42 protein-coding genes and 1 tRNA gene are annotated in these 50,030 nt (G+C 63.2%); 18 read left to right on the top strand and 25 right to left on the bottom strand.

What is annotated here, in order from left to right; genetic code table 11:
• Positions 1–515: 515 nt before the first annotated feature.
• Positions 516–1,130, top strand: coding sequence for a TadE/TadG family type IV pilus assembly protein (locus HNQ95_RS28690; protein ID WP_312871042.1), 615 nt, complete (start codon positions 516–518; stop codon positions 1,128–1,130).
• Between the two features lie 57 nt (positions 1,131–1,187).
• A complete protein-coding gene (locus HNQ95_RS28685) occupies positions 1,188–2,891 on the top strand; it encodes a pilus assembly protein TadG-related protein (protein WP_246341029.1) in 1,704 nt (567 codons plus the stop codon).
• Between the two features lie 91 nt (positions 2,892–2,982).
• Here HNQ95_RS28685 and HNQ95_RS28680 read toward each other — a convergent pair whose 3' ends face one another.
• From HNQ95_RS28680 to HNQ95_RS28615, 14 genes are all read right to left on the bottom strand, one after another.
• Positions 2,983–4,599 (bottom strand): ABC transporter ATP-binding protein, encoded by a 1,617-nt coding sequence (locus HNQ95_RS28680; protein ID WP_067964413.1) that lies wholly within the window; start codon positions 4,597–4,599, stop codon positions 2,983–2,985.
• 1 nt (position 4,600) lies between these two features.
• Entirely contained in the window at positions 4,601–5,719 is a 1,119-nt protein-coding gene (locus HNQ95_RS28675; RefSeq protein WP_067964415.1) for an ABC transporter permease, read from the bottom strand.
• Positions 5,712–6,635 carry an ABC transporter permease subunit gene (locus HNQ95_RS28670; protein WP_067964417.1) on the bottom strand — a complete coding sequence of 308 codons (924 nt, stop codon included), beginning with the start codon at positions 6,633–6,635 and terminating at the stop codon, positions 5,712–5,714. The genes HNQ95_RS28675 and HNQ95_RS28670 overlap by 8 nt, the downstream gene beginning before the upstream one ends.
• Before the next feature lie 69 nt (positions 6,636–6,704).
• Positions 6,705–8,297 carry a peptide ABC transporter substrate-binding protein gene (locus tag HNQ95_RS28665; RefSeq protein ID WP_067964419.1) on the bottom strand — a complete coding sequence of 531 codons (1,593 nt, stop codon included), beginning with the start codon at positions 8,295–8,297 and terminating at the stop codon, positions 6,705–6,707.
• A gap of 189 nt (positions 8,298–8,486) precedes the next feature.
• Positions 8,487–10,118 (bottom strand): beta-galactosidase BglA, encoded by a 1,632-nt coding sequence (gene bglA / locus HNQ95_RS28660; RefSeq protein ID WP_182575805.1) that lies wholly within the window; start codon positions 10,116–10,118, stop codon positions 8,487–8,489.
• Complete coding sequence (glgX, locus tag HNQ95_RS28655; protein WP_182575804.1) at positions 10,115–12,136, bottom strand: glycogen debranching protein GlgX; 2,022 nt, start codon at positions 12,134–12,136, stop codon at positions 10,115–10,117. Before glgX ends, bglA begins: the two co-directional genes overlap by 4 nt.
• Positions 12,137–12,344: 208 nt before the next feature.
• Positions 12,345–13,973, bottom strand: coding sequence for an alpha-D-glucose phosphate-specific phosphoglucomutase (locus HNQ95_RS28650; protein WP_182575803.1), 1,629 nt, complete (start codon positions 13,971–13,973; stop codon positions 12,345–12,347).
• Positions 13,974–15,419 (bottom strand): glycogen synthase GlgA, encoded by a 1,446-nt coding sequence (gene glgA, locus HNQ95_RS28645; RefSeq protein ID WP_182575802.1) that lies wholly within the window; start codon positions 15,417–15,419, stop codon positions 13,974–13,976.
• A gap of 3 nt (positions 15,420–15,422) precedes the next feature.
• Positions 15,423–16,685, bottom strand: coding sequence for a glucose-1-phosphate adenylyltransferase (glgC, locus tag HNQ95_RS28640; RefSeq protein ID WP_067964427.1), 1,263 nt, complete (start codon positions 16,683–16,685; stop codon positions 15,423–15,425).
• A 14-nt stretch (positions 16,686–16,699) separates the two neighbouring features.
• A complete protein-coding gene (gene glgB, locus HNQ95_RS28635; protein ID WP_154385968.1) occupies positions 16,700–18,916 on the bottom strand; it encodes a 1,4-alpha-glucan branching protein GlgB in 2,217 nt (738 codons plus the stop codon).
• A 54-nt stretch (positions 18,917–18,970) separates the two neighbouring features.
• Complete coding sequence (locus HNQ95_RS28630; RefSeq protein WP_067964431.1) at positions 18,971–21,439, bottom strand: glycogen/starch/alpha-glucan phosphorylase; 2,469 nt, start codon at positions 21,437–21,439, stop codon at positions 18,971–18,973.
• 182 nt (positions 21,440–21,621) lie between these two features.
• Positions 21,622–22,404 (bottom strand): ATP-binding cassette domain-containing protein, encoded by a 783-nt coding sequence (locus HNQ95_RS28625; protein ID WP_067964432.1) that lies wholly within the window; start codon positions 22,402–22,404, stop codon positions 21,622–21,624.
• Entirely contained in the window at positions 22,404–23,486 is a 1,083-nt protein-coding gene (locus HNQ95_RS28620) for an ABC transporter permease (RefSeq protein WP_067964434.1), read from the bottom strand. The genes HNQ95_RS28625 and HNQ95_RS28620 overlap by 1 nt, the downstream gene beginning before the upstream one ends.
• Before the next feature lie 103 nt (positions 23,487–23,589).
• Positions 23,590–24,621: a sugar ABC transporter substrate-binding protein gene (locus HNQ95_RS28615; protein WP_182575801.1), complete on the bottom strand. Its 1,032-nt coding sequence runs from the start codon at positions 24,619–24,621 to the stop codon at positions 23,590–23,592.
• 282 nt (positions 24,622–24,903) lie between these two features.
• Between HNQ95_RS28615 and HNQ95_RS28610 the strand changes: the two genes are divergently transcribed.
• The 4 genes from HNQ95_RS28610 to HNQ95_RS28595 all read left to right on the top strand — a co-directional run bounded on the left by HNQ95_RS28610 (position 24,904) and on the right by HNQ95_RS28595 (position 28,887).
• Complete coding sequence (locus HNQ95_RS28610; protein ID WP_067964436.1) at positions 24,904–26,142, top strand: ROK family transcriptional regulator; 1,239 nt, start codon at positions 24,904–24,906, stop codon at positions 26,140–26,142.
• Between the two features lie 2 nt (positions 26,143–26,144).
• The gene (locus HNQ95_RS28605) at positions 26,145–26,591 is read left to right on the top strand and encodes an RbsD/FucU family protein (RefSeq protein ID WP_182575800.1); all 447 of its coding nucleotides are present in this window, start codon (positions 26,145–26,147) and stop codon (positions 26,589–26,591) included.
• A complete protein-coding gene (locus HNQ95_RS28600; RefSeq protein ID WP_067964440.1) occupies positions 26,588–27,511 on the top strand; it encodes a carbohydrate kinase family protein in 924 nt (307 codons plus the stop codon). The genes HNQ95_RS28605 and HNQ95_RS28600 overlap by 4 nt, the downstream gene beginning before the upstream one ends.
• Positions 27,512–27,744: 233 nt before the next feature.
• A complete protein-coding gene (locus HNQ95_RS28595; protein ID WP_067964442.1) occupies positions 27,745–28,887 on the top strand; it encodes a DegT/DnrJ/EryC1/StrS family aminotransferase in 1,143 nt (380 codons plus the stop codon).
• Between the two features lie 14 nt (positions 28,888–28,901).
• Here HNQ95_RS28595 and cysQ read toward each other — a convergent pair whose 3' ends face one another.
• Genes cysQ through cysD form a run of 3 tightly spaced genes read right to left on the bottom strand, consistent with a single transcriptional unit; the run spans position 28,902 to position 32,549 of the window.
• The gene (cysQ, locus tag HNQ95_RS28590) at positions 28,902–29,753 is read right to left on the bottom strand and encodes a 3'(2'),5'-bisphosphate nucleotidase CysQ (protein ID WP_154385969.1); all 852 of its coding nucleotides are present in this window, start codon (positions 29,751–29,753) and stop codon (positions 28,902–28,904) included.
• Entirely contained in the window at positions 29,704–31,641 is a 1,938-nt protein-coding gene (gene cysN, locus HNQ95_RS28585) for a sulfate adenylyltransferase subunit CysN (protein WP_154385970.1), read from the bottom strand. Before cysN ends, cysQ begins: the two co-directional genes overlap by 50 nt.
• 2 nt (positions 31,642–31,643) lie before the next feature.
• Positions 31,644–32,549, bottom strand: coding sequence for a sulfate adenylyltransferase subunit CysD (gene cysD, locus HNQ95_RS28580; protein ID WP_067964446.1), 906 nt, complete (start codon positions 32,547–32,549; stop codon positions 31,644–31,646).
• Positions 32,550–33,106: 557 nt separating this feature from the next.
• Here cysD and HNQ95_RS28570 point away from each other — a divergent pair.
• From HNQ95_RS28570 to HNQ95_RS28540, 7 genes are all read left to right on the top strand, one after another.
• Positions 33,107–34,513 (top strand): hypothetical protein, encoded by a 1,407-nt coding sequence (locus tag HNQ95_RS28570; RefSeq protein ID WP_154385972.1) that lies wholly within the window; start codon positions 33,107–33,109, stop codon positions 34,511–34,513.
• Between the two features lie 48 nt (positions 34,514–34,561).
• Entirely contained in the window at positions 34,562–34,930 is a 369-nt protein-coding gene (locus tag HNQ95_RS28565) for a hypothetical protein (RefSeq protein WP_182575799.1), read from the top strand.
• A gap of 169 nt (positions 34,931–35,099) precedes the next feature.
• A complete protein-coding gene (locus HNQ95_RS28560; protein ID WP_182575798.1) occupies positions 35,100–35,402 on the top strand; it encodes a DUF982 domain-containing protein in 303 nt (100 codons plus the stop codon).
• Positions 35,403–35,417: 15 nt separating this feature from the next.
• Complete coding sequence (locus tag HNQ95_RS28555) at positions 35,418–35,702, top strand: DUF982 domain-containing protein (protein WP_182575797.1); 285 nt, start codon at positions 35,418–35,420, stop codon at positions 35,700–35,702.
• Positions 35,703–35,752: 50 nt separating this feature from the next.
• A complete protein-coding gene (locus HNQ95_RS28550) occupies positions 35,753–35,965 on the top strand; it encodes a hypothetical protein (RefSeq protein ID WP_246341028.1) in 213 nt (70 codons plus the stop codon).
• The gene (locus tag HNQ95_RS28545; protein ID WP_182575796.1) at positions 35,966–36,214 is read left to right on the top strand and encodes a hypothetical protein; all 249 of its coding nucleotides are present in this window, start codon (positions 35,966–35,968) and stop codon (positions 36,212–36,214) included.
• 65 nt (positions 36,215–36,279) lie between these two features.
• A complete protein-coding gene (locus HNQ95_RS28540; protein WP_182575795.1) occupies positions 36,280–36,501 on the top strand; it encodes a hypothetical protein in 222 nt (73 codons plus the stop codon).
• Between the two features lie 22 nt (positions 36,502–36,523).
• Here the strand turns inward: HNQ95_RS28540 and HNQ95_RS28535 are convergent, their stop codons facing one another.
• Positions 36,524–36,688, bottom strand: coding sequence for a hypothetical protein (locus HNQ95_RS28535; protein ID WP_169808353.1), 165 nt, complete (start codon positions 36,686–36,688; stop codon positions 36,524–36,526).
• Positions 36,689–37,497: 809 nt separating this feature from the next.
• On the opposite strand from HNQ95_RS28535, the gene HNQ95_RS28530 reads away from it, so the two are divergent.
• A complete protein-coding gene (locus HNQ95_RS28530; protein WP_067966932.1) occupies positions 37,498–37,998 on the top strand; it encodes a YciE/YciF ferroxidase family protein in 501 nt (166 codons plus the stop codon).
• 390 nt (positions 37,999–38,388) lie between these two features.
• On the opposite strand, the gene HNQ95_RS28525 is transcribed toward HNQ95_RS28530, so the two are convergent.
• The 3 genes from HNQ95_RS28525 to HNQ95_RS28515 all read right to left on the bottom strand — a co-directional run bounded on the left by HNQ95_RS28525 (position 38,389) and on the right by HNQ95_RS28515 (position 40,709).
• Positions 38,389–38,652: a hypothetical protein gene (locus tag HNQ95_RS28525; RefSeq protein ID WP_067964462.1), complete on the bottom strand. Its 264-nt coding sequence runs from the start codon at positions 38,650–38,652 to the stop codon at positions 38,389–38,391.
• Positions 38,653–38,979: 327 nt separating this feature from the next.
• A complete protein-coding gene (locus tag HNQ95_RS28520) occupies positions 38,980–39,987 on the bottom strand; it encodes an NAD-dependent epimerase (RefSeq protein ID WP_067964464.1) in 1,008 nt (335 codons plus the stop codon).
• A 128-nt stretch (positions 39,988–40,115) separates the two neighbouring features.
• Positions 40,116–40,709: a biotin transporter BioY gene (locus HNQ95_RS28515; protein WP_067964466.1), complete on the bottom strand. Its 594-nt coding sequence runs from the start codon at positions 40,707–40,709 to the stop codon at positions 40,116–40,118.
• Between the two features lie 220 nt (positions 40,710–40,929).
• Here HNQ95_RS28515 and HNQ95_RS28510 point away from each other — a divergent pair, with 220 nt between their 5' ends.
• Complete coding sequence (locus tag HNQ95_RS28510; protein WP_067964468.1) at positions 40,930–41,835, top strand: MBL fold metallo-hydrolase; 906 nt, start codon at positions 40,930–40,932, stop codon at positions 41,833–41,835.
• A gap of 40 nt (positions 41,836–41,875) precedes the next feature.
• On the opposite strand, the gene HNQ95_RS28505 is transcribed toward HNQ95_RS28510, so the two are convergent.
• Positions 41,876–42,694 (bottom strand): DUF1499 domain-containing protein, encoded by an 819-nt coding sequence (locus HNQ95_RS28505; RefSeq protein ID WP_067964470.1) that lies wholly within the window; start codon positions 42,692–42,694, stop codon positions 41,876–41,878.
• Between the two features lie 140 nt (positions 42,695–42,834).
• The gene (locus HNQ95_RS28500; RefSeq protein WP_067964472.1) at positions 42,835–44,472 is read right to left on the bottom strand and encodes a fatty-acid--CoA ligase; all 1,638 of its coding nucleotides are present in this window, start codon (positions 44,470–44,472) and stop codon (positions 42,835–42,837) included.
• 168 nt (positions 44,473–44,640) lie between these two features.
• On the opposite strand from HNQ95_RS28500, the gene HNQ95_RS33845 reads away from it, so the two are divergent.
• On the top strand, positions 44,641–45,396 hold the full coding sequence (locus HNQ95_RS33845; RefSeq protein ID WP_246341027.1) for a hypothetical protein: 756 nt from the start codon (positions 44,641–44,643) through the stop codon (positions 45,394–45,396).
• Positions 45,397–45,414: 18 nt separating this feature from the next.
• Here HNQ95_RS33845 and HNQ95_RS28490 read toward each other — a convergent pair whose 3' ends face one another.
• Together HNQ95_RS28490 and ppdK are read right to left on the bottom strand one after the other, a co-directional pair.
• Positions 45,415–46,152 (bottom strand): polysaccharide deacetylase family protein, encoded by a 738-nt coding sequence (locus HNQ95_RS28490; RefSeq protein WP_067964474.1) that lies wholly within the window; start codon positions 46,150–46,152, stop codon positions 45,415–45,417.
• Positions 46,153–46,420: 268 nt separating this feature from the next.
• Positions 46,421–49,087, bottom strand: coding sequence for a pyruvate, phosphate dikinase (gene ppdK / locus HNQ95_RS28485; RefSeq protein WP_067964476.1), 2,667 nt, complete (start codon positions 49,085–49,087; stop codon positions 46,421–46,423).
• Between the two features lie 206 nt (positions 49,088–49,293).
• On the opposite strand from ppdK, the gene HNQ95_RS28480 reads away from it, so the two are divergent.
• The gene (locus HNQ95_RS28480) at positions 49,294–49,629 is read left to right on the top strand and encodes a VOC family protein (RefSeq protein ID WP_067964478.1); all 336 of its coding nucleotides are present in this window, start codon (positions 49,294–49,296) and stop codon (positions 49,627–49,629) included.
• A 223-nt stretch (positions 49,630–49,852) separates the two neighbouring features.
• A tRNA-Gln gene (locus HNQ95_RS28475) sits at positions 49,853–49,927 on the top strand.
• Positions 49,928–50,030 lie beyond the last annotated feature (103 nt).

Raw genomic sequence — 50,030 nt, 5'->3', positions numbered from 1 at the left:
AACTCTCCTTCCACGGCATCAACACCTCCGGCCAAAAGCCAAAAGTGTTACCCATGTGTCCGGTACGAAACGTCACCTATGTCTCGGGTCGCTCACCCGAAATCCCAATTCTTTAGACTGAAGCCGCAAAGCGCCACACCTTTCGCGCTGCGACCGGCCAGGATCAGCCTGCGTCCCGAACCGAAAGACGGCGTTAACAACCTGCTTTCCGGGCCACCAGCTTCGCCACAACGATTGCCACACCCGATCTCATCAATCGAGGGTTGTATTTTTCTTGCTGTCGCTTGGCGAAAACTTCCTGCGACCAGCGTATTCTAACAAAAACCATCTGACCTCATACAAAACAAGACCATTTTAGTCGGATTTTACTGTCGAGATTCAGATTCTCTTGGCCGTTCGCCACAACCTGCAAGCACATTAGCAAATCGATAATCTTCTGGGACCACTCTGGAACTAATCTAGTTCATCTCTGGTAGCGAGGCGGATGATCTTGGCAGTGGCCAAACAGGTGGCATATGAGTGAGAATAAATACTTTGCATACAAACAATATTTCCGCAGGATGGCGTCGCTTGCGACGACCAGAAATCCAGGGGGCTGGCGTGTGCTCAGACACCGCCGCAAGCTGGGCGCAGACGCATCCAAGTCCTTTACCGAGCGGATCAAGCACTTGGAAAGATGGGCAAGGACACTGATCCGCATAAGGCCCCCCGATAGTAGCGGGTTCCTGCAGTCCCGATCCGGCACATCAGCAATCGAATTTGCAATTGTCGCACCGGTCTTCATCCTGCTTGTGTTTGGAATGATCGCTTACGGAATTTACTTCGGCGCCCTGCATTCCGTCCAGCAGATGGCAGCCGACGCAGCCCGCACCGCCATCGGCGGGCTCAACGAAGCCGAGCGCAAGACGCTCGCACAGCGATACATCGATCTCAACGGCGACGGCTACGTCCTCATCGACAAGACAAAACTGACAGTAGACGCCAAGGACAGCGCCAATGACAGCGAACAGTTCGTCGTCTCCTTGAGCTACGACGCCCGCCAGCTTCCGATCTGGAATCTGCTGACAATGCTGCCAATGCCGGAGCAGACCATCAAACGCAGTTCGACAATTCGGGTGGGGGGCATCTGAATGTTTACGGCAATCCTGAACAGACTGTCCGAGTTCCGGCGCGCGCGAAAAGGCAACATGGCGACCATGTTCGCGCTGTCGCTGCCGATCGGCCTTGCCACGGCTGCACTGGCAGTCGACGAAGGCTCGCTTTATGTCGAGCGCCGCGAAGCCCAGTCGATTACCGATCTTGCGGCAATCTATGCCGCCGGCAACATCGCCAAGGCCGATGCCGCGGTGCTGAAGGTATTCAACAACAATCAGCAGAACAACGTCGTCCTGGTTGACGGCTCCACCCCTCAAACACTCACAGTAGGCTACAAGCGCGTGCTCGTCGAAAAGGGGCGCTATGCCGCCGACCCCACTGTCGCAGTCGACGCGCGCTTCGTCGTCGGTGCAACGCCGCCAAACGCCGTGCGCGTCACCTATTCCAAGGACGGCACGACCTTTTTCGCCAATGCGCTGATCGGTGAGCGCAAGATTGTCACCACAGCGGTCGCGACCGCGCCGGCGGAAGCCGCCTTCTCCGTGGGCTCCAGGCTTGCCAGCCTCAATGGCGGCCTGCTCAACAGCCTTCTTGGCGGCCTGCTGGGTACGACGCTTTCGCTCAATGTGATGGACTACAACGCGCTTCTGGGGGCCGACGTCAACGCGCTGCAGTTCATCGATGCGCTGAAGACCGGATTGAACCTGACGGCGGGTACCTACAATGAGGTGCTACAGGCTGAAGCGAGCGTCGGGCAGATACTGTCGGCTCTGGCAACGGTCAACAAGGACAGGGACGCCGACATCGCCTTGAACAAGCTTCTGGGCTCTCACATCCCCGGTTCGCTCAAGGTACCGCTCAAGAACTACATCGACCTCGGCGCGATCGGCAAACTGTCGACGGGTCGTGGCGCCGCCGGGCTGGACGCCGATGTCGGCATCATGGAACTGGTCAGCGCTGCAGCCGCCATCGCCAACGGCAAGAACCAGGTCGCCGTCGACCTTGGCGCCGGCGTGCCGGGTCTGCTCGGCGTCAAGCTGAACGTCGCCATCGGCGAACCACCGCAAGGATACAGCTGGTTTGCGGTCGGCGAGCCGGGCAAGATCGTGCGTACGGCGCAGACAAGGCTGCAACTCGTCGTCACCGTTGGCGGCACCGGGGGATTGGTCGACAGCGTGCTGGGCGGGTCGGTGCGCGTGCCGCTCTATGTCGAGCTGGCCTATGCCGAGGCCCAGTTGAAAAGCGTTTCCTGTCCCACCGGCAAGCCGGCAAGCGCGATCGTCACGGTCGACGCCCAGCCCGGCGTCGCCGAGATCTGGCTCGGCGACATCAACCCGGAGGAACTCAGGGTCTTTACCAAGAGGCCCGTGGTGCAGCCCGCGCAGCTGGTCAAGCTCAACCCGGTCGGCCTCAACGTGCTGACCGTCGACGTCAAGGGTGCCGCGAATGTGCGGATCGGCAACATGACGCCGCAGGCCCTTACGTTCAACAAGAGCGACATCGACGCACGCCGGGTCAAGTCGGTGTCGACACGCAACCTGACGCAGTCGCTGACCGCCTCGCTGTTGAGCGGGCTGACGCTGGATGTCGATCTCAAGGTGCTGGGCCTTGGCCTCGGCCTGTTCGTGCCGACAGACGCCGCGGTCAAGACCGCCATCGTCGGGCTGCTGTCAGGCGTGACCGCCCCCATCGACGGGCTGCTTTACAACGTCCTGACGCTGGTCGGCGTAAAGGTCGGCGAAGCCGATGTGCGGGTTCACGGCGTCAACTGCGGCCGCTCCGTTCTGGTGCTCTGAACGCGAACAGGCCCGGAGACTGACGTCTCCGGGCCTGTTGCTGTTTTTCACCAGGCTGTGGCCTGCCAAAAGCCGTCAGGCTGCCAAACCGTCAGGCCGATTGGCGGAACTTCGTCTCGTCGATCGCCGCCGCCATCAGGGTCTTGGTGTAGGCTTCACGCGGCGCCCCGAAGATCTCCTCGGTCGGCCCCTCCTCGACGATCTTTCCCTGCTTCATCACGATGATGTAGTCTGACATGGCGCGCACCACGGCCAGATCGTGACTGATGAACAGGTAGGACAGATCGTGGTCGGCCTGCAGCTTGCGCAAAAGCTCGACGATCTGCTTCTGCACCGATCGGTCGAGCGCCGAGGTCGGCTCATCGAGCACGACGACCTTGGGCTTGAGGATCATCGCCCGCGCAATGGCGATGCGCTGGCGCTGGCCGCCGGAGAACTCGTGCGGATAGCGGTTGCGTGTTTCGGGGGATAGCCCGACTTCACGCAGGGCCTCCACCGCCCTGTTGTCGCGTTCCTTGGACGACAGCGACGGCTCGTGCACCAGAAGGCCTTCGGTGATGATCTGGCCCACCGTCATGCGCGGCGACAAGGAGCCGAACGGATCCTGGAAGACGAGCTGAAGCTCCCGCCGCAGCGGGCGCATGTCGGCACGGTCGGCCTTGGACAGATCCTTGTTGCCGAAGCGGATCGTTCCCTGGCTCGGCAACAGCCGGAGCAGAGCCCGGCCCAGCGTCGACTTGCCCGATCCCGATTCACCGACGATGCCGATCGTCTGGCGTTGCTTGAGCATGATCGAGATGCGGTCGACCGCCCGCAATAGCATCGGCGGGCCGGCAAGGAAGCCGCCGCCGATCTTGAACTCGACCTCGACATTGCGCCCTTCGAGCAGGATCGGCGCATTGGCGGCAGGCGGCGCCTTGCGACCGGTCGGCTCGGCTGCCAGCAGCATCTTGGTGTAGTCGTGCTGCGGATTGGCAAACAGCTCGTCGGCCTTGCCCTCCTCCACCACCTCGCCATAGCGCATGACATAGACACGGTCGGCAAAGCGCCGGACGATGCCGAGGTCATGGGTGATGAAGACGATGGCCATGCCGAGCTTGCGCTGCAGTTCGGCCAGCAGGGTCAGGATCTGCGCCTGGATCGTCACGTCGAGTGCAGTGGTCGGCTCGTCGGCGATCAGGATGTCGGGGTCGTTGGCAAGCGCCATGGCGATCATCACGCGCTGGCGCTGGCCGCCCGACATTTCGTGCGGATAGGATTTCAGGCGCCGCTCGGGGTCGGGAATCTTGACCAGTTCGAGCAGCCTGAGGGCTTCGGCGCGCGCTGCCGCCCCGCTCAAGCCGCGATGCTTGCGGATCGGTTCCATCAGCTGGTTGCCGATGGTGTAGAGCGGATCGAGCGAGGTCATCGGCTCCTGGAAGATCATGCTGATCTTGCGGCCACGGACCTTGTTGAGTTCCGATTTGCCGAGTGTCAGCAGGTTCTTGCCGCGGTAGTCGACAGCGCCTGTGGCCTCACCATTGGAGGCCAGCAGGCTCATCGCCGCCATCATCGTCTGGCTCTTGCCGGAGCCGGATTCACCGACCACGGCAACCGTCTCGCCGGCGTCGACGTGAAGGTGGATGCCCTTCACCGCCTCCACCACGCCGTCGAGCGTGCGGAAGCGGACGCGCAGGTCCTTGACCGATAGGATTGTTTCTCCAGCCATCTCACCTGTCCTTCGGATCGAGAGCGTCACGCAGGCCGTCGCCGATGAAGTTCAGCGCGAACAGCGTCGAGACCAGGAAGAAGGCCGGGAACAACAGCAGCCAGTTGGCGGTACCGATGTTCTTGGCGCCCACGGAGATCAGCACGCCCCAGCTCGTCATCGGCTCCTGCACGCCGAGCCCCAGGAACGACAGGAAGCTCTCCAGGATGATGACCTGCGGCACCAGCAGCGTCATGTAGATGACGACAGGCCCGAGCAGGTTGGGGATGACGTGCCGCTGCACGATGCCGCGTGAACGCACGCCGAGTGCTTCGGCCGCCTGGACGTATTCCTGCCGGCGGATCGACAAGGCCTGGCCACGCACGATGCGCGCCATGTCGAGCCACAACACCGCCCCCACAGCCAAGAACATCAGCACGAAGTTTCGCCCAAAGAAGACGACCAGCATGATGACGAAAAAGATGAAGGGAAGCGAATAGAGCACGTCGACGATGCGCATCATCACCTCGTCGGTCTTGCCGCCCATGAAGCCGGCAGTGGCGCCATAGATGACCCCGATGACCACGGCGACGATGCCGGCCAGAAGGCCGATCGCCAGCGAGATGCGGCCCGCCATCAGCGTTCGCGACAGCAGGTCGCGGCCGGTGTTGTCGGTGCCGAACAGGAAGTACTGCTGCTTGATAGAGGCGCTCATCACCGCCGTCAGCCCATCAGCAGAGGTGCTTTCGAGCTTGCCGTCGTCGAAGGTGTCGGAACGGTCGAGATAGCGGATGTTGCGCTCGTCGAGCGGTTTGCTCGACGTCACGGTGATGAACACCCGTTCGCCTTCCTGGCGCCATTCCTTGACGTCGACACGCATGCGCTTGACGGCGTCGTTCATGGCGGTCTCGATCATTTCCGGCTTGGGATAGGCCGAGAGACTTGGCGGCGTCCGGACATAGTCAGCATAGATCGTCGTGTACTGATGCGGCACGAAGAACGGTCCGACGATGCAGACGGTCGCCATGGCGATCAGGTAGAAAAGGCTGAACATCGCAGCCTTGTTGGCCTTGAGGCGTGCCCACGCATCGCCCCAGAGCGATCGCCCGACGACGGGCGCTGAAATGGCTGTATCAGTCATAGCGCACCCGCGGATCGAAGAAGGCATAGAGGATGTCGACGATCAGGTTGAAGGCGATCGTAAACAGCGCAATCACCACCACCGTGCCCATCACCAGCGTGTAGTCGCGGTTGAGTGCCGCATCGACGAAGTAGCGGCCTATACCGGGAATGGCGAAGATCGTCTCGACGATGATCGAACCGGTGAGCAATGCCGCCGCCGCCGGGCCCGCATAAGACACGATGGGCAGGACAGCGCCACGCAGTGCGTGCTTGACCACCACCGACCAGTCGGACAGGCCAAGCGCACGCGCCGTCCGGATGTGGTTGGAACGCAGCGACTCGATCATCGAACCGCGCATCAGGCGCGCCACGATGGCGATCTGCGGCAGTGACAAAGTCAGGATCGGGCCGATCTTGTTGATCCATGCCCCATCGCCCCAACCGCCGATCGGCAGCAGCTTCCAGGTCAGGCCGAAAAGAAGCTGGATCACAGGGGCAATGACGAAGGTCGGGATCGTGCTGCCGGCGGTGGCAAGTGCGATCACCGAATAGTCGCCAAGCTTGTTCTGGTTGAGGGCTGCGACGATACCAAGCACCGTTCCGACGGCAAGCGCCAGGACAAGAGCCGACAAGCCCAGCTGAACCGAGATCGGCAGGCCATTGGCGAACAGCTCGGTGACGGTGAAGTCAGGCAGGTTGTAGCTGGGCCCGAAGTTACCGTGCAGCAGGTTCTTGAGATAGTTGACGTATTGCAGCCAGATCGGATCATTAAGACCGAATTGGGCCTCAAGATTGGCCTTGATCTCGGGACTGAGTCCGCGCTCCTGATTGAATGGGCCGCCCGGAGCGACGCGGATCAGGAAGAAGGCCAGCGTGACGATGACGAACATCGTCGGAATGGCGGTCAGAAGCCGCCGGAATACATAGAGAAACATAGCTACCACGCCTTCGCAGGTTAGCCGGAACCGCCGCCCCCTTTTTCAGGGGCGGCGGCAGAGCCGGGACTAGTCCTTGCTGACGAAGCGTGAAGGATGAACGTCCATGACGTTCTCGTCGAAGCCCTTGATCTTCGGCGAAACGAGGTTCTTGTAGCTGTAGTAGAGCAGCGGGATCTGGCCGACATCATCGATCAAGATGCGTTCTGCTGCCGCCATTTCCTTCAGGCGTTCTTCCGGCTTGCCGCCAGCGGCGGCTGCCTTGTTCATGGCCTCCTCAAACTTTGGGCTGTTGTAGTTCGAGTAGTTGTTGCCGGAAGCCTTGCGCGAGATGCCGAGGAAGCTTTCCGGATCCTTGTAGTCGGCAATCCAGCCCGCACGAGCGACGTCGAAGTCACCCTTCTGCTCGAGATGACCGTAGTGGGTCTTGGTGTCGGTGTTGAGCAGCGTCACCTCGATGCCGAGCGGCTTGAGCTGCTCCTGGATCGCGACTGCCGTGTTCTTGTGGTTCTCCGACGTGTTGTAGCGGATTTCCATCTTCAGCGGCTTGTCGGGGCCGTAGCCGAGCTTCTCGAGAACCTTCTTGGCTTCATCCTCGCGGTCGATCTGCGACTTGTCGGCGAAGGTCGCCAGTGCCGAAGTGTAGCCTTCGATACCGGGCGGCACCATCGAGTAGCCGGGGATCATCGAGTTCTGCCAGACCTTCTCGGCCAGGAAGTCGCGGTCGATGGCCATCGACACTGCATTGCGCAGCTCGACATTGTCCCACGGCGCCTTGTCCGTCTTGATCGCGTAGTAGTAGGTGCCGAGATAGGCGCCGATACGCAGCTGATCGCCGAATTTGGCCTTCAGGTCAGCCATCTGCTCGGTCGGGATATCGTCGTTGGAGTCGAGTTCGCCAGCCTCGAAGCGCTTGATGGCGGTCGAGCGGTCTTCCGTCGGGAAGTAGTTGACGGCGTCGAGCTTCACATTGGCGGCGTCATGAAACTTCGGGTTCTTGACCAGCTTGATGTGATCGTTCGGGACGAATTCAGCGAGCGTGAACGCGCCGTTGGAAACCAGGTTGCCCGGCTTGATCCAATCGGCGCCGAGCTTGTCGATGGCGGCCTTGTTGACCGGATAGGTCGACTGGTGCGTCAGCATTTCGAGGAAGTATGGGGTCGGTGCCTTGAGGGTCACTTCGAAGGTGTTGGCATCGACTGCCTTGACGCCGAGTTCTTCGGGCTTGGCCTTGCCGGTGTTCACTTCTTCGCCGTTCTTCACGACATAGAGCATCGAAGCATATTCGGCGCCGGTGGCCGGATCCTCGAGGCGGCGGAAGGAGTAGACGAAGTCTTCGGCGGTTACCGGGCTGCCATCCGACCAGGTAGCGCCCTGACGGAGCTTGAAAGTGTAGACGGTGCCGTCGTCCGAAACGGTCCAGCTCTCGGCTGCACCCGGAATGATTTCGGCATTCTGGTCCTGCATGACAAGACCTTCGAACAAGTCGCGCAGGATGTGGGCTTCATAGACCGTCGATGTCTTGTGCGGATCCAGCGATTCCGGATCGGCCGAATTGCCGCGATTGAAGACGACCTCCGCAAAAGCCGGAACGGACAACGCTCCAGCAGACAGCGCAAGCGTCGTAGCGAACACTGTCGCTTTCAGCATGTTCTTCAGCATGTGTTACTTCTCCCAAATAGGCGTGTTCCCCGTAAACACGGCCTCGCCTGGTTAGCGCCCGAATGCCGGATGTTTCCGGTTTCGTTGAGCGAGCCGGCAGCTCCCTACCGCCAGCGGTGGCTGACACTAGACACGACAATTTTTATTTTCAACACGACTCGTGCTCACCTAAAGTCAACTTGAGCGAGTTCAAACTAAGCGCCCGATAAAGTAATCGAGCGGCGCCAAGGTGATACGGTCTTTTTCGACTTCACCCAAAGCTCCGGGAAACGGCACCGGGCTCAAGCCGCCAAGCCTTGCCGGAACTGGCCATGACGCCGCTTTCTCGGAAAAATTGAACACGCACAGCAGCCGTTCGGCCCCTTCCTCACGCAGGAAAGCGAGCACGTCGCCCTTGGTTTCCAGCAGCTCAATCGAGCCGTGGATAAGTGGCGGAAGCGTCCTGCGGGCCGCGAGCACCGCCCTGTAACGACACAGAACTGATTCCGCGTCGCCCTGCTGGCGGTCGACCGCAAGCGCACGATGGGCAGCCGAAATCGGCAGCCAGGGCTTGCCGTCGGAGAAGCCACCCTGCTCTGCCTGGGCCTCCCACACCATCGGCGTGCGGCAGCCGTCGCGGCCCTTGTAGCCTGGCCAGAAGCGGATGCCGTAAGGATCGCGCAAGTCTTCGAAAGCAACGTCGGCTTCTTCAAGACCAAGCTCCTCGCCCTGGTAGATGCAGATCGAACCGCGCAGGCAGGCAAGCAGGGCAATGGAGAATTTGGCCACCGCCTCCGGGTCGCCGCCGGGCCGCGTCCAGCGCGTGACATGGCGGATGACGTCATGGTTGGAGAAGGCCCAGCAGACCCAGCCGTCGGTCACCGCCGCCTCGAAATCGGCAATGCATTTGCGGACGTGGGCGGCGGAAAATTTCGGCCCAAGCAGGTCGAATGTGTAGCACATATGCAGCTTGTCGCCGCCCGAGGTGTAGGCCGCCACCGTCTGCAGCGAGCGCTCGCCGTCGCCGACCTCACCGACCGAACTGCGACTGCCATATTCGTCGAGCACGGCGCGAAAGCGCTCGAGAAAGGCGATGTTTTCCGGCCGCGTCTTGTCGAACAGATGGTCCTGGTACTCGTAGGGATTGGCTTCCTCGTTCTCGCCGGCAACGCTTTTCGCCAAGGGCGGGTTGTCGCGCAGCCACTTGTCGTGGACGTAGAAATTCACCGTGTCGAGCCGGAAGCCGTCGACCCCCCGATCGAGCCAGAAGCGAACCGTTTCCAGAAGCGCTGCCTGCACTTCGGGATTGTGGAAGTTGAGATCCGGCTGCGAGGCGAGGAAATTGTGCTGGTAATATTGCTTGCGCGTCGAATCCCACTCCCAGCCTGGACCGCCGAAGATCGACAGCCAGTTGTTCGGCGCGGTGCCGTCAGGCTTGGGCTGGGCCCAGACATACCAGTCGGCCTTGGGATTGTCGCGGCTCATCCGGCTTTCGACGAACCAGGGATGCTTGTCGGACGAGTGCGACAGCACCTGGTCGATGATGATCTTCAGCCCGAGGCGGTGCGCCTCCGATATCATCGCGTCGAAGTCGGCGAGCGTGCCGAACATCGGATCGACGTCACAATAATCGGAGACGTCGTAGCCCATGTCGGCCATCGGCGACTTGAAGAAGGGCGACAGCCAGACCGCATCGACGCCCAGCGAGGCGATATGCGGCAGGCGCCTGGTGATGCCGGCGAGATCGCCGCTGCCGTCGCCGGTGCTGTCCTGGAACGAGCGCGGATAGACCTGGTAAATGACGCAGCCGCGCCACCAGTCGGCACCGGATTGCTGGGTCATGGCTGATCTCCTGGGCTTTCGGCCTGAGGCCGTTCGATCGCAAATGAAACGCTGCGCGCCGGCACGGCAAAACGCCCGCCGCCCGGATGTGCCCCGGCCATCGCCTGTCGCCATTCGAAGGCCGAACGCGCAGGCAGGGCAAAATGGACATCGCGCCGCGCGCCGTTGATCATGACGGCAAGCCGGCCGCCCTCTGCGGCACCATTGCCCAGAAGCATCGTCAGGCGGTGACGGTCGGGTTCATGCCAGTTGGCGTCGCTCATCGCCCGGCCGGCCTCGGTCAGCCATTCGACGTCCGCCACCTGCGCGCCATCAGGGACTGCGCCGCTGAGGAAGCCGACTTGCGCCAGCGCCGGCACCTCTCGCCTCAGCTTGCCAAGTTCAGCGACGAAGTCCTCCAGGGCGACGTCACGCTCGGCCCAGTCGAGCCAGGTCAGTTCGTTGTCCTGGGCGTAGGCATTGTTGTTGCCGCGCTGGCTCCGGCCAAATTCGTCTCCCGCCGTCAGCATGATGGCGCCGCGCGAGGCAAACAGCGTCGCCAGCAAGGCGCTGATATCGCGACTGCGCTCGGCCGATATCTCGGGATCGCCGCTCTCGCCCTCGACGCCGTTGTTCCAGGAAAAGTTCTCATTGTGGCCGTCGTGGTTGTGTTCGCCATTGGCCTCGTTGTGCTTGCGCTCGTAGCGGACGAGGTCGGCGACCGTCATGCCGTCATGGGCGGCAATGAAGTTCACCGTCCGCGTCTGCGCCCCGCCGCCGAAGCTGTCGGAGGATCCGGCAAGCCGTGTCGCCAGCGCGCCGACCAAACCGCGGTCGCCGCGCCAGAAACGCCTGACGTCGTCGCGGTAGCGGTCGTTCCATTCGAGAAACTCCGGGGGAAAGCCGCCAAGCCGGTAGCCGTTGTGGCCGATGTCCCAGGGTTCGGCGATCAGGACGCGGTCGCCGATGACGGGGTCCTGCCGCATCGCCTGCAACAACGGTGCGTCAGCACTGAATTCACCGCCGACCCGACCCAGCACGGGCGCGAGATCGAAGCGGAAGCCGTCGATGCCGGCGTGGACGATGAAATGCCGCAAGCTGTCGAGCACCAGTCCCTGAACCACCGGATGGTCGCAGGCAAGCGTGTTGCCGGTTCCGGTGTCGTTGGCATAGCGGCCGGGATCGTCGACCGCCGGGCGATAGTAGGCTGGGTTGTCGAGGCCGCGCAGCGACAGGGTCGGCCCGAATTCATCGCTTTCGGCGGTGTGGTTGAAGACCAGGTCGAGGATGACGCCGATGCCGGCGGCATGCAGTGCCGCTGTCGTCTCGCTGAGCTCGGCGATGCCGCCAGGCGCCAGGCGCGGATCAAGCGCCATGAAGGTCACCGGATTGTAGCCCCAGGCATTGCTGAGGCCGAGGCGCGGCAAGTGGCGCTCGTCCATGGCAGCCGTCACCGGCATCAGCTCGACCGCCGACACGCCGATCTTCAGCAGATGGTCGATGATGACAGGCTCGGCCAGCGCCCGGATGGTGCCGCGCAGGCGCTTCGGCACACCGGGATGGCGCAAGGTGAAGGCGCGCACCGGCACCTCGTAGATCAGCCCGCCCGGCCGAAACGCCGGTGCGGCGTGCGGCACGATGGGCAGCCTCGCGGCCACTGCCTTGGGCATCAGCGCAGCGCTGTCGCCGCCCTGCCCTCTTGGGGCGGCAAGCCGGGCGTCATAGCGGTAAGGCCGGTCTATTCGCAGCGCGTAAGGATCGACAAGCAGCTTACCGGGATCGAACCGCAGGCCGTCGTCCGGCGCATATCGCCCGTCGGCGCGAAAACCGTAGCGCGTGCCCTCGCCCAGTCCGGCGACATGCAGTGCGAAAACCCCGTCGCTTTCACGCTGAAGCTCCAGCCGGGCCGTCTCCGCCTTGCCGTCGGCGTCGAACACCGACACCCACATGCGTTCGGCAGCTCCGGACCAGACGCCAAACCGGATGCCGTCATCGGTTACTGTCGCGCCAAGAGGTGGAGTGCTGCCATCCCTGGTCATCGGGCAGCACCGGTGCGGCCAGCCGATCTCCCCGGAGATGTCCGGCAGGACAGAGGGGGGTGCGAAGGATCGCGACCTCTCCGGACAGGATCTCGCCAGTGGAGCAGGCTTTTATGACGACCGTCAGAGGAAAGCGCTCTACGTTGCCCCCCTCTGTCCTGCCGGACATCTCCCCCACGAGGGGGGAGCTCAGCCGCAATCGACCATTTCACGTAATCACGCTCGGCTTGTCGCGGCCGGTGTGGCTGCGGATGCCGGCGATGTCGTCGGCGGCCTTGATCAGGTCGGCAAGTGCGGCCTGCGTGTCCTGCCCGTGCCGCGCCGGATCGGGTTCGTAGCGCTCGATATAGACGCGCAAGGTGGCGCCCGAGGTGCCGGTGCCCGACAGGCGGAAGACGACACGCGAACCGCCTTCGAACAGCACGCGGATGCCCTGGTTCCTGCTCACCGAGCCGTCGACAGGGTCGTTGTAGGCAAAGTCGTCGGCACTGGCGATCTTCATGCCCTGAACGCTGGTTCCCGGCAGCGACGCCAGCTTGCCGCGCAGGGCGTCGACCAGCGCATTGGCCTTGTCGGTCTCGACCTCTTCATAATCATGGCGCGAATAATAGTTCTGGCCATAGGTCGCCCAATGCTTGGCGACGATGTCCTTGGCGCTCTCGCCGCGCACGGCAAGAATGTTGAGCCACAAAAGCACTGCCCACAGCCCGTCCTTCTCGCGGACATGGTCTGAACCGGTGCCGGCACTCTCCTCGCCGCAGATCGTCGCCATGCCGGCGTCGAGCAGATTGCCGAAGAACTTCCAGCCGGTCGGCGTCTCGTACATGCCGATGCCGAGCTTCTCGGCAACCCGGTCGGCGGCACCGCTGGTCGGCATCGAGCGGGCGATGCCCTTGAGGCCGGCCTTGTAGCCCGGCGCGAGATGGGCGTTGGCCGCCAGCATCGCCAACGAATCCGACGGCGTGATGAAGATGCCGCGGCCGATGATCAGGTTGCGGTCGCCGTCGCCGTCCGAAGCGGCGCCGAAATCAGGCGCATCAGGCCCCATCATCTCGTCATAGAGATGCTTGGCGTGGACCAGGTTCGGATCGGGATGGTGGCCGCCGAAATCCTCCAGCGGCACGAAGTTGCGGGCGGTGCCCTCGGCAGCGCCGAGGCGGCGCTCGAGGATCTCCTTGGCGTAGGGGCCCGTCACCGCGTGCATGGCGTCGAAACGCATGCGGAAGCCCGACTTGAACAGGGCACGCAAGGCGTCGAAATCGAACAAAGTCTCCATCAACTCGGCATAGTCGGTGACGGGGTCGACGACCTCGACCTTCATGCCGCCGACCTCGAAGGTGCCTGTTTTGTCGAGATCGACAGCGCCGATGTCGGCGATCCTGTAGGCCGAAATGACCTTGCTGCGGGCATAGATCGCATCGGTCATCTTCTCCGGCGCCGGACCGCCGTTTTCGGCATTGTACTTGATGCCGAAATCCTCGTGCGGGCCGCCGGGATTGTGGCTGGCCGACAGGATCAGCCCGCCAAAGGCCTTGCGCTTGCGGATCAGGTTGGAGGCCGCCGGCGTCGACAGGATGCCGCCCTGCCCGACAACGACGCGGCCGAAGCCGTTGGCCACCGCCATGGCGATGACCTTCTGGATCACCTCGCGATTGTAGAAGCGGCCGTCGCCGCCGACGACCAGCGTCTTGCCGGCGAAACATTCGAGCGAATCGAACACCGACTGGATGAAGTTCTCGGCATAGTTCGGCTGCTGGAAGACCGGCACCTTCTTGCGCAGGCCCGACGTGCCGGGCTTCTGGTCGGTATAGGGCGTGGTGGCGACGGTACGAATCATTCAGGCATCCCTTTTTGAGAGAAGCATGCGGTAAAGTGCGGCATATTTCTGGGCGCTGCGGTCCCAGGATATATCCGACTTCATGCCCTGCTTCTGGATTGCCGCCCAGACTGCCGGCTCGGCATGCAGCGCATTGGCCCTCGATATGGCGTGGTGGAAGGCGCCGGCGTCTTCGGGCGCGAACTGGAAACCGGTGGCGACGCCGGCCGCAACCGCTGCCTCGTTGGCGTCGATGACGGTATCGGCCAGCCCGCCGGTGCGCGCGACGATCGGCACGCAGCCATAACGCAGGCCATAAAGCTGGGTCAGGCCGCATGGCTCGAAACGCGACGGGATCAGGATACCGTCGGCGCCGCCCTGCAGCAGATGCGACAGGCCCTCGTCATAACCGATGACGACGCCGACACGGCCGCGATGGCGGGCGGCAGCGGCGAGAAGCGCGCCTTCCAGCCCGGCATCGCCCGAGCCCAGTATCGCCAGCCGCGCGCCGGAGGCGACCACCGGATCGATGATGGTCGAAAGAATGTCGATGCCCTTCTGCCAGGTCAGGCGGCTGACGACGCAATAGATCGGACCGTCGTCACGATCGAGCGTCATGCGCTCTTCGATCGCCCGCTTGTTGGCCTTGCGCCCCTTCAGGCTCTTGGACGTGTAGGTGGCCGCAAGATGGCTGTCGGTCTCCGGGTTCCAGATGTCGTCGTCGATGCCGTTGACGATGCCGTAAAGGTCGGGCGAGCGCAGGTTGATCAGCCCGTCGAGCCCCATGCCGAAGGCCGGAGTGCGAATTTCCTGGGCGTAGGTCGGGCTGACGGTGGTGATCGCCCACGCTGCCTGCAGGCCGGCCTTGAGGAAGCCGACGCCGCCATAATATTCGACGCCGTCGAGCGCCATCGCCTGCTGCGGCAGGCCGAGGCCGGCAAAGATGCTGGCGCCGAACTGCCCCTGGAAGGCGAGGTTGTGCACCGTCATGACAGACGGCACATCAGCCGCCTCGCCATAACGCATATAGGCAAGCGTCATCGCCGACTGCCAGTCATGGGCGTGCACGATGTCGGGCCTGTAGTCCTTGACCACACCCGCAGCGATGTCGGCGCCGACACGGCCGAGTGCTGCAAAGCGCCGCCAATTGTCCTGCCAATCGGCACCGGTGACGTCGCCATAGGGTCCGCCGGGCCGGTCGAACAGATGCGGCGCGTCGAGCACCAGCATGTCGAGACCGGCGATCTCGGCTGAATGGAGCGCTGCCTTGCCGCCTTGCAAGGCGGGGTAGTGATGAACCGTCTTTTTCTTCTTCAGCGCGTTCATCACCACGGGATAACCCGGCACCAGGCTGCGGGTGGCGACGCCGAGCCCGGCAAGTGCCGCCGGCAAGGCGCCGGTGACGTCGGCCAGCCCGCCGGTCTTGATCAGCGGGAAGATCTCGGGCGTGACCGAAAGCACCTGCACCGGTTACGACTCCAGCCTGTTGATCATGTCCTGGGTGATCAGGCAGATGCCTTTTTCCGAGACGCGGAAACGCTTGGCGTCGAGCACCGGATCCTCACCGACGACAAGTCCCTCCGGTATCTGGACGCCATGATCGATGACGACCCGTTTGAGCCGCGCATTGCGGCCGACATAGCAGGCCGGCAGCATCACCACATCCTCGAGCGTCGAATAGGAATTGATGCGCGCGCCGGTGAAGATCAGGCTGCGCTTCAGCGAGGCGCCCGAGACGATGCAGTCGCCCGAGACCAGTGACGATATGGCGGACCCGCGCCGGCCGTCCTCGTCATGGACGAACTTGGCCGGCGGCGTCAGTTCCGAATAGGTCCAGATCGGCCAGTCGCGATCATAGAGGTCGAGTTCGGGCGTGATGTCGGTGAGGTCGATATTGGCTTCCCAATAGGCGTCGACGGTGCCGACGTCGCGCCAGTAGGCCTCGCCTTCCATGCTCGAGCGCACGCAGGACTTGGCGAAACGATGGGCGACGGCTTTGCCGTGCTGGACGATGTAGGGAATGATGTCCTTGCCGAAGTCGCGGCTCGATTCCGGTTCGTTGGCGTCGCGGCGCAACTGCTCCATCAGGAACTTGGTCTTGAAGACATAGATGCCCATCGAGGCCAGCGCATAGTCCGGCTTGTCGGGGATGCCGGGCGGATCGGCCGGCTTTTCGATGAAGGAAATAATGTTGTCCTTCTTGTCGACATGCATGACGCCGAAGCCGGTCGCCTCCATGCGCGGCACCTCGAGGCAGCCGACGGTGACGTCGGCGCCGGCGTCGACGTGCTGGCGCAGCATCAGCTCGTAATCCATCTTGTAGATGTGGTCGCCGGCGAGGATGACCATGTATTCGGGGCCGTAAGCCTCGATGATGTCGATGTTCTGGTAGACCGCATCCGCTGTGCCTTCATACCACTGCGTTTCGGAGACGCGCTGGCTTGCAGGCAGGATGTCGAAACTCTCGTTGCGCTCCGGCCTGAGGAAGTTCCATCCACGCTGCAGGTGGCGGATCAGCGAATGCGCCTTGTACTGGGTGGCAACGCCGAGGCGGCGAATGCCCGAGTTCAGCGCATTGGACAGCGCAAAATCGATGATGCGGGTCTTGCCGCCGAAATAGACCGCGGGCTTGGCGCGCCGGTCGGTCAGTTCCTTGAGCCGGCTGCCGCGCCCGCCGGCAAGCACATAGGCCATGGCATCGCGCGCCAGCGGCTGGTTTCTCTTCAGTTCCATGCCATCCTCCCTGCTCAGTCCGCCACAAATTCGAGCATGATCGTCGCGAGCGGCGGCAGAAGCAGCACAGCCGCTGCCCCTCCTCCATCCGTCGGGTGCGCGGTGACCATGCCGCTGTTGCCTTTGCCCGACCCGCCATAGTCCAGCGCGTCGGAGTTGAAGATTTCCCGCCATGTGCCTGGCTTTGGCAGCGGCACGCGATAGCCGTCGCGCAGAACCGGCGTGAAGCTCGAGATGACGGCGATGGGTGCAGCGCCAGGCGCCTTGCGCAGCCAGGCGAAGACGGAGTTCGCGGCATCGTCGACGATCAGCCACTCGAAGCCTTCGGGCTCGCAGTCGCGGGCATGCAGCGCCGGGCGCGAGCGGTAGAGCTGGTTGAGATCACGCACCAGCTGCCAGACACCGCGATGCGGGGCGAAGTCGAGCAGGTTCCAGTCGAGCGCCCTTGCCTCGCTCCATTCCGCGCGCTGGGCAAACTCCTGGCCCATGAACAGGAGCTTCTTGCCGGGATAACCCCACATGAAGGCATAGTAGGCGCGCAAAGTCGCGAACTTCTGCCAGTCGTCGCCGGCCATCTTGGCGAGCAGCGTGCCTTTGCCATGCACGACCTCGTCATGCGACAGCGGCAGGACGAAATTCTCGCTGAAGGCGTAGAGCAGCCCGAAGGTGATCTCGTTGTGATGATGCTTGCGATGCACCGGCTCCTTGGCAAGGTACTCCAGCGTGTCATGCATGAAGCCCATGTTCCATTTGAAGCCGAAGCCGAGCCCGCCTTCATGCACCGGCTGCGACACCTTGGGCCAGGAGGTCGATTCCTCGGCGATGGTCATCACACCGGGATGGGCGCCATAGACAGCCGCATTCATCTTCTGCAGGAAACGCACCGACTCCAGGTTCTCGCGGCCACCGAACTCGTTGGGGATCCACTCGCCTTCCTTGCGCGAGTAGTCGAGATAGAGCATCGAGGCGACCGCATCCACGCGCAGCCCGTCGACATGGTATTTCTCTGCCCAGAACAGGGCGTTGTTGACCAGGAACGACACCACTTCGCGCCGGCCGAAATTGTAGATCGCGGTGTTCCAGTCGGGATGGAAGCCCTGGCGCGGGTCGGCATGCTCGTAGAGTGCTGTGCCATCGAAATGCGCCAGTCCGTGTTCGTCGACGGGGAAATGCGCCGGCACCCAGTCGAGGATGACGCCGATGCCGGCACGATGGGCGCCGTCGACGAAGCGGGCAAAACCTTCGGGTTCACCGAAGCGGGCGGACGGCGCATAAAGCCCCGTCGTCTGGTAGCCCCAGGACGGGTCGTAGGGATGTTCCGAGATCGGCAGGAACTCGATATGGGTGAAGCCGGTGTCGACGGCATAGGGGATCAGCCGGTCGGCCATCTCGTCCCACGACAGGAAGCTGCCGTCGTCGCGGCGCTGCCATGAGCCGGCATGGACCTCATAGATGCTGATCGGCTCGCGCCGATGGTCAGCCGCTTTCCAGTGGGCCCGGTGCGCGGCATCGCCCCATTCATGCGCGGGCGGCATGTCGGTCACAGAGGCGGTTGCCGGGCGCAGTTCCGAGCGGATGGCGAACGGATCGGCCTTGAGCGGCAGCCTGACGCCGCGGGACCCGATCAGCTCGAACTTGTAGGGCCGGCCCGGACCGATGTCGGGCACGAAGATCTCCCAGATGCCGGTGTCCTGGCGCAGGCGCATCGGATGCCTGCGGCCGTCCCAGTCGTTGAAGTCGCCGACCACCGAAACCCGGTGCGCGTTGGGCGCCCAGACGGCGAAATGCACGCCGTCAGCGCCTTCATGCGTAATCAGATGCGCGCCGAGCTTGTCGAACAGGCGGAGATGCGAGCCTTCAGAGATGAAGTAGTCGTCCATCGGCCCGAGCACCGGGCCGAAGCTGTAGGCATCGGTCACCCACCAGTCGCCGCCGGCATTTTTTGCCAGATAACGCAGCGGCTGGCGCTTGCGGATCGACAGCTTGCCTTCGAAGAAACCGGCATCGTTGCGGCGGGCAAGATCGCCGCACGCCTTGCCTTCAATCGTGTGGGCGGTGACGGTCTCGGCATGCGGGATGAAACAACGGGCAAGAAAGCCCTTGCCCGACTGCTGGAGCCCGAGCACCGCGAACGGGTCGCCATGGGTGCCGTTCACGATCGCCTCGATATCGCCGTCCGTGGCTCTGTCGAGCTCCGGTTTCGTTTCGGCGGCCGCGCCGGGCTTCAGCATGTCTTGGTGTCCCCTCCCAGGGTTTCTTCGGCGAGGTCAGTTCATGCAATCACATCAGGCCGGTACGTTCCAGATTTCTTTGGCATATTGACGGATTGTCCGGTCCGAAGAGAACCAGCCGACACGCGCGACATTGCGAATGGCGCGCGCGTACCAGTCCGGGCTGTCGCGCCAGACAGTGTCGACCTGGCGCTGGGCAGCGGCATAAGAATCGAAGTCGGCGGCGACCATGAACCAGTCGTGCTGGTAGAGCCCGTCCATCAGCTCGCGGTAGCGCGCGGGGTCGTCGGGCGAGAACACGCCTGAGGAAATCGCAGCGACCGCCTGCTTGAGTTCAGGCGAACCGTCGATCACCGCCGCCGGCTGGTAGGAGCTGTTGCGGCGCTGGGCAACCTCCTCGGTGGTCAGGCCGAAGATGAAGATGTTGTCGTCGCCGACATGCTCCTTGATCTCGACATTGGCGCCGTCGAGCGTGCCGATGGTGAGCGCGCCGTTGAGCGCGAACTTCATGTTGCCGGTACCGGATGCCTCCATGCCCGCCGTCGAGATCTGCTCCGACAGGTCGGCCGCCGGCATCAGGATCTCGGCGACGCTGACATTGTAGTTCGGCACGAAGACGACCTTGAGCAGCCCGCGCACCGATGGATCGCTGTTGATCACCCTGGCGACGTCATTGGCCAGTTTGATGATCAGCTTGGCGTTGTGGTAGCTCGGTGCCGCCTTGCCGCCGAAGAACTTCACCCGCGGCATCCATTCGCGCTCGGGATGCGAGCGGATCTGGTCGTAGAGCGCCACCGCCTCGATGATGTTCAGCAGCTGGCGCTTGTATTCGTGGATGCGCTTGATCTGGATGTCGAACAGCGCCGACGGATCGACCTTGATGCCCAGCCGCTCGGCGACGAGGTTCGACAGCCGCACCTTGTTGGCGCGCTTGACGGCGGCGAACTTGTCGCGGAACGCGGCATCTCCGGCAAAGCCGTCGAGCTCGCGGATCGCCTCGATGTCGTCAAGGAAGCGGTCGCCGATGGCTTCGCGCGCCAGGCCGGTCAAGCCGGGATTGCACTGGATCAGCCAGCGCCGCGGCGTGATGCCGTTGGTCTTGTTGTTGATGCGGTCGGGATAGAGGCTGTGCAGGTCGGCAAACACCGTTTCCTTCATCAGCTCGGTGTGCAGTGCCGAGACGCCGTTGACGCTGTGCGAGCCGGCGAAGGCAAGATTGCCCATGCGGACGCGGCGCTCGCCATTCTCCTGGATCAGCGAGATACGGCTGATCTGCTCGCCATTGAAGCGGCCGGTCGCCCTGGCTTCGAGCAGAACCTCGGCATTGATGGCGTAGACGATCTGCATGTGGCGCGGCAGAAGCCGCTCGAACAGCGGCACCGGCCAGCTTTCGAGCGCTTCCGGCAAAAGCGTATGGTTGGTGTAGGCAAAGGTCCGCCTGGTGATGTCCCAGGAGGTGTCGAAATCCATGCCATGGACATCCATCAGGAGGCGCATCAGCTCGGGCACGGCGACGGCGGGATGGGTGTCATTGAGGTGGATCGCCGCCTTGTCGGGCAAGGAGATGAGGTCGCCATATTTGCTGATGTGGCGCTGCAGGATGTCCTGCAGCGAGGCCGTCGAGAAGAAATACTCCTGACGCAGCCTGAGCTCCTGCCCCTCCTTGTGCGAGTCGGCGGGATAGAGCACGCGCGACAGCGCGTCGGCCTTATTGCTTTCGGCCAGCGCACCGATGTGGTCGCCGGCATTGAACCTGTCGAGCAGGATCGGATCGAGCGGCATGCCAGACCACAGCCTGAGCGTGTTGACGCGCGCGCCGCGCCAACCCACCACGGGGGTGTCGTAGGCAACCGCCAGCACGCGGTCGGTCGGTTTCCAGACGTGGCGTTCGAGCCGTCCATCCGGTGCGGTGATCGACTCGACCGAACCGCCGAAGCCGACCTCGAAGGCGCGTTCGCGGCGCTCGAATTCCCAGGGATTGCCGTGTTCCAGCCAGGTCTCGGGCAGTTCGACCTGCCAGCCGTCATGGATTTCCTGGCGGAACATGCCGTTGGCGTAACGAATGCCGTAGCCATGGGCCGGAATGTCGACGGTCGCCATGCTTTCCATGAAGCAGGCGGCGAGCCGGCCGAGACCGCCATTGCCGAGTGCCGCGTCGGGCTCGAGCCTGGCGATGACATCGAACTCGACGCCGAGCGAGGCCAGCGCCTGGCGCATCGCGTCCATCAGGCCGAGATTGGAGAAGGCGTCGCGCATCAGCCGGCCGATCAGGAACTCTAGCGAGAGGTAATAAACCCGCTTGGCGCTCTGGTCGTAGGCCTCCTTGGTCGAGGAGATCCACTCGTCGACGATGCGGTCGCGCACCACCTTGATCGATGCGGTCAGCCAGTCATAGTCGGTCGCAACCGTGGCGTCCTTGCCGAGCCGGTACTTCAGCGCGCTGAGGATTTCGGCAGCCAGGGCCTCGGGGCTGGTATCGCCAAGCGGCGGTTCGGGGATTTTGGGGGTCACTGCGCGGGTCATCTCGCCTCTCGCATGTTGTTCGGCCACCGTTCTTCTGCCTCCCTTGCCGACACCTGTCCTCCCACACGCATGTTAGCTATTCCGAATGCGATCTCAATCGATTTAAATCTCCGCGTCAATATCTCACGACGCGGAGACAGGGGGATCTCGCGAGCGGAGACCCCCAGGTTTAGGCCGGCCGGTCAGGCAGCGATGGCCGCTTCCGGCGGCGCCTTGGCGCCGGTCATGAAAGCCACCGCATCGGACATCGAGTATTCCTTCGGATCGATGACCGTCAGCCGGCGGCCGAGGCGGTGGATATGGATGCGGTCGGCGACCTCGAAGACATGCGGCATGTTGTGCGAGATCAAGACAATCGGCAGGCCGCGCCGCTTGACGTCGAGGATCAGTTCGAGCACGCGCCGGCTTTCCTTGACGCCAAGGGCCGCCGTCGGCTCGTCCATGATCACAACCTTGGAGCCGAAGGCAGCCGCGCGTGCCACCGCCACACCCTGACGCTGGCCGCCGGACAGCGTTTCGACAGCCTGGCTGATGTTCTGGATGGTCATCAGGCCAAGTTCGGTCAGCTTTTCGCGCGCCCGCTTTTCCATCGCGCCCCGGTCGAGCATGCGGAACCAGTTGCCCATGATGCCGGGCTTCCGGATCTCGCGGCCGAGGAACATGTTGTCGGCGATGGACAGCGCCGGCGACAAAGCGAGATTCTGGTAGACCGTCTCGATGCCGGCGTCGCGCGCCTCCATCGGCGACTTGAAGTGGACCGGCTTGCCTTCAAGCAGGATCTCGCCTTCGTCGGGCGTGACCGCGCCTGAGATCGCCTTGATGAGCGACGACTTGCCGGCGCCGTTGTCGCCGATCACAGCCAGGATTTCGCCCGGATAGAGATCGAAGTCGGCATTGTTGAGGGCAGTGACGCGGCCATAGCGCTTGACCAGCCCACGGGCGGTGAGAAGAGGTTCGGTAGCCATCAGCCTGCAACCTTTCTGATCCACTGGTCGATTGCGACCGCGATGATGATGAGGGTGCCGATCAACAGATAGGTCCATTGCGGATCGGTGCCGATGAGGCGCAGGCCGAGCTGGAACACGCCGACGATCAGCGCGCCGAACAGCATGCCGAGGATGGAACCGCGACCGCCGAACAGCGAGATGCCGCCGATCACCACCGCAGTGATGGATTCGATGTTGGCGAACTGGCCTGCCGTCGGCGACACCGAGCCGATACGACCGATGAGCATCCAGCCGCCGAGCGCGCAGACCAGGCCGGAGATGACATAGACCGAAATCAGCACCCTGTTGACACGCACGCCGGAAAGCTGGGCGGCCTCGGGATCGTCGCCAATGGCATAGACATGCCGACCCCAGGCGGTGTGATTCAGGATGTACCAGAGGACGGCTACCAACAGCACCATGGCGACGACACCATAGGTAAAGACCGCATTACCGAGCCGAAAATTGGCCCCGAAGAACTGGAGGATCGGAGCCTGGGCCTCGATGTCCTGGGCGCGGATCGTCTCGTTGGCCGAATAGAGGAAATTCGTTGCGAGCACGATCTGCCAGGTGCCGAGCGTGACGATGAAGGGCGGCAGCTTCATGTAGGAGACGAGCACGCCATTGATCCAGCCGCACAATGCGCCGACGGCGAAGCCGCACAGGATCGCCAGCGACGGCGGCAGGCCGTATCGGAACGTGAACTGCCCCATGACCACAGACGACAGCACCATGATAGCGCCGACGGAGAGATCGATGCCGGCGGTCAGGATGACCAGCGTCTGGGCGGCGCCGATGATGCCGGTGATCGCCACCTGCTGCAGGATCAGCGTCATCGAGAAGGCGGAGAAGAACTTGCCGCCGATGATCAGGCCGAACAGCGCGACCGAGGTAACCAGCACGATCAGCGGCACCGCCGCGGGATTGGAGTGCAGGAAATGCTGGATCTTCTCGATTGGCGACCTTGTATGCGTATCGAAGCTGGCCACTGACGTGTCGCTGCCCGAGAGAACCTTCTCGAACTCCTGCGGCCGCCTGGCATCTGCCGAAGCGTCACTCATGTCGATTTCCTCCCATCAGGGATTTCATAGCCCCCTTGTAGGAAGGGCGACCAAGGGGTCGCCCTTCGTCTGCAAGGAAGTGTCTCGCCGTCAGGCGGTCAGATCAACCCCAGCACTTTTCCAGGCCGGTCTTCACGTCGATCGATTCCACGCCGGTGGCCGGCTTGTCGGTCACGAGCGAAACGCCGGTGTCGAAGAAGTCCTTGCCTTCGGTCGGCTTGGGCTTCTCGCCGCTGTCGGCGAACTTCTTGATCGCCTCGATGCCGAGAGCGGCCATCATCAGAGGATACTGCTGCGAGGTCGCACCGATGACGCCATCCTGGACGTTCTTGACGCCCGGGCAGCCGCCGTCGACGGAGACGATCAGCACGTTCTTCTCCATTCCCACGGCCTTGAGTGCTTCATAGGCGCCGGCAGCGGCAGGCTCGTTGATGGTGTGGACGACGGTGATGCCCGGATCCTTCTGGAGCAGGTTCTCCATCGCCTTGCGGCCACCTTCTTCATTGCCGTTGGTGACGTCGTGGCCGACGATGCGGGCATCGTCTTCGTCGCCGATCTTGTTGGCGTCCTTCACGTCGATGCCGAAGCCCATCATGAAGCCCTGGTCGCGCAGGACGTCGACGGTCGGCTGCGACGGGGTCAGGTCGAGGAAGGCAACCTTGGCGTCCTTGGCCTTGTCGCCGAGCGTGGCGGCAGCCCACTGGCCGATCAGCTTGCCGGCAAGCAGATTGTCGGTGGCGAAGGTGGCGTCGGCAGCGTCAGCCGGCTCCAGCGGGGTGTCGAGTGCGATGACCAGGATGCCGGCATCGCGCGCCTTCTTGACCGCAGGCACGATGCCCTTGGTGTCGGACGCGGTGATCAGGATGCCCTTGGCACCGTCGGCGATGCAGGTCTCGATCGCCGCGACCTGGCTTTCCGAGTCGCCGTCGATCTTGCCGGCATAACTCTTCAGCGTCACGCCGAGCTCAGTCGCCTTGGCGGTGGCACCTTCCTTCATCTTGACGAAGAAGGGGTTGGTGTCAGTCTTGGTGATCAGGCAGGCGCCGACGTCGGCAGCGGATGCAGGGGCTGCGACAGCGGCGAGCGCGGCAACGGCCGCACCAAAGACAGTCGTCTTCAGAACCGAAAATTTCATAAGGGGCACTCCTCCCAGAACCAAACCATGCACGCCCGTCAGCGGGCCGTGCTCCGGATGCTCGTTCACTCTTCCCAGTCGAGTATCCGGCGCCGACGAAACACCAATCGGGGCCGCCTGTCAATAATTAAATCACTCTTATTTATTATTGACAGGATTGCGGTCGGCCCGCATTCTGCCGCAAAAGAGAATTGCGGATTTTCAGGAAAACCGCTGAGCGGATCTCTGGAGAAGACCGCGGGCGGATCTTCTGAGAAGACCGCGAAGTATGGGAGGAAGCCGGTGGAGGCCGGGAGTTTGAGGCACGGTTCGCCCGATGCTGCGGAGACCCCGCAATTGCGCGGCACCAACCAGAGCGGCATGCGCGACCAGAACGAGCGGCTGGTGCTGTCACTGGTCAGGCAGAGCGGCGCGCTGGCCAAATCCGACATCGCCCGCATGACCGGCCTGTCGGCGCAGACCGTCTCCGTCATCATGCGCGAACTGGAGGTCGAAGGGCTTCTGCTGCGCCAGGAGCCGATCCGCGGCAAGATCGGCCAGCCCTCCATTCCGATGGCGCTCAACCCGGAAGGCGCCTTCTTCATCGGCCTCAAGATCGGTCGCCGCAGCGCCGAACTCGTGCTGATCGATTTTCTCGGCAGAACGCGGGCGATGCTGCAGAATTCCTATGGCTACCCGACGCCTCAGGACACCATCGAATTCGTGAAATCAGGCATCGCCCAGATGCGTGCCGGCCTGACGCGCGAGCAGGACAAGCGCATCGCCGGCCTCGGCGTCGCCATGCCGTTCGAGCTCTGGAACTGGGTCGACACGGCGGGTGCTCCGCGAGAAATCATGGATGCCTGGCGCAACCGCGACATCCGCGCCGACCTGCAGGCGCTGTTTTCCTTCCCCGTCTATCTCCAGAACGACGCCACCTCCGCCTGCGGCGCCGAACTGGTGTTCGGCGACATGGGCGCGCTGCGCGACTTCGTCTATTTCTACATCGGCGCCTTCGCCGGCGGCGGCGTGGTGCTGAACGGCAGGCTCTACAGCGGTCCGACGGGCAATGCCGGCGCGCTCGGCTCGATGCCGGTGCCGGGCCCCGGCGGCAGGCCAACCCAGCTCATCGACGTCGCCTCCATCGCCGTGCTCGAAAAGGCACTGAACGCCAGGGGTATCGAAGCGGCCTACCTCTGGACATCGCCCGAGGAATGGCAAGATCTCGGGCCCGACATGGGCCCCGACCTCGACAACTGGATTACGACCGCCTCGGAGGCGCTTGCCTATGCCATCGTGGCGTCGGCCTCGGTCATCGATTTCGAAAGTGCTGTCATCGACGGCTGGATGCCGGCGTCGATCCGCGCCCGCCTGGTGCAGGCAGTGCAGTCGGCGATCGGCAGGATCGACGTCGAGGGCTTGCGTATCCCGTCCGTCCGCGAGGGCACCGTCGGCATCCATGCGCGCGCCATGGGCGGCGCCAGCCTGCCGCTGTCAGAGCGCTTCCTCATCGGCTCGACCGCACCGTCGCGAGGGGTCTGATCGTGCTCATCAACATTCCCGCCCTGCTCGGACCCGAACTGCTCTTCACCTTGCGGGCGATGGGCCATGGCGACGAGATCGCCATCGTCGACGGCAACTATCCCGCGCTCGAGCATGGTCGCCGCGTCGTCCGCGCCGACGGGCTGGACCTGATCCCGGTGCTCGACGCCGTGCTGCAGGTGCTGCCGGTCGACGATTTCGTGCCGCAGGCGATCTTCCGCTCCTCGGTCAAGGGCGACCCTGACGTGTCCGACCCCGTGCATGGCGAAATCGCAGAGGTCTGTGCCCATCGCGCACCCGGCTTCGCCGTCGTGCCGCTCGCCGGTGATGCCTTCTACGACAAGGTCAAGGCGGCCCACACCATCATTGCCACCAGCGAGCCAAGGCTCTACGCCAATGTCATCGTCCGCAAGGGCGTCATCTATCCAGAGGGAACCGGCAAATCATGATCCTGTGCTGCGGCGAAGCGCTCATCGACATGCTGCCACGGCAAAGTCCCGACGGCGAACCTGCCTTTGCGCCTTATGCCGGCGGTGCGATCTTCAATTCGGCGATCGCGCTCGGGCGCCTGGGCGTGCCGACCGAATTCTTCTCCGGCCTGTCATCCGACCTGTTCGGCCAGCAGATCCGCGACGTGCTCGCAGCGAGCAATGTCGGCTCGCGCCACGCCAATCTGTCGGGACGGCCGACGACGTTGGCCTTCGTCCGGCTCGACAACGGCCACGCCACCTACACCTTCTATGACGAAAACACCGCCGGCCGCATGCTGACCGAGGCCGATCTGCCGAGCCTTGGCGACGACATCGATGCCATGCTGTTCGGCGCGATCAGCCTCATTCCCGAGCCATGCGGTTCCGCCTACGAGGCGCTGATGAAGCGCGAGCACCAGCGCCGCGTCATGATGTTCGACCCCAACATCCGGCCGGGTTTCATCCAGGACAAGCAGGCGCATCTTGGACGCATGCGCCGCATGCTTGTCATGGCCGACATCGTCAAGCTTTCGGACGAGGACCTGGCCTGGTTCGGCGAGACCGGCAGCCATGACGAGATCGCGGCGCACTGGCTGGGCCAGGGCCCGAAGCTGGTGATCGTCACCAGGGGCAGCAAGGGCGCAACCGCCTACAGCGCCAGCCATACCATCTCGGTGACGCCGGAAAAGGTAACGGTGGTCGACACAGTCGGCGCCGGCGACACCTTCAATGCCGGCGTTCTCGCCTCGCTGCACGAACAGAAGATGCTGACCAAGGACGCTGTTGCGGACCTGTCGGAACCAGCCATCGAAGCGGCACTTTCGCTCGGCGCGCGGGCCGCGGCGGTAACCGTATCCAGGGCAGGCGCAAACCCGCCATGGCGGCGCGAACTGGCCTGAATCGGGCGTTTACAGGCGATTTCAGCGATCACTTTATGTTTCGCATCGGCAAGCCGGCTTAAACGCATCTGCCTGAAAGTCCCTGTTTTCCGCCATTTTCGACGCGAAATCGCTGCAACCGAAAGTAACAGGAACCGCAGCCGCGCCCTGCATGCCGCAGGGTGCTCGGCTTTTTCGGGCACCCCAACTCTGCTATCAGCGGCGCGAAGAAACGATTGGGTTTTGGGGCAATAATGCAGTTCATCGATCTCGGCGCGCAGCGCGAACGAATCCGCGACCGTCTGAAGGCGGCCATCGACAAGGTTGTCGATGAAGGACGCTACATCCTCGGTCCGGAAGTCACCGAATTCGAGAACCAGCTCGCCGAATATGTCGGCGTCAAGCATGTGGTCGCCTGCGCCAACGGCACCGACGCGCTGCTGCTGCCTCTGCTCGCCTCCGGCATCGGCCCAGGTGATGCGGTGTTCGTGCCGAGCTTCACCTTCGCGGCCACCGCCGAAGTGGTGGCGCTTGCCAAGGCCGAGCCGGTCTTCGTCGACATCGAGCCGGATACCTACAACATATCCATCGAGAGCCTCGAAGCCGCGATCGCCATGATCAAGGCCGAAGGCCGCCTGAAGCCCAAGGCGATCATCCCGGTGGACCTGTTCGGCATCGCCGCCGACTATGCGGCCATCGATGCGATTGCCAAGCGCGAGAACCTGCTGGTCATCGAGGACGCCGCCCAGTCGATCGGCGGCTCGCAGGACGGCAAGATGTGCGGCGCCTACGGCCATGTCGCCGCCACCAGCTTCTATCCGGCCAAGCCGCTCGGCTGCTATGGCGACGGCGGTGCGATGTTCACCAATGACGACGCGTTCGCAGCCAAGCTGCGTTCCTTCGCCTTCCACGGCAAGGGCGAGACCCAGTACGACAACATCCATGTCGGCCTGAACTCGCGCCTCGACACGCTGCAGGCAGCGATCCTGATCGAGAAGCTGGCGATCCTGGAAGACGAGATGGAGGCGCGTGCGCGCGTCGCCCAGCGTTATGCCGACGGCCTCGGCGATGTGGTGAAAGCCTCGCGCGCACCTTCCGGCGGCCGTTCGGCCTGGGCCCAATACGCCATCGAGACTGCGGACCGAGACGGCCTGAAGCAGCACCTGCAGGCCGAGGGCATTCCGTCGGTCATCTATTACGTGAAGCCGCTGCATGTGCAGGTGGCCTACAGCCACTACCCGCGCACGCCGGGCGGCCTGCCGGTATCCGATGCCGTGCCGGGCACCATCCTGTGCCTGCCGATGCATCCTTACCTCAGCGAAGCCGACCAGGACCGGATCATCACCACGATCCGCAACTATGTCGGCTCCAACTCGGCCAAGATCGCGGCCGAATAAGCGGTAATTTCAGATCAGAACATGAAGGCCGGGTCGATGATCCGGCCGCTCGAGACGAAATGCGGATTGGCGAAATCCGCATCATTGGCCTGGTTGCGCTTGCCATAGACCAGCGGCGCGCCATCCAGCGTATGGGTGGTGCCGCCGGCGGCGCGCAACACCGCATCGCCCGCCGCCGTATCCCATTCCATTGTCCGGCCGAAGCGCGGATAGAGGTCGGCCTCACCAGATGCCAGCAGGCAGAACTTCAGCGACGAGCCGACCGAGACGATCTCGGCGGCATGCACGCGCTTGATGAAGGTTTCGGTCTCGGGTGTCAGGTGCGACCGGCTGGCGACGATGGTCAGCGGCTCACGGCCTTCGCGCACATGAATCTGGCGGCGGCCGGCGGCCACGCCGTCGACGATCTCGAAGGCTTCGGCCTTGCCAGGGCGGCCGGCAAAGAACCGGCCGGTGCAAGGTGCATAGACGACGCCGATTTCGGGCGCGCCGTCGCGGACAAGCGCGATATTGACGGTGAAGTCGGTGCGCCGCTTGACGAATTCCTTGGTGCCGTCGAGCGGGTCGATGACGAAGAAGGCGCGGCCGAGATCGGGCGCAATCACACCCTCCGACGTCTCTTCCTCGGCGACACATGGCACACCTGAAAAGGCCGCGCGCAATCCTTCGAGGATGATCTTTTCAGCAGCCCTGTCGGCCTGCGTGACGGGCGAGGCATCCGCCTTGTCCGTCACCGTGATCTCGGAATTGTAGACCTCCATGATCGCTCGCCCGGCCGCGATGGCCAGGCGTTCGAAGGTCTCCAGTATGGCTTCGTCAGATACCGCCGCCGTCGTCGTATTGATGCTCTGCAAGGTCTCGCTCATTCAGCCAGTGCTCGACGGTCTCGACCATCTCTTCAGGGGTCTTGCCGAGTGTCTGGAGATGAATCTCAGGATTCTCCGGCGTTTCATAGGGCGAATCGACACCGGTGAAGTTCTTTATCGCGCCGGCGAGCGCACGGGCATACAGCCCCTTGGGGTCGCGCTTGGCGCACTCCTCGAACGGCGTGTCGACAAAGACCTCGACGAACTCGCCCTGCCCCATCAATTCGCGCGCCATGCGGCGCTCGGCGCGGAACGGCGAGATGAAGGAGACGATGACGATCAGGCCGGCATCGGCCATCAACTTGGCGACTTCGGCGACGCGGCGGATGTTCTCGACACGATCCTCGTCGGTGAAGCCGAGATCGCGGTTGAGGCCATGGCGGACATTGTCGCCGTCGAGGATGTAGGTGTGGCGGCCGGCCGCGTGCAGCTTCTTTTCCAGCATGTTGGCGACTGTCGACTTGCCCGAACCAGACAGGCCGGTGAACCACAGCACCGCCGGGCGCTGGTTCTTGAGGTCGGCGCGGGCATGGCGGGTCACGTCGAGCGACTGCCAGTGGATGTTTTCAGAACGCCGCAGCGGATGCAGGATCATGCCGGCGCCGACGGTGGCGTTGCTGATCCGGTCGATCAGGATGAAGGCGCCGGTGGTGCGGTTTTCGGCAAAACTGTCGAAGGCGATAGGCGACTGGGTCGAGATGTTGCAGACGCCGACTTCGTTCATCTCCAGTGACTTGGCCGCCTCATGGGCGAAGTCGTTGACGTTGATGCGGTACTTCAGCTCGGTGACGGTGGCGCTTGCCTGGTCGGTCTCGGTGCGCAGGATGTAGGAGCGCCCCGGCAGCAGCGCCTGCTCGTCGAACCAGACGACATTGGCGGCGAACTGGTCGGCGACATCGGGCCGGGCATCAGGCGAAACCAAAAGGTTGCCGCGCGACACCTCGACCTCGTCTTCGAGCACGAGGGTGATGGCCTGGCCAGCAACGGCGCTGCGCAGGTCGCCGCCATGGGCGACGATGCGCTTGACCGTCGACGGCTTGCCTGACTTGGCGACGACGATTTCGTCGCCCTGCGAGATCGATCCGGAGGCGATCGTGCCGGCAAAGCCGCGGAAATCGAGATTGGGCCGGTTGACATATTGCACCGGGAAGCGGAACGGCCGGTCGGTCGCCTCTTCCTCAACGACAACCGTCTCGAGATGCTCGATCAGGGTCGGGCCGGAATACCAGCCCATCTTGTCCGAGCGCCGCGTGACATTGTCGCCGAAGCGCGCCGACATCGGGATCGGCACGATAGACCTGAAGCCGAGGCTTTCGGCGAAGCTGGCATATTCTGCAGTGATGCGGTCGAACACGCCCTGGTCGAAGCCGACGAGGTCGATCTTGTTGATCGCGACGACGATGTTCCTGATGCCGAGCAGCGAGGCGATGATCGAATGCCGGCGCGTCTGGCGCAGCACACCCTGGCGCGCGTCGACGAGAACGATGGCGAGGTCGGCGGTCGAGGCGCCGGTTGCCATGTTGCGGGTGTACTGCTCATGGCCGGGCGTGTCGGCGACGATGAACTTGCGCTTCGGCGTGGCGAAGAAACGGTAGGCGACATCGATGGTGATGCCCTGCTCGCGCTCGGCTTCCAGCCCGTCGACCAGCAATGCGAAATCGACGTCCTCGCCTGTCGTGCCGTGCTTGCGCGAATCGCGCTCGAGGGCTGCGAGCTGGTCTTCGAAGATCTGCTTGGTGTCGGAGAGAAGCCGGCCGATCAGCGTCGACTTGCCGTCATCGACCGAGCCGCAGGTCAGGAAGCGCAGGAGCGACTTCTGCTCCTGGCCGGCGAGATATTCGCGGACGCTCTCGGCGGCCTCGATCTTGGTGGCCATGGCGTGGCGCATTCTCAGAAATACCCTTCGCGCTTCTTCTTTTCCATCGAGCCGGCTTCGTCGCGGTCGATGAGGCGTCCTTGCCGCTCGGAGGTGCGGGCGGTCAGCATCTCGCTGACGATGCCTTCGAGGCTGTCGGCGTCGGATTCGATCGCGCCGGTCAGCGGGTAGCAGCCCAGCGTGCGGAAGCGCACGAGCTTGTTTTCGACCACCTCGCCCGGCCTGAGCTTCATGCGGTCGTCGTCGCGCAGGATCAGCATGCCGTCACGCTCGACCACCGGCCGATGCTTGGCGAAATAGAGCGGCACGATCGGAATGTTTTCCTGCAGGATGTACTGCCAGATATCGAGCTCGGTCCAGTTGGAGAGCGGGAAGACGCGGATCGATTCCCCCTGGGCGACGCGGGTGTTGAAGATCTTCCACATTTCTGGACGCTGGTTCTTCGGGTCCCAGGCATGCTGGGCATTGCGGAAGGAAAAGATGCGCTCCTTGGCGCGCGACTTCTCCTCGTCGCGACGGGCGCCGCCGAAGGCCGCGTCGAAGCCGTATTTGTCGAGCGCCTGGCGCAGGCCGACAGTCTTCATCACATGGGTATGGGTGTTCGAGCCGTGATCGAACGGATTGATGTTGTCGCGGACGCCGTCCGGATTGACATGGACCAGGAGGTCGAAGCCGAGCTCGCGCGCCATCGCGTCGCGGAACTCGATCATCTCGCGGAACTTCCACGTCGTGTCGACATGCAGGAAGGGGAATGGCGGCTTGGCGGGGTAGAAGGCCTTCATCGCCAGATGCAGCAGGACCGAGGAATCCTTGCCCACGGAATAGAGCATCACAGGCTTGGTGAAAGTGGCGGCAACCTCACGGAAAATGTGGATCGCCTCCGCCTCGAGACGGTCCAGGTGAGTCAGTCTGGCAAGCATTGAAAAGCCTTCGGAAATCGTTCCATGGCCGCGGTTTGAGTGCCGAAACGACCGATTGGCTGCAGTTTCGCACAAATTAGCGGTGTCGCAAGCAGGACACGACCAAAAACCACCGCCTGCACAGTCAGTTTTTGCCCGCCTTCCGCATCTTCTGGAATGCAATTCCCCGGCACGCTTGAACAGCTGATCCTGGCGCGAAATTTGTCCTCAGACAGGCAGGCCGGTCAGTCGGAGGAGAACATCGGGGACACAGGCCACCAGGATCGGCGGCCGCCGGTTCGCACAGGCTCAGCGATGGACGGCAGAAAAGGTGTTGCCGCCGGACGCGATCATCTGGCGGCCGAGGTGAAGCGCCTGGATGCGGGGTGATGCCGGATCGAGCCGACGGATGCGCGGAGCCTCAGTCTTGTCGGCAGTCGCTTGCGGCCTTGGAAGAACAGGGGCGGGTCCGTCTTCTCGACCCATCTGAGATGCCTGAGTATACCGACTGGACGTAAGGTTAATATTTTGTTTCACTGATGAAGTAAGAGAGCAACGAAAACTCGTGGGGGGTATCGATGACTATCTCTGATCTTCATTCGCGATTCATCAATTTTGCCAAGGGCATGCCGGCAATTGCCTTCAGCAGGCTGCAGCTGGTTCGGGAAATCCAGGCAATCCAGGGCAAGCTGGAAGGGGTCTTCCCCGACCAGCCGGCAGTCGGCATGGGAGACATCCCGTTGCCGGTCTATGGGCTTGCCTATTCGGCGTTCCTGTCGGACCTGAAGGTCAAGATGGGCTTCGGTTATGTCGAGCTCGACGCCAGGATCGAGGCGACAATCCATCTCAGGGGCAATCCGAGCGAGATCATCAGGACCTACGAGGTCACGACCAGCCAGCCGATCCGGCTCGTGCTCGATTATGACTTTGCGTCGCGAAAACTGTTCTGGCGCGAGCAAGGCAGCGCCGACACCAACATGGTCGGAGCCTGGGGGCCGGACGCGGTCGCGGTCCTGGCGAAGACAGCCCTGCCCGCGCCGCAACAGGACAGCTTTCTGCAGGAGGTCGAGCTGCCGAGCATCTGGACCACCAAGAACATGTTCATCAATCTGCTGATCGCGCTCCTGCCCTATTACGAGACGGGCGAGCTTGCGCCCTGGCTGACATTGCTCGAGCCGCTCCAGTTCGACTATGACGGCGATCATGTGCTGGTCACCGCCTCGAGGGCGCAGATCGCTGTCGGAGGCTGCGACCCGACCTCGATCACCGTCGAGCCGGACCCGCTGTTTCCCTATGGCCAGGCGATCCCTGCGCCCAGCGTCAGCGCGGATCGGGTCGACATGGCCGTCTACCTGCCGAAGACCCGGTTCATCGACTTCACCGCCAAGGTTCTCCAGCCCGCGGTGATGGTCAACGCCGGCGGCGGCGGGCTCGTCAAATGGAGCGTCAGCGGGGCCTTTAGCCTCAAGAAGCTGACCGCCGACATCACCACCGGCATCATCTTTGGCGGCGCCGGCCTGACGGTAACCGGCAATATCGGGCTCCGGGCGGTCATCGACTTTCTCGGCGCCGCGCGGGCCTGGATCGACGGTCCCAGCGGCCTGAAGCTCGGCCTGGCGAGCGCGAGCGTACTGGGCAGCGGCGACTTCGCATCGGAAATCCGGCTCACCGCCGATCTGACCGCCGGCTATGTCTATGGCGACCTGGTGGTCACCCAGGCCGTTCTGACCAAGGTCGATTTCGACGTCAACACGCCGCTGGGCTGGCCGATCGACGATGTCGCCGGCGAAATCCTGGATCGGGTCGCAAAGAACGAGATCAAGAAGCTGACAGGCCAGGTGACGCATCTCGGCCGCTGGGACTTCATGGGCATTCCGTTCAGCTACAAGGACAGCCTGGGCGAGTTCGACGCGGCGACGCCGGTGATCGAGGGACTTGCCGGGGTCGCCGCCTACACCGGCATCGCCCGCATCGGCATCGGCTAACAGGCAACGTCACGGCCGCCGCGGGAGCAGCCCAAGGTCTTTCCCGCGATGGTCGATCGTCTCGCCGGTAATCTTCCCCAGAACCGCGTCAAGCCTGTTAACGTGGTCGTGCAGGAGCGAGTAGGTCTCGTTGAACGGCTTCAGGCCGATGAAGCACTGCTGGACTGCTTTGCGGAAAGGGATCGCGGCGAGGACAATCGCCTCGATCTCGCTCTCGGTCAGTTTTTCGCTTCTTTTGGGTCTGCGTGGCATGTCCCAATCTTCCCGGAAAAATGGCATCCCCTAGTCATTGATGGCGACAAGCCTGCGCAGCTTGTTGCCGGCAATCAGACGTGGCTGCACCTGCAAAAGCGTGACCGAACCGCGACCTCGCTGGCATCGTTCAGCTTGGACAGGAAAGGGCATTGTCGGCATTAAGCATTTTGAACAAAACAGGAACAAATACCTTGCGGAGTCAATTCACGACGGTTCACGAAAATCGATCTTGAAACATGAATTTTCCCAACACATATCGAATGCGGGCCGGCACCGCTGTCGGCGTCGGCCTATCCAAAAACGCAAACTTTCGTTCGACTTGGAGGATCTGATGAGCGATCGGATGTTCGACAGCCCTGTTTTCGTGAAGGTCGGAAACAGTCTTGTTGAGGAGATAGCCTGCCTCGATGACGCCCTAGAATTTCTCTACGAATGGCCAAGAAACCGCCGTGGCCCGATCTACGAGACGGCCCTGAGAGCGTGCCAGCGCGCCTTCGACAGCGACTATCCGATTTCCGCCGCGCGGCAGGCATTCATCGGCTTTGCCAAATCCATCGACATACTGGAAGACGTCAGCGTCCCACTGCCGTGGATGATCGGCGGCAAGACGGGCGCAAGTGGCGTCGGCGTTTGACGGGAGGGGCATGCAATGCTGGCACAGCCGTTCAGCAAGCCCGTCCGCGTTTGGGTCGGTCTTGGTTTCCCGCGTCAGCTGAACACGGTTGCCGACGCCTATCAGTTCGCCATGGAATGGTGCGGCAACAGTCCGGAGCAAAGGGCTGCCATCAGAGCGTGTCGGGCTGCATTGGCAGGCGACATCGATGCTGAAACCGCCAGGGGTGTCCTTGTCGCCTTTGCGCGCAAGAAGGACATCCTTGTTCAGGACGGCGCAGCGCCGCCGCCGGCGGGATCGGGACAGCAGAGACACGTCTGACTTATGGTTCAAACGGCGGGTGGCGACGTAGGGTCGCCACCCCACTGCACATGGACATGCCATCGATGCCAAAAAACATGGCGATCAGATCGCCGGAAAGTCACGCCAATTCGCTTGCCTATGACGCAGAATGCCAAAGCGCCCTGACAGATCGTTTGGAAAGCCTGCTTGACGATGCCCAGGCTGCCGGCTGGGATCGCACCAAGGCAGCCGCAGCATTGATGTATCTGAGCGCAAAACGCCTGAGGTCATCGGCCGACTAGATGACGTTGTCCCAACCCTTTGTCATGGATGTCGTGTATGATCCGATCGCGGGCACATTCACAATGTCGAAAGGCTCCTGGAAGAACACCTATCCCATCTCCGATCTGCCTGAATGGCTCGATTTCTATCGAACTCAGCAGGTCATGTTTCCCCGCTACGCATCGCATTATCAGGATTCCGTCGACGCCCTGGAGAAGCTGACGGCAGACCTTCAAGCCAACGGGAGCACTCACGATGCCAAGCGGTGATGTGGCGGCCTGATATTCCATCTATCCGAGCGGTCACTGGCCGTCTCTGCGGTGAGGATGCAACCATGGTTGATGCCAAATATCTCAATCACAAGCTCGAATGTCCTTATTGCGAAACAATTCGCTTGCGCATTCCCGAGGATGTCGACCCTGGGACACCGATATCATGCGAGGATTGTGGCCAGTTCCTCGGAATCTGGGACGAGTTGCTGACGGACCTCGAAAAGCAGGGCGGGACCGACGGCGTTTTCCGATTGGACAAGGGCCGTATCAGGAAGATCGGATAGCCTTAAACGCCAGAGGTCTGCGTTACCGTTTTTTCGCCAGCAGATTGGCCTCTCGCAACAGCGACTGCCAACCATACCCGATGAGGGCGATGAGTTCTCGGGCTTCCTCTTCTGTTATGCTGGTTTCTGTCACGAGGCGCTGCACCAGCGGGTGAGAGCCAAGCGGTTTGTTCGGAAGGTCGGACATCTCAAGAAGTCCTTGTGCGCTCCTGTCGGTCGCGCTTCAGTTTCCGTTACAAGCAAGATCATCCAGATCGAGAGTGCTGCCGATGCGAACCCGTTGGCCGCCGGCAATTGCCACGTCAGACCACTCTCGCCTGTATCCGTTCCAAAGTCGAGGCGACAGGTTCCCTCCGTGCCGGAACAGGACCGGTGGCCTTGGCTCAGCCTTGTTGCTCAATTGCAGGTCACGCTTCGGTGGGCCGGGCTGCTCGATGCAGCTTGCAGCCTCCCCCATCATGAAGCGACGATCGCCAGGACGATGCCACCGACAACCAGCTTGGCGATCGAGCTGACCGGAAGCCCGGCAGCAACCAGACGACCGGTCGATCTGTCGGCCTTGCCTCCTGACGGGCACCGTCGGGCGGCAGCGCCCCGACGCCGGAGCCCCTTCCCCCGTCGCCAATGTTCCTTGCGGTCTGCTCGGCCTCGGTTTTCTTCTCGCTCGACGCACGCGCCGGTCCGACGGTTGCACCCTCACCCGCATCATCTGGAACAGACCTCGGCATCGGGCGTTGATCCGGCGTCAACCTATTCGATTTCAGGAGGTGCGCGACAGTGAAGGGTTTGTTGGGGCTCAATCTCCTGGGACGATGCGACGACGGCTTGAGCGACGGGTTCGAACAGTTGCTCCGTGCCGCGGCGCGCGAGGCGCAACGCGAGGCGACGTTAAGACGCCTGCTCGAAGCGGGTTGGTCACAAAGTGGCACCGCTTCGGAACCTGAGCCGACACCGGTCGTTGTCCCCGGGCAATACCTCAACCCCAGGAGCAACGACATGCCTAACAAGGAGAAGGGTCTCGACGACCTGTTCTACGACACGCTGCGCGACATCTATTATGCCGAGCGCAAGATTCTGAAAGCCCTGCCCAAGATGGCGCGCGGCGCCAGTTCGCCGGAACTGAAGGCCGCCTTCGACAAGCACCGCGACCAGACCGAAGGCCATGTCGAGCGTCTGCAGCAGGTGTTCGACCTTCTCGGCAAGCGCGCCCAGGGCAAGACATGCCCCGCAATTGACGGCATCATCGAGGAAGGCGAGGAAATCCTCGAGGAGTTCAAGGGCACCGCCGCCGGTGATGCCGGCCTGATCTCGGCTGCCCAGGCCGTGGAGCATTACGAGATCACCCGCTATGGCACGCTGCGCCGCTGGGCGGAGATCATGAAGATGCCGGACGCCGCCAAGCTGTTTGCGGCTACGCTCGCCGAGGAAGAAACCACCGACAAGGACCTGACCACGCTGGCCGACAGCAAAGCCAATCGCGAGGCTTTGGCGGCCTGAACCAGCCCACTCGCAAAGGGCTCGCCGGCACCGTCTGCGGGCCCTTTTTTGGTGCCGCCTGGCCGTCGACGAGCGCGCAGCACCGCTTCATCTTCATCGCGGACGCCGGCCCGGTGCATGGCCAGCAGAGGCTTCCACAGGTTCATGACGTTGGGTCCGAAGGATCGAGGCGCAAGGCAGGCATCGTCGTAGCGGCTCACCAGGAGTTGCGGTGCCGAAGGGCTGTCGGACAGACCGTCTCCCGATGCACGGCCGTTATGCTCTGAAGTCACGAAAACCTCGCAAACGAAAAGCCTGCCGTCCGCAAAGGGCAGGCTTTCGCATATGGGTAGAGAGTGGGAACAGAGCTACAGATCGATCGCGAGGGATCCGAACGCTACCTCGCCGCGCCTATTCTACAGTTGCTGCCAGGATCACCGTACTCAGCCGTCCACAATCGAATGCGGCGCGGATGTGAAGGCTGCCGCTGGATTTCTCCAATGCAACTGCCAATGCACTGGAATCGCTAATCCCCCGGCGGAATAGCGCCATCACACGTGTTGCTATCTCCTCACGATCACGGCCGCCCGCGACGCGATACTTCGCGCAATAGTCATCGACCGCTCTGGTAAGAATGGTGAGTTGGGCGGAGTCCGCCATACCGTTTGCCAACATGCTTGCTTCCCTGGACAGGGCGAAAGCACGATGACCGCTTCCAAGCGCCCGTTTGCCTGTTGCTGATACGGACGACTTGATGACGATAGCCCCGCTCCCTGGTCCGCGCTATTCAATATGACGTACCGCGCCAAATCCAAAAACGGGCGGAGCCTCAACGCATGGAAGAGGCCCGCCGGCAAAGCCAACGGGCGCCAGCAACGTCCTCAGCCGCGGAAAATCAGCGCGGCACTTCCGGCGAGGAGAAGCCCGACCGGCCGCCCCCTGGAGAGGGGCGGCATCGCGCGGTCGGTGAAGCGCCCGCGGGGAGACGCCCGATCGCCGTACCTACTGGACGCGGTAATATCTGCCGTACCAGTCGACGAAGCGGACGAGCCCGTCCTCGATGGGCGTGTGCGGCAGCTCGCCGATCAGGTTTTCGAGGTCGCCGACATCGGCCCAGGTGCTGAGCACGTCGCCCGGCTGCAGCGGCATGAAGTTCTTCACCGCCTCGCGGCCGGTCGCGCGTTCGAGGATGCGGATCATCTCCATCAGATGTTCCTTGCGGCGGTTGCCGATGTTCATGACGCGATGCGGCGCCCAGCTGCCCGACGCCCCGCCGGCTGAAATGTCATAGTCGGGGTCGGGCATGGGCGGCAGGTCGATCAGCCGCACGATGCCTTCGACGATGTCGTCGACATAGGTGAAGTCGCGATACATATCGCCATTGTTGTAGATGTCGATGGTCTCGCCGGCGAAGATGGCGCGGGTGAATTTGTAATAGGCCATGTCGGGCCGGCCCCATGGCCCGTAGACGGTGAAAAAGCGCAAGCCCGTCGCCGGCACGCCGAACAGATGGCTGTAGGTATGCGCCATCAGCTCATTGGCCTTCTTGGTGGCGGCATAGAGGCTGACCGGATGGTCGGCGCCGTCGCGCGGCGAATAGGGCTGCTTCTTGTTGCCGCCATAGACCGAACTCGATGAGGCATAGATCAGGTGTTTCGGCTGCATTGCGCGGCAGTTCTCGAGGATGTTGAGAAAGCCGGTGACATTGGCATCGACATAGGCTTGCGGATTGTCGAGCGAATAACGCACGCCGGCCTGTGCGGCGAGGTTGATGACGATCTCGGGCCGGCATTCGAAAGCGGACGTCACCGCCGCCGCATCGGCCAGATCGGCCTGGATGAAGCGGAAATCGCCATGCTCGGCGAGCAGCTGCAGCCGCGCGGCCTTCAGCGAGGTGTCGTAATAGTCGGTGACGCTGTCGAAGCCGACGACCTCGTGACCATCGGCCAGGAGGCGGCGGGCGACGTGGAAACCGATGAAGCCGGCCGTGCCGGTGACGAGAACGGTCATGAATTCACTGCTCTTCAAATGCAGAACGCCCCGGCCTTTCTAAGGCCGGGGCGTCCATTAATCCATCGCCCGTCAATCCATCGCCAAGCAAATCCACCGCCTGGCAGATCAAACGCCTGTCGAGGCGATCAGGCTTTCTTGGGCAGCAGCGCCCAGATCGCCGGAACGGCAGCGGCAGCCAGCGCCACCTTGATCAGGTCGGGCACGATGAACGGCACGACGCCGAACTGCCAGGACTTTTCCGCGCCGATCAGCAGCGACAGCCAGGAGAAACCGAGCGCCATCATGACGATTTCGGCGACCAGCATGACGCCGAGCATCTTGACGATGCTGCGGCCCCAGCCACGGTCGACGGCCCAGCCGACGATCGCCGCCATGGCGACGAAGCCGAGCAGATAGCCGCCGGTCGAGCCGAGCATGTAGGCAATGCCGATGCCCTTTTCGGGCGTGCTCTGGAACACCGGATACCCCATGGCGCCCTGCGCCATGTAGAGCAGCAGCGTCGCCACGCCGAGGCGCAGGCCATAGGCCGCGCCGATGCCGAGCACGGCCAGCGTCTGCAGCGACATGTCGACCGGTCCGAGCACGACCTTGGTCTTGGCCGAAGCGATGAGCAGCAGCGAGCCTGCAACGGCCAGCAACAGCTGCGTTGCCAGGCGCGTCGCGCCCTTTTCGGGCAATGCCGCCGAGATGAGTGCTGTGGAACTGGATGCAGCGGCCATGTAAATCCCCTTGTGGTATGCGCGCCGAGGCACGCTTTGCATGCCCCTGAAAATCGAACTCGATTTTCGCTGGGGATCATGCACCGATTCAAAACTGCTACAGCGTCCTTTGCGCCTCAACGCGCGGCACTGTAGTCATGGTTTTCCCTATATTGTCTTCCATGCTAAGCGGCAAACGAATTTGCCCAGGGCACCTCGAACCCACAGATATCGGCCGGCCATGTCTCTCGATTTCGACACACGCTTCGACCCTGCCTACGGCCAGCCTGTCACTGTTGCCGACGGCGTCATGCGGCTCACCGCCAACAACCCAAGCGCCTTCACCTTCCATGGCACCAACAGCTACATCATCGGCACCGACACGCTTGCCGTGCTCGATCCCGGGCCAAATGACGACGCGCATCTCGAAGCGCTGCTTGCCGGCATTGCCGGCCGCCCGGTCAGCCATATCTTCGTCAGCCATACCCATCGCGATCACTCGCCGCTGGCGGCCCGGCTGAAGGCTGCGACCGGCGCCGTGACGGTTGCCGAGGGGCCGCACCGCTCGGCGCGTCCGCTGCGTATCGGCGAAGTGGCGCCGCTCGATGCCAGCAGCGACACCGACTTCGTCCCCGACGTCATCGTCGCCGACGGCCAGCTCGTCGATGGCGGCGGCTGGCGCATGCGAACGGTGCTGACGCCTGGCCATGCGGCGAATCACGCCGCCTTTGCGCTCGAGGGCAGCGGCATCCTGTTTTCGGCCGACCATGTCATGGCCTGGTCGACCTCGATCGTGGCGCCGCCTGATGGTGCGATGTCGGATTACATGGCGTCGCTCGACAAGCTGATCGAACGCGACGACAGCACCTATCTGCCCGGTCATGGCGGCCCGGTCGCCTCGCCGCAGACATTCGTGCGCGGGCTGAAAGCGCACCGTCAGATGCGCGAAGCCGCGATCCTCGAACGCCTCGCTGCTGGCGACAGCTCGATCCCCGACATCGTGCGCGCCATCTATCGCAACACCGATCCCAGCCTCTACGGCGCGGCCGGGCTTTCGGTGCTGGCGCATCTCGAAGATCTCGTCGGCCGCGGCCAGGCCGTCAGCAACGAGGCACCGGCGATCGACAGTCTCTATTCCCCAGCCTGAAAAACATCTGGTCAGAATAAATCGATCGTGCCTGCCAGGCCTATTGTTCGGGCGTCGCCGTGGTCGCGGTTCCGGCCTGGTTGGCGATTTCCTGGTCGAGCTCGGCCAGGAAAGCCGTGATCCGCGCGGCGTTTTCGCCGAGGTCGTGGCGGCCGTAGCGCGAGGCTGAGCGCATGTCGACAAAGGTCGAATCGCCGTCATCGACCATCCGGATGGCCACGTCGGAGGGCAAGGCCAGGATGAAGGTCCGTGCCACAGCCTCGATGTCGACTTCACCAGTGGCCTTGTCGGCGGCCGGCGGCGGCACGACGATCTCCCAGCCCTGGCGGGCGAGCACGGCCGAAACACTCTGCAGCACCTGGTCGAGCGACAGGTCGTAACGCCGCCCGGCAACCAGCGGATAGGACTGGGTCTGCAGGGTGCGCTCGCCTGCGGTCGGGATCTCGAGCCTGTTCATGGCGGAGGTGCGCAGCGAGGCCGCCGCCGTCAGCGCCGGCGGGTCATCGACATCGGTCGAGATGTCGCGCAGCATCGGCAAGGTGGCGATCTGGTAGGCGACAAAACCGAACGGCGCCAACACCACCAACGCCAGCAGGGCACCGAAGGTCAGGTCGTGCCCGCCGCGATCGCCGAATTTCCACAGCCGCGAAAAGGCAAAGCCGGACAACAGCAACGCAAAAGCGGCAAGCAGTGCGACGATGCCGAGCACCCAGAAGAACGCCGTGGTGTCGACGAGGCCGCGGCGATGGCCGAGAACCACTGTTACCAGCAGCACGGCCGCAAACGATGCCATGCCCCTGGACAGACCGGCCGAACGCGTGGTGCGCACCTCATGATATCTCGTCTGGAACTCAGCCATGGAACCCCGTTACCCACCCAGTCTAAATGGCAGCACTGCCGTCCCCACGGCAGACGTCGCTGCCTGGTCAAACTAGAAGGTTTCCGGCTGCGGTTGAAGCGGAAAGGCGGCTCATGCCCCCTTCCCGCACATGAACTTGTCTATGCCGCAGTGTCCGTCGGCAGGCGATAATCCCTGAATTTCTCGCGCAGCGCCGTCTTCAGGATCTTGCCGGTCGCGGTATGGGGGATTTCGTCGACGAAAGCGACGTCGTCGGGCATCCACCACTTGGCGACCTTGCCGTCGATGAACGCCAATATGTCGGCTTTATCAGGCTCCTTGCCCTGCTTGCGCACGATCACCATCAGCGGACGCTCTTCCCAGCGCGAGTGCCTGACCCCGATCACCGCTGCTTCCTGAACGTCGGGATGTCCGACCGCCAGGTTTTCAAGCTCGATCGAAGAAATCCACTCGCCGCCAGACTTGATCACGTCCTTGGAGCGGTCGGTGATCTGCATATAGCCATGTTCATCGATATGGGCGACGTCGCCGGTATCGAACCATTCGTCGGCGTCGAACTGCTCGGCGCTGGCGCCGCCGAAATAGGAGCCGGATACCGCAGGACCGCGCACCTTGAGCCGGCCGAAGGTCTTGCCATCCCAGGGCAGTTCGTTGTTGTCGTCGTCGGTGATCTTCATCTCGACACCGAAGGGCGTGTAGCCCTGCTTCTGCTGGAGGTTCAGCCTGTCGTCGCCTTCGAGCTCGTCATATTCGGGCTTGATGGTGCAGAGCGTGCCGAGCGGCGACATCTCGGTCATGCCCCAGGCGTGGATGACCTCGACGCCGTAATTGCGCTCAAACTTCTCCGTCACCATGCGCGGGCAGGCCGAGCCGCCGATCACCACCTTGTTGAGATGCGGCAGCTTCTTGCCGGTTTCCTCGAGGTGCTGCAGCAGCATCAGCCAGACGGTCGGCACGGCCGCGGTGAAGGTGACACGTTCGGTGTCGAGCAGTTCGTAGATCGAGGCGCCGTCCATCTTGCCGCCGGGCATGACCAGCTTGGCGCCGACCATCGGCACGCTCTGGGCCAGCCCCCAGGCATTGGCATGGAACATCGGCACCACCGGAAGGACGACGTCGCGCACCGAAATGCCCATGGCGTCAGGCATCACGGCGATCATCGCATGCAGCACGTTGGAGCGGTGGCTGTAGACGACGCCCTTGGGGTCACCTGTGGTGCCCGAGGTATAGCACATGCCGGCCGCCGCATGTTCGTCGAGCGCCTTCCAGGCAAAGTCGCCGTCGGCTTCGGCCAGCCACTCCTCATAAGCCATGACATTGGGCAGCGCCGTCGGCGGCAGATGGGCGGCATCGGTCAGGACGACGATCCGCTTCAGCGACGCGACCTGCGGCGCGATCTTTTCGACCAGCGGCATGAAGGTCAGGTCGACGAACAGCGCCTGGTCCTGGGCATGGTTCATGATCCAGACGAGCTGCTCGGGGAAAAGCCTGGGATTGAGCGTGTGATAGACGGCGCCCATGCCCATGATGCCGTACCAGGCCTCCATGTGCCGCGCCGAGTTCCAGGCCAGCGTGGCGATACGGTCGCCGAGCTTGTAGCCGTCACGCTCCAGCCGTTGCGCCACCTTGAGCGAGCGCGCGCGCAGCTCGACATAGTTTGTGCGAACGATGGGCCCCTCGATCGACCGCGTCACGATCTCCCGGTTGGGATGCTGCCGTGCGGCGTGGTCAATGATCTTGTGGCACAATAGCGGCCACTCCTGCATCAGTCCGAGCATGTGGATCCTCCCAGATCTTGTCAGGCCATTTTGGGCGCAATGGCTGGATTGTCCAGTCCGACCAAGGGGAAAGCCAAGCCGGCAAATCCAGCGGCCATATTGCGGCCACGGTCCCGGTTAACCTTTGTTACCGGCTGGCGGGATGGGCAAGATATTGTGAGGCATCACATGGATACGCATCCCCGCGCGGAAGACGAAGGCCTGCCGCAGCACGAAGCGTCATCGCAGGAGCCAGAGGCTCAACTGGACAATGTTGCCGAAACGGTTCAGCCGGAGCTGATCGCAGCCCCGGAGCTTATCGCAACCGAAGAGATTTCGGCCGGCGACGAGGCTGCCGACGTTTCCGCCGCCCAGGTTTCCGTTGCCGAGGCAGAAATCGTCGAGGCCGCATCCGAATCGGTCGCGGAAGCTGCGGCCGATGTCGAGCTTTCGGCGGAGGAGCTGTCCACCGAAGCTGCCGTGGTTCCCGAGGCTGCGGAAGCGCCTGAGCTTGCGGCGGAAACATCAGCCGAAGGTGAAGTTGAGGCGGAAGCGCCGGCCGCCGAGGAAGCTGCGCCCGTCGTGCTTGGCCCCGAGGAGCTGGCCGCGCAAGCGCCGGAGGACGCCGGACCGGCAACCATCGCCGCCCCCTCGATCGCTCCAGGCAGCGTCTCGGAATCGGAATTCGCCGACATGGTCGACGATGCGCTCGAGGCCGTCGGCGGCATCCTGCTGTTCAAGATGCGCCTCGACGAGGCCGGCGAGGACAGGCATGTCGCGGCGGCATCGATCGGTGACGGCGCCAGGCGCCAGTTCCTGCTGCTTTCGCTGCCTGTCACCGGCGGCAAGCTCAAGGTCGAATCGGCCAGCCGCAGCAACAGCCCATTGGCAAAACTCGCCGAAGCCTATGTCGGCGTGGTCGAGGCTTTCCGCGCCGCAGCGTGAAGCGGCGGCGCGACGGCATCAGTTCGTCGTGTCGTCGGTACCGTCATCTTCGACATCGTCCAGCCGCACGAAGGTGTAGCCCTTTGCCTTCAGCGCCAGCAGGCCCTTGACCAGCCCGCCGCCTGCCGCGTGGGTCGGCTGGTTGATGTGGGCGATGATGACGTCGCCATCCCTCGCAGCTGACACGCGGCGCTCGGTTTCGCGCGCACCGAGCAGCGAGCCGCCGTCGCCATTGATCGAATAGCCGGCGATCCTGAAGCCGAGACTGCGGATCAGTGCGATCGAGCTCTTGCTGTATTGCGCGGTAGCGCCGCGGAACCACTTCGGCGCCGGCCCGCCGCGCTCGGTCAGGGCCAGAGCGCCGGCCACGACCTCTGCCTGCACGGCCTCGCTGCTGCCGGCGCTTTTCAGCCCATAGATGCTGTGTGGCGTGTCGACCGCCGGCACATGCTCGGCGCCGTGATTTTCCAGCTCGAACAGCTCGGGATGCGCCCGCATGACGGCGAGCGCCTCGGCGTTGCGCTTCAGCCACTTGCCGGTGACGAAGATCGTCGCCGGTATCTTGTTGTCGACGAGTGCCGAGAGGATGCGGGCGTCTGTCTTGCCGCCGCAGGCGTCGAGCGTCAGCGCCACGCGGGGGGTGGCTTCGGTGGAAGGCCTGAGATGCAACCGCGGTTCGAGAAGTGCCGCCGAGGCTGAAGACCCCATCAGCGCCGCAAAACCGACGCCAATCAAAAACCTGCCGAGCCTGCGCATGCGAATTTCCGGGAAATGCAGTCTGGAATCGCGGCCACTGGCACCCCAATCTTGGCGCGATGATGACCGTGACGGCTATTTGGCTGAGGTGCCGGACGCGTTGAAGACGATGCCGCACCGGCGTTGCTGCCGAACAACGGAACCAAGCGGCGCAATGCCGTCAGCCATCACGGTTCGAAATCGGCGTCTGCCTGGCGAGGTCAGCAGATGCGATCGGTCATACCCAATTTGCAAATGGGTATGACCGATCAAGTTGCCTTGGAACGCTTTAGCGCTGCGCCTTGACCGCCGACTGCGCGGCGGCAAGCCTGGCGATCGGCACGCGGAATGGCGAGCAGGAGACATAGTCCAGCCCGACGCTTTCGCAGAAGTGGATCGAGGCCGGGTCGCCGCCATGCTCGCCGCAGATGCCGAGCTTGATTTCCGGCCGCGTCGCCCTGCCCTTTTCGGCGGCGATCTTGACCAGTTCGCCGACGCCGTCGACGTCGAGCGAGACGAACGGGTCCTGCTCGATGATGCCCTTCTGGCGATAGGTCTCGAGGAAGGACGCGGCATCGTCACGCGAGATACCGAAGGTCGTCTGCGTCAGATCGTTGGTGCCGAAGGAGAAGAATTCGGCCGCCTCGGCAATGACATGGGCGCGAATGGCCGCGCGCGGCAGCTCGATCATCGTGCCGACGAGATAATCGATATTCACGCCCGTTTCCCGCATCACGCTCTGCGCGACCTGGTCGATGCGCGCCTTGACGTAGTCGAGCTCCTTCATCAGGCCGACCAGCGGCACCATGATCTCGGGCACGACCGGGCTGCCGGTCTTCTTGCCGGCCTCGACGGCCGCCTCGAAGATGGCGCGCGCCTGCATCTCGGCAATCTCCGGATAGGAGACGGCGAGACGACAGCCGCGATGGCCGAGCATCGGGTTGAACTCGTGCAGCGCCTCGGTGCGCTGGCGCAGCTTGTCGGCCGAGACGTTCATCGCCGCCGCGACCTCGGCGATCTCTTCCTCGGTCTTGGGCAGGAACTCGTGCAGCGGCGGGTCGAGCAGGCGGATCGTCACCGGCAGGCCGGCCATGATCTCGAACAGCTCGATGAAGTCCGAACGCTGCATCGGCAACAGCTTGGCAAGGGCGGTGCGCCTGTCCTTCTCGGTGTCGGCGAGGATCATCTCGCGCATCGCAACGATGCGGTCGCCGTCGAAGAACATGTGCTCGGTGCGGCATAGGCCGATGCCTTCGGCGCCGAAGGAGCGCGCCATGCGCGCATCGGCCGGCGTTTCGGCATTGGTGCGCACCTTCATGCGGCGCGCCGCGTCTGCCCACTCCATGATGGCGGCGAAATCGCCTGACAGTTCCGGCTGCAGCATCGGCACCGAGCCCTTCAGCACCTGGCCGTTGGAGCCGTCGATGGTGATGACGTCGCCCTTGCGGAAGGTGTGACCCATGGTGATCAGCGTGCCGGCGCGATAGTCGACGCGCAGCGAACCGGCGCCCGAAACGCAGGGCTTGCCCATGCCGCGGGCAACCACCGCGGCGTGGCTGGTCATGCCGCCGCGCGTCGTCAGGATGCCTTCCGAGGCATGCATGCCGTGGATGTCCTCGGGGCTGGTCTCGATGCGCACCAGGATGACCTTGCGCCCGGCCGACTTCAGCTCCTCGGCTTCGTCGGAGGAGAACACGATCTCGCCGGTGGCGGCACCCGGCGAGGCCGGCAGGCCGACGGCGATGACCTCGCGCTGCGCCTTGGGGTCGATTGTCGGGTGCAGCAGTTGGTCGAGCGCCGACGGATCGATCCGGCAGATCGCCTCCTCCTTGCTGATCAGCCCTTCGCCGGCCATTTCGGCGGCGATCTTGAGTGCCGCCTTGGCGGTACGCTTGCCCGAGCGGGTCTGCAGCATCCACAGCTTGCCGCGCTCGATGGTGAATTCGAGGTCCTGCATATCGCGGTAATGCTGTTCGAGGCGATTGGAGATCGCAACGAAGGTGTTGAACGCCTCCGGCATCAGCTTCTGCAGCGAGGGCTTGTCGGAGCCGGCGGCGATGCGCGCGGCTTCGGTGATGTTCTGCGGCGTGCGGATGCCGGCAACGACGTCCTCGCCCTGGGCGTTCACCAGGAACTCGCCATAGAGCATCTTCTCGCCGGTCGAGGGGTTGCGTGTGAAGGCGACGCCGGTCGCCGAGGTCTCGCCCATATTGCCGAACACCATGGCCTGGACGTTGACCGCCGTGCCCCAGCTCTCGGGAATGTCGTGCAGGCGGCGATAGGTGATGGCGCGGTGGTTCATCCAGCTCTGGAACACTGCACCGATGGCGCCCCAAAGCTGCTCGTGCGGATCCTGCGGGAAGGCGCGACCGAGCTCTTCCTCGACCTTGGCCTTGTAGAGCTTGATGACGTCCTGCCATTGCGGCGCGGTGAACTCGGTGTCGAGTTCGTAGCCGAGACGGCCCTTCTCGTCTTCGAGCAGTTCCTCGAAGACCTCATGGTCGAGGCCGAGCACCACGTCGGAATACATGGTGATGAAGCGGCGGTAGCTGTCATAGGCAAAACGGGCGTCGCCGGCGTCGGCCGCCAGCGCCTCGACGGTGACGTCGTTGAGGCCGAGATTGAGCACGGTGTCCATCATGCCCGGCATCGAGGCACGGGCGCCCGAACGCACCGAGACGAGCAGCAGCTTTTCAGGGTCGCCGAAACGGCGGCCGGTGATGGCGCCGACAGTGTCGAGGGCCGCCCGGACGTCGGCTTCGAGCGTCGCGGGATAGGCGCGGCCATTGGCATAAAACCAGTTGCAGGCTGCCGTGGTGATGGTGAAACCGGGCGGCACCGGCAGGCCGAGACTGCACATCTCGGCGAGATTAGCGCCCTTGCCGCCGAGCAGGTCGCGGTCGCTGGACCGTCCCTCCGCTGCACCGTCGCCAAAACTGTAAACCCACTTGGTCATGCCTTCTCCTCGCCGACTGAGTGTGGAGCCGGGCGGTGGCCGCCGCCTGCTTCTGCGGCGAGCGATAGGATGCTGCGCTGCGAAAGGCAAGGCACTGTTCCGTCACGGAATGTCCTACAATCGATTAATGAACCGGGACTGCGACACCCTTGCGGCCACCCCTTGCCTCATATAGAACATATCAGGAACGAATATCGGAGACGACCATGCGCAAGACCGGCAAGCTCGACTACATCGAAATGGCGGCGGTTGGCGGCACGCTCGACCATGTGAAGTCCTTCTACAGCGCGGCTTTCGGCTGGACCTTCACCGACTACGGCCCCGATTATTCAGCCTTCGCGGAAGGCCTCGACGGCGGTTTCCAGGCGGAAGTCCCGGCCAAGCCGCTACCTGTACTCTATTCCGAGGCATTGGAAGACAGCCTTGCCGCGGTCGAAGAGGCCGGCGGCACCATCGTCAAGCCGATCTTCTCCTTCCCCGGCGGCCGGCGATTCCATTTCGTCGATCCGGCCGGAAACGAGCTCGCCGTCTGGGGCGAATGACCGCCATAGCTCCGAGGGGGCAGCGTTGCAGAGGCTCGGCAATCGCCGACACGTCGGCGCATGCGATTCGGTCGATTCGAGCCTAATGCGACCAGCCCCCTGGGCCGCTCATACCTGCCGCAAGATGATGCGGAAAGCGGCAAGGCTACGATTGTGCTTTTGCCGCGCGCTGCATATAAGGCGGCTGTCGATTGACTCGCTTCGGCCTGCTGCCGAAGCGTGTTGGGGCGTCGCCAAGCGGTAAGGCATCGGTTTTTGGTACCGACATTCCCAGGTTCGAATCCTGGCGCCCCAGCCACAATTTTCGTGTACAGCCCGAAGACATAGGTAACAGTTTGTACCTAAGACATGGGTGACAACCTCGTGCCGAACGGGTTGTCGATGGTCTGCAGGGTCCTCTG

Source organism: Aminobacter ciceronei, assembly GCF_014138625.1.
Taxonomy (GTDB): domain Bacteria; phylum Pseudomonadota; class Alphaproteobacteria; order Rhizobiales; family Rhizobiaceae; genus Aminobacter; species Aminobacter ciceronei.
The sequence above is the reverse complement of the archived record's forward strand: the minus strand, read 5'-3'. Positions and strand labels throughout refer to the sequence as shown.

Coding starts and splice junctions, on each gene's coding strand:
- HNQ95_RS28620 (WP_067964434.1), bottom strand. CDS start 23,486: ATGAGTGACGCTTCGGCAGATGCCAGGCGGCCGCAGGAGTTCGAGAAG.
- HNQ95_RS28665 (WP_067964419.1), bottom strand. CDS start 8,297: ATGCTGAAGAACATGCTGAAAGCGACAGTGTTCGCTACGACGCTTGCG.
- HNQ95_RS28535 (WP_169808353.1), bottom strand. CDS start 36,688: ATGTCCGACCTTCCGAACAAACCGCTTGGCTCTCACCCGCTGGTGCAG.
- HNQ95_RS28595 (WP_067964442.1), top strand. CDS start 27,745: ATGCAGTTCATCGATCTCGGCGCGCAGCGCGAACGAATCCGCGACCGT.
- HNQ95_RS28630 (WP_067964431.1), bottom strand. CDS start 21,439: ATGACCCGCGCAGTGACCCCCAAAATCCCCGAACCGCCGCTTGGCGAT.
- HNQ95_RS28550 (WP_246341028.1), top strand. CDS start 35,753: ATGGACATGCCATCGATGCCAAAAAACATGGCGATCAGATCGCCGGAA.
- cysD (WP_067964446.1), bottom strand. CDS start 32,549: ATGCTTGCCAGACTGACTCACCTGGACCGTCTCGAGGCGGAGGCGATC.
- glgX (WP_182575804.1), bottom strand. CDS start 12,136: ATGACCAGGGATGGCAGCACTCCACCTCTTGGCGCGACAGTAACCGAT.
- HNQ95_RS28510 (WP_067964468.1), top strand. CDS start 40,930: ATGTCTCTCGATTTCGACACACGCTTCGACCCTGCCTACGGCCAGCCT.
- HNQ95_RS28530 (WP_067966932.1), top strand. CDS start 37,498: ATGCCTAACAAGGAGAAGGGTCTCGACGACCTGTTCTACGACACGCTG.
- HNQ95_RS28560 (WP_182575798.1), top strand. CDS start 35,100: ATGAGCGATCGGATGTTCGACAGCCCTGTTTTCGTGAAGGTCGGAAAC.
- HNQ95_RS28490 (WP_067964474.1), bottom strand. CDS start 46,152: ATGCGCAGGCTCGGCAGGTTTTTGATTGGCGTCGGTTTTGCGGCGCTG.
- HNQ95_RS28570 (WP_154385972.1), top strand. CDS start 33,107: ATGACTATCTCTGATCTTCATTCGCGATTCATCAATTTTGCCAAGGGC.
- HNQ95_RS28600 (WP_067964440.1), top strand. CDS start 26,588: ATGATCCTGTGCTGCGGCGAAGCGCTCATCGACATGCTGCCACGGCAA.
- cysQ (WP_154385969.1), bottom strand. CDS start 29,753: ATGAGCGAGACCTTGCAGAGCATCAATACGACGACGGCGGCGGTATCT.
- glgC (WP_067964427.1), bottom strand. CDS start 16,685: ATGGAACTGAAGAGAAACCAGCCGCTGGCGCGCGATGCCATGGCCTAT.
- bglA (WP_182575805.1), bottom strand. CDS start 10,118: ATGACCCAGCAATCCGGTGCCGACTGGTGGCGCGGCTGCGTCATTTAC.
- HNQ95_RS28625 (WP_067964432.1), bottom strand. CDS start 22,404: ATGGCTACCGAACCTCTTCTCACCGCCCGTGGGCTGGTCAAGCGCTAT.
- HNQ95_RS28525 (WP_067964462.1), bottom strand. CDS start 38,652: ATGTTGGCAAACGGTATGGCGGACTCCGCCCAACTCACCATTCTTACC.
- HNQ95_RS28565 (WP_182575799.1), top strand. CDS start 34,562: ATGGTCGATCGTCTCGCCGGTAATCTTCCCCAGAACCGCGTCAAGCCT.
- HNQ95_RS28500 (WP_067964472.1), bottom strand. CDS start 44,472: ATGCTCGGACTGATGCAGGAGTGGCCGCTATTGTGCCACAAGATCATT.
- HNQ95_RS28675 (WP_067964415.1), bottom strand. CDS start 5,719: ATGACTGATACAGCCATTTCAGCGCCCGTCGTCGGGCGATCGCTCTGG.
- HNQ95_RS28615 (WP_182575801.1), bottom strand. CDS start 24,621: ATGAAATTTTCGGTTCTGAAGACGACTGTCTTTGGTGCGGCCGTTGCC.
- cysN (WP_154385970.1), bottom strand. CDS start 31,641: ATGCGCCACGCCATGGCCACCAAGATCGAGGCCGCCGAGAGCGTCCGC.
- HNQ95_RS28480 (WP_067964478.1), top strand. CDS start 49,294: ATGCGCAAGACCGGCAAGCTCGACTACATCGAAATGGCGGCGGTTGGC.
- HNQ95_RS28680 (WP_067964413.1), bottom strand. CDS start 4,599: ATGGCTGGAGAAACAATCCTATCGGTCAAGGACCTGCGCGTCCGCTTC.
- HNQ95_RS28545 (WP_182575796.1), top strand. CDS start 35,966: ATGACGTTGTCCCAACCCTTTGTCATGGATGTCGTGTATGATCCGATC.
- HNQ95_RS33845 (WP_246341027.1), top strand. CDS start 44,641: ATGGATACGCATCCCCGCGCGGAAGACGAAGGCCTGCCGCAGCACGAA.
- HNQ95_RS28690 (WP_312871042.1), top strand. CDS start 516: ATGAGTGAGAATAAATACTTTGCATACAAACAATATTTCCGCAGGATG.
- HNQ95_RS28555 (WP_182575797.1), top strand. CDS start 35,418: ATGCTGGCACAGCCGTTCAGCAAGCCCGTCCGCGTTTGGGTCGGTCTT.
- HNQ95_RS28540 (WP_182575795.1), top strand. CDS start 36,280: ATGGTTGATGCCAAATATCTCAATCACAAGCTCGAATGTCCTTATTGC.
- glgB (WP_154385968.1), bottom strand. CDS start 18,916: ATGCTGAAGCCCGGCGCGGCCGCCGAAACGAAACCGGAGCTCGACAGA.
- HNQ95_RS28515 (WP_067964466.1), bottom strand. CDS start 40,709: ATGGCCGCTGCATCCAGTTCCACAGCACTCATCTCGGCGGCATTGCCC.
- HNQ95_RS28505 (WP_067964470.1), bottom strand. CDS start 42,694: ATGGCTGAGTTCCAGACGAGATATCATGAGGTGCGCACCACGCGTTCG.
- ppdK (WP_067964476.1), bottom strand. CDS start 49,087: ATGACCAAGTGGGTTTACAGTTTTGGCGACGGTGCAGCGGAGGGACGG.
- HNQ95_RS28650 (WP_182575803.1), bottom strand. CDS start 13,973: ATGATTCGTACCGTCGCCACCACGCCCTATACCGACCAGAAGCCCGGC.
- HNQ95_RS28520 (WP_067964464.1), bottom strand. CDS start 39,987: ATGACCGTTCTCGTCACCGGCACGGCCGGCTTCATCGGTTTCCACGTC.
- HNQ95_RS28670 (WP_067964417.1), bottom strand. CDS start 6,635: ATGTTTCTCTATGTATTCCGGCGGCTTCTGACCGCCATTCCGACGATG.
- HNQ95_RS28685 (WP_246341029.1), top strand. CDS start 1,188: ATGGCGACCATGTTCGCGCTGTCGCTGCCGATCGGCCTTGCCACGGCT.